The following is a 45,103-nucleotide window of genomic DNA, read 5'->3' as shown; positions in this document are numbered from 1 at the left end:
AGCGGCAGCGCCGCCAACTCCCAGCTCGCGTTGCTTTCCCAGAAGGCCGAGAACAGGTTCTTGCCGGGCAGCGTGTTGGTGAAGAAGGCCTGGCCGACCCAGCCGACGATGGCCAGGGTCATGGCGATCCAGACGCCACCGGCGAGCAAGAGAAGCATGATGGCGAGCAAGAGCGCGCCCATGAGCAGTGTTTCGAGCATGGCGTGCGTTCAGACGTCGGAGGAAAAATCGCCGGCTGCGTGCCGCTCTTCGATGGCGCGCTGGTAGCTGGGCTTTTCGCCGCGCACCACGCCGACGAGCTCGTCGACCATCGCGATCAAGAGCAGCCAGCAGCCGATCACGAAGGCGGACTGCGGAATCCAGATCGGAATGACCACCAACCCTGTGGCCATCTCCGCGAACTCGTAGCTTTCGTACGTGAAGCTGGTGGCCCAGTAGGTGAGGTAGGCCACCGACACTGCGGCGATCAGCAGGCACATCACGTCCAGCACACGCCGCACTTTCAGCGGCACCGCGTCCAGCAGCAGCGTCACGCGAACGAAGTCACCATGCCGGAACGCATGCGCCATCGCAAAGAAGGCCGCAGCGGCGCACAGCCAGGAGACGATGTCGTTGAGTCCGCTCACGTGCCAGTTCATCTGGCGGCCCACACCGGCCACGATCATCAGCACGAAGATCAGGAACACGCAGAACGCGCCCAGCGCGCCTGCACCGTCGTACAGGCGATCGAGGAAGCGGCGCACGGCTTACTTCTTTTTATAGGTGTCGACGATGGCGGCGCCATCGGCACCGGCACCGGCAGCCTTGAGCCAGTCGGCCTGCATGATGCCGCCGACCTGGCGCATGTCGGTGTCCAGCTTGGGCGAAGGCTTGTGCACCTTCATGCCGCGCTCGGCGAGCAGGCGCTTGTACTCGTCGTTCTTCTCCTGTGCGACCTTCCAGCCGCGCGCCTCGGCGTCGGCTGCGGCCTTGGTCACCGCTGCTTTGGTGGTCGCATCCAACGCATCGAAGGCCTTGGCGTTCACGAGGATCGCGTTCTTCGGAATCCAGGCCTGCGTGTCGTAGAAGTTCTTGATGTGCTCGAAGGTCTTGGTGTCGTAGCCGGTGGAGCCCGAGCTCATGTAGCTCTCGATCACGCCCGTGGCCATCGCCGCACTCAGTTCGGCCTGCTGGATCTGCACCGGCTGCGCGCCGATGAGTTCAGCAATCTTGGCCGTGGCCGGGCTGTAGGCGCGCCACTTGATGCCGCGCAGGTCGGCCACCGAGCCGATCTCCTTCTTGGTGTAGATGCCCTGCGGTGCCCAGGGCACCACGAACAGCACCTTGATGCCCTGGGCGGCGAGCAGCTTGTCCATCGCGGGCTTGGAGGCGTCGTAGAGCTTGCGGGCCTCGGGGTACGTGGTGGCCAGGAAGGGCACGCCGTCCAGCGCGTAGATCGGGTTCTCGTTGGCGTAGTTGGCCAGCAGGATCTCGCCGGCCTGGGCCTGGCCGCTTTGCACGGCGCGCTTGATCTCGGGCGCCTTGAACAGCGACGCGTTGGCGTGCACCGTGATCTTCAGCTTGCCGCCGGTGGCCGCGTCCACGTCCTTCGCGAACTGCGTGATGTTCTCGGTGTGGTAGTTGGTCGCGGGGTAGGCATTGGCCAGATCCCATTTGGTCTGGGCGTGAGCGCCGAGGGAAAAGGCCAGGCCCGCGAAGGCGGCGGCAACGGCGTGCACGTATGGATTTCGCATGGGAACGCTCCGGAAGAAAAAAAAGAAAGAGAGAGGAAAGGAATGCGCAAGGCGAAGCCGCGGCGTGCAGTGCATGCACGCCGTGGCGTCGGCGGCCCAGGGGCCGGGCCGGCTGTTTATTCCTTCTTCTTGGGCGCCAGCTCGAGCGGGCTGGCCGGCAGGTCGGAGCGCCGGGGCTCGGGCTTGTCCGCGACCTTGCAGTCCTGGTCCTTGAAGGGGCCGGCCTCGCGCACCCAGTCGGGGCTGATCGGATGCTGCGCGCAGACGGCCTTGCCGCTGACCTTGTTGCGCATCAGGTAGAAGCTCTCGGTGGGTTGGGCCAGGGCCGCGCCCGACAACGCCAGGCCGACGATGCCGATGAAGAGTTGGTGTTTCATGTCCATGCCTTCGTGTGATGCAACGTTGTCAGGGTGCCGGCGCCGACAGGGTCTTCGCCATCGCGATCACCAGGTTGCGGCCCTGGGCCACGATGGAGTCGCGGAAGCCCTCGAAGGTTGCATCCGTGATCTTGCCGTCGCTGTCCGCGCCGAAGCGCGTCATGACCGGCGTGTGGATGTGGCCGGCGGGAATGTTCAGCTTGAAGGTGTCGCGCAGCAGCGTGTTGCGGTACGCGCTGGCGTTGGAGAGGTAGTTGCCGCCGCCGCCCGTGCGGGCGCAGTTGTTGTCCAGCGGGCCCAGCGCGTCCTTCTTGCACGGCTGCACGTTGTAGGTGTCGCGCCGAATCACGCCCCAGCCGCCCGGCGTGCCGGTGTCGCGGTTGATGACGCCCTCGCCGGTCTTCGCGTCGATCATGGCCTGGAACGGCAGCGTCGACACCGTGAACTGCGGTGGCGTCTCCTTGGCCCAGGGCCGCGGCAGGAAACCGAGCCAGCGCTCCGGCGGATAAATGTCGCAGTCCAGCACCGACGGGAACCTGTCGCCGTCCATGCAGGCGGGCCAGACGTTGTCGTTGCCCGGGATGCTGGCCAGGTGGTAGCGGCCGTTGAAGTGCTCCAGGTGGAAGGCACCGCCGCCCTGGCTCATGGAGATGGATGCGTCCACGCGCTTGGGCCCGGGCTTGAACCACGGCCCCAGCGTGTCTTCCTGCATGCCCTGCAGGAAGGGCGGGTAGTTCACGGGCAGGATGAAGGTGCGGATGACGGCCGTGGTGCCGTCGCCCAGCGCCACGGTGTTGCCGTCCAGCGAGAGGATGGTCGCGCCCGAGGGATTGCCGATGCGGATGTTCGGGTTGTCGTGAACGCCCGGCGTGCCCAGCGTGAAGGGATCGAAGCCGCTGACCAGGATGCGCTTGTGGCCCGTGCCTTCCGGGAAATCGATCGCGTACTGGCCGCGCGACGCGCGCTCGAACTCGTTCTCCAGTGCGGCGCGCTGTGCGTCGTCGAGCGGGAAGTCGGGCTTCCACTGGCGCAGCGCGAACGCCATGGTCAGGCGCGCCCAGTACAGCATGCGGTCGTCGCTCTGCGGCAGGCTGCCCTCGACCTTGCGGCCCTGCACCCGGTCCACCGCGGCCTGCCACAGCTGCTGGCCCTCGGCCTTCAGCAGGGCCACAGCCGCGTCGTAGCTCGACGCGCCAGCCAGACCGTCCTTGCACAGCTTGAGTGCGAACGCCGGCCCGAACTTGTCGAAGCCGCTGGCCTGCAGCAGCTGTTGCGAGAAGCTCGCCGCATCGCTGGCGCTGAGCTTGTTGGGCAGGCGCTGCTCTTCGTAGGAGGCCGCGACGCCGGTGTCCATCGCGCACTTGGCCTGGATCGCCGGCGGCGCGGGTGGTGGGGGATTCGTCGTGGGTGGCGGTGCGGGCGGCGGTGCGTTGGCAGCGGCGATCGCTGCTGCAATGGCCGCGACGGTGGCCGGGTCAGCCCCGCCGCCTCCGCCGCCGCCACCGCATCCCGCCAGTACCGCCGCGCAGATGCCCAGCCCCAGTGCATTCCGACGCCAGGAGATGCCGCCCTGCGGGACGCCCGTGGCGTCCTTCGCTTTGCAGTCGTCCCCCGCAGAGGGGCTTGGATGAAAGTCGCTTGCCATGACGAATCGCTCCCATGAATGTGATGTGCAGACCAGGAAGGCCTCACGACCGGTCGCCGCGAAGCTTGGGAATTGGTCAACACCACCATGGATCGAGGTCTCAACCAGATCATCTTGGTTGAGCTTGGATATATGTTTTGTTGAACAATTAACCAAATGATGCCCCACCATGTTTGTCATGAAATTGGTGCAAACCCGCAAGGTGAGCGATGCAGGCGCTACGGCCACGCGCCTCGCCGCACAGCGGTGCCTCGCTGATTCGTGGGGGGTGCGCGAGGGCAAACGAACACCGCAGGCAGCGCGGCGCGCCACCGGACTGCTGAAATAATGACCACCCCGCCACACCCGCCGCCGGATGCGCCATGACCCTGTCCGCCTACCTGCTGTTCCTGCCCGCCTGCTTCGCCATCAACATGGCGTTCGGCCCCAACAACCTGCTGTCGGTGACCAACGGCGCGAAGCACGGCGTGTCGCCCGCGGTCATCGCGGCGAGCGGCCGGCTCGTGGCCTTCGCGGTCATGATCGCCATCGCGGGCCTGGGCATGGGCGCGGTGCTCGTCGCATCGGAGCTGGCCTTCGATGTCATCAAGTACATCGGCGCCGCGTACCTCGTGTGGATCGGCGTGCGGCTGCTGCGCGCGCCAGCGCCGACCGCGCAGGTGCAGGCGCACGAGGCCGCGCCGCCGTCGATGCGCGCGCTGGTGCGCCAGGAGTTCACGGTGGCGGCCGGCAACCCGAAGGCCATCCTGGTGTTCACCGCCTTCTTCCCGCAGTTCGTGGTGCCCGGCGCGTACGCGTCGAGCTACGTGCTGCTGGGCGTGACCTTCCTGGTGTTCGAGCTGGTCGCGATCGCGCTGTATGCGCTGCTCGGCGCGCGCATGCGCCGGCTGGCCAATGGCAGCCGCGCGATGCGCTGGTTCAACCGCGTGAGCGGCAGCATGATGGTCGGCTTCGGGCTGATCCTCGCGTTCACGCGCCGGCCGGCGGGCTGAGCCGCGGCCGCGCGGCGGTCAGCACTCGACGATGTTCACGGCGAGACCGCCGCGCGAGGTTTCCTTGTACTTGGTCTTCATGTCCGCGCCGGTCTGCATCATGGTCTGGATGACCTTGTCCAGCGACACGAAGTGCGAGCCGTCGCCGCGCAAGGCCATGCGCGCCGCGTTGATGGCCTTCACCGCCCCCATCGCGTTGCGCTCGATGCACGGGATCTGAACCAGCCCGCTGACCGGGTCGCAGGTCATGCCCAGGTTGTGCTCCATGCCGATCTCGGCGGCGTTCTCGACCTGGCCCGGCGTGCCGCCCATCACCGCGGCGAGCGCGCCCGCCGCCATCGAGCAGGCCACGCCGACCTCGCCCTGGCAGCCGACCTCGGCGCCCGAGAGCGAGCCGTTCTTCTTGTAGAGGATGCCGATGGCGGCGGCGGTGAGCAGGAACTCGACCACCGCATCGTCGCCCGCGCCGGGAAAGAAGCGCTGGTGGTAGTGCAGCACTGCCGGAATCACGCCCGCCGCGCCGTTGGTGGGAGCGGTGACCACGCGCCCGCCGGCCGCGTTCTCTTCGTTGACGGCCATGGCGTACAGGTTGACCCAGTCCATCGCCGCGAGCGGGTCGGGCGCGGCCTGCGCGGTGCCGCTGCCCTGCAGCTGAGCGAACAGGTCGGCCGCGCGCCGCCGCACCTGCATGCGCCCGGGCAAGGTGCCGGTGCTCGCGCAGCCGCGCCGCACGGCGCCGGCCATGGCGTCCCACACCTGCAGCAATTCCGATCGCACTTCGGCCTGCGGTCGCCATTGCGTTTCGTTGGCCATCATCAGCGCGGCGATCGACAGGCCCTGCGCGCGGCATTGCGCGAGCAGCTCCGCGCCGGTGTCGAAGGCGAAGGGCAGCGCGGCCGGTGCCGGGCGCTGCACGCCGGCTTCGTTGCGCACGCTCTCGCCCTGCGCATCGACGACGAAGCCGCCGCCCACTGAAAAGTAATCCGCCTCGGCGAGGGTCTGGCCCTGCGCATCCAATGCGATGAAGCGCAAGCCGTTCGGGTGCCGGGGCAGGCTCTTGCGCAGGAAGAGCAGGTGCTCCTTCTCATCGAACGCCACGGCGTGCGTGCCGAACAGGTGCAGTCGCCGCTCGCGCCGGATGGCCGCGATGGCGGGCTCGATGGTGTCGGGATCGATCCGGTCCGGCCGGTGGCCTGCGAGCCCGAGCAGCACGGCGCGGTCGGTGCCGTGGCCGCGGCCGGTGGCGCTCAGCGAGCCGTACAGCTGCGTCACCAGCGCGGCCACCTGCGACAGCAGGCCTTGCGATTGCAGCAGGCAGGCGAACTGCCGCGCCGCGATCATCGGCCCGACCGTGTGCGAGCTCGAAGGGCCGATGCCGATCTTGAACAGATCGAAGGCGCTGACCGGCGTCGAAGGCGCCTTCGCCGTGCTCGTCACCGCGCCTTCACCGCCAGGTTCCACAGCGCCACGAGCTGCTCGTACTCCGCCGAGGCCGCTTCCTGGTCGAGCGGGAAGACCTTGATGGCGCTCAGGTCGGGCAGCGAGGTGAGCTTGGACACCGCGATGTCGCTGCGCACCGGACGGCGGAAGTTCTTCACCAGCAGCTCCTGCTGCGTCTCCTTGCTCAGCAGGCCGTTGTAGAGCGCGACGGCGGCGTCCATGTTCTTCGCGCCCTTCACGATGAACATGCCTTCGGGCGCCAGGTAGCTGCCCTCGGTCGGGTACACCAGCTTGATCTCCTTCTGGCCGCCCGCCACGTACTCCTGCGCCGCGTACTCGATGGTCAGGCCCACCGGGTACTCGCCGGCGGCCACGCCCTTGTAAGTGCTGCCCGACGACGCGGTGACGACCGCGTTGGCCGCCAGCTTGCCCAGGCCGTCGCGGCCGAACTGCTTGAGCAGGCCATACACCAGCATGTAGGCCGTGGCGCTCTTGCTCGGGTCGGTGATGGCGAACTTGCCCTTCCACTCGGGGCGCATCAGGTCCGACCAGGTCTTGGGTGCGGGCATGCCCTTGAGCTGGCGCTCGTTGACCATCATCACCATGACGTGCACGTTGGTGCCGACCCACAGGTCGTTCGGGCCGCGAAAGGCCGCGGGCACGGCCGCGAGGTCGGGCGACTTGTAGGGCGCCATCTGGTCCTTGTAGGCGCCCAGCGTGCCGAAGCCGCCGCTCCACAGCACGTCGCCGCGCGGGTTCTTGGCTTCGGCCTGGATGCGCTTCATCAGCGTGCCGGTGCCGCCCGTGACCTGCTGCACCGTGAGCCCGGGCGCCTTCTTCTTGACCACGGCCAGCGCGGTCTCGACGGTCTCGGTGTTGTTGGACGAATAGAGCACCACCGTCTGCGCACCCGCGACGCCCGCCGTGAGGGCCAGGGTCGCGAACGCGCATTTCGCCAGGGACTTGAAGGACATGAAAACCTCGCAGGTTGAAGTGAATGGGTGGGTCATTTGCTGGAGAAGAGGTTGATGCGGAACACCTTGATCGCCACCACGATGGGCAGCAGGATCACGCTGACCAGCGCCGCGCCGTAGGCCGAGGCCAGGCCCAGGCGCCCGCCGTCGACCTGGCGGAAGATGGCGATGGGCATGGTCTCCAGGCCGCCCGTGTAGACCACGATGGAGGCCGACAGCTCCGAGATCGTGGTCACCCACATCAGGATGGCGGCCGAGATGATCGAGGCCTTCATGGCCGGCAGCAGCACCTTGAAGAAGGTCTTCAGCGGCGACACGCCCAGGCTGATCGAGGCCTCCTCGATCGAGTCCGAGATGTTGAACAGCGTCGACGACGCGTTGCGCACCGCGAAGGGCAGGCGGCGCACCGTGTAGCACAGCACCATGATCCCCGAGGTGCCCGCCAGCACCAGCCAGCCGGTGTTGAAGGTCTGCACCAGCGCAATGCCCAGCACGGTGCCCGAGATGGTCAGCGGCAGCACCACGATGTAGTCCAGCAGCTGCGTGAAGGGGTTGCGCTTCTTGATCGTCAGGTAGCTCACGAGCACCGCGAAGGCCACGCCCACCACCGTCGCCATCGAGGCGAACTTCAGCGAGTTGATGATCGGCTCGGGCGCACCGCGCAGCGCACGCTCCAGGCTGGACAGCGACCACTGGCCCCAGCGCATCACGGGCCCGCTGGTCTCGGTGAAGGCGCCCACGAAGACGATGAGCAGCGGCAGCATCGACAGCACGATGATCACGCCCACGCTGAGCGTGTAGAACACCGCCGCGCCCGAGCGCACGCGCACCACCGCCGGCGCGCGGCCCTGCGTCATCGTGTAGATCTTTCGCTCGACCACGCGCTTCTGGAAGAACAGCACGATGGCCACGATGCCGATGGACACGACCGACATCGCGCTCTGCAGCGTCGGGCTGCCGCCCATCTCGCCGACGAAGGCGTTGTACGTCATGACCGACAGCAGCGGCACGCTGCTGCCCAGCACCACCGACAGCGCGAAGTTGCCCACCACCAGCGTGAACACGACCAGCGCATTGACCAGCACCGCGGGCAGGATCACCGGCACCAGCACGCGCAGCTTGGTCACCAGCGGCGAAGTGCCCAGGCTCAGGCCGGCCTCTTCGAGCTGGCCGTCGAAGCCGCGCAGCGCGGCCAGCACGCCCAGGTAGATGTAGGTGTAGTACACCAGCGTCATGGAGAACACCATGCCGGTCCAGCCGTAGAAGGTCGGCAGCGTGATGCCCGCGCCCGCGAGCAGGTTGGTCACCAGCCCGTTGTTGCCCAGCAGCAGCAGCCACGACTGGCCGACGATGATCTCGGGGATCACGATGGTCATGATCGGCAGCACCGCCACGAGGTTCTTCAGCGGGAAGTCGTAGCGCGCCACCATGTACGCGAAGGGCACGCCCACGGCCACGGTGCAGGCCGTGACCGACACGCCGAGCACCAGCGTGTTGCGGAACGCGAGCAGGTATTCGCTGTCCTGCAGCAAGGTGATGAAGCCGGACAGCGAGAACGCGCCCGACTCGTCGCGCACGCTGTTCACGAACAGCGTGCCCAGCGGGTAGAACACGAAGAACAGCAGCAGCACGAGGCTGAGCAGGGTCAGGAAACCCCAGGGCCACCAGTTGATTTTCATGGCGTGCGTGTCCGTTCAGGCGGCGACGACGCGGCTGTCGGCCGGCACCAGCACCTGCACCGCATCGCCGGCCTGGAAGTCGGCCACCATGTTGCCGGCGTGCAGCTCGACGCGGATCTCCGACTGGTCGTGCAGCCGGATGCGGTAGGCGGTCTTGAAGCCCAGGTACTGGCGGCGCAGCACCTCGCCCGCGATGGCGTTGGGCACGTGGGGCGCGGGCGCCATCAGCGACAGCGCCTCGGGGCGCGCGATGAGGATGCCTTGCGCGCCCAGCGCGGCGCCGCCCTGCTTGCCGTCCAGTTGCTGGCCGCACAGCTGGTAGCGCACGTGCGACGCGGCCCCGCCGGCGGACTCGGCCGGCACCGGGATCACGTTGGCCGAGCCGATGAAGTCCGCCACATAGGCGTTCACCGGCGTGCCGTACAGCTCTTCGGGCGTGCCCAGCTGCGCGATGCTGCCGCGGTCCATGATGGCGATGCGGTCGGACATGGCCAGCGCCTCTTCCTGGTCGTGCGTGACGAACACGGTGGTGATGCCGGCTTCGCGCACGAGGTCGAGGATCACGTCGCGCATCTGCAGGCGCATCTTGGCGTCGAGGTTGGACAGCGGCTCGTCCATCAGCAGCACGCGCGGGCGGATCACCAGCGCGCGCGCCAGCGCCACGCGCTGGCGCTGGCCGCCGCTCATCTGCGCCGGGTAGCGGTCGGCCAGTGCCAGCAGGCTCACCTTGTCCAGCGCCTCGTTGACGCGCCGGGCGATCTCGGCCTTGGGCACCTTGCGCGCGCGCAGGCCGTAGGCCACGTTGTCGAAGGCCGTCTTGTCGGGGAACAGCGCGTAGTCCTGGAACACCATGCCGATGTCGCGGTGGTGGGTGGACACGCGCGTCACGTCGTCCTTGTCGAAAAGAATGCGGCCGCCGTCGGGCTCGTTGAAGCCCGCGATGCAGCGCAGCAGGGTCGTCTTGCCGCAGCCGCTGGGGCCCAGCAGGGTGTAGAAGGCGCCATCGGGCACATGCAGCGACAGGTTCTGCAGCACCGTCTGGTTGGCGAACTGCTTCACGACGTTGTCGATGGTGATGGAAGCCATGTCTCTTGTTCAGGGTGGAAGGAAGCGCGATGCTAGGTGCGCCCCCTGCGCGCCACCAGCCGTATTTTTTAAGGCGGCCGGTTAGTTTTTCTGCAGGCTTCCCGGTCTACGATGCGCGCCGGCCTCCAACCCCGGGCGGCACGCAACCGAACACGAAAAGAACATGAGGAAGACAAGTCCGCTCGCCGAGGTACGCATGTGGTGACCCGACGCCTCCCCCCTTTGAAGGCGCTGCGCGCCTTCGAAGCGGCGGCGCGCCATGCCAACTTCACCGCGGCCGCCGACGAACTCAGCATCACGCACAGCGCCGTCAGCCAGCAGATCCGCCTGCTGGAGGACTACCTGGGCCAGCCGCTGTTCGCGCGCGAGGCCCGCGGCGCGACGCTGCTGCCCCATGCGCGCGACTACTTCGCCGAGGTGCAGGCCAGCCTGGACCGCATCGCCAGCGCCACGGCCGCGCTGAAGTCACCCCACCAGCGCGCCAGCCTGCGCGTGTGCACCACGCCCTCGCTGGCGATGAAGTGGCTCATTCCGCGGCTGGCCGGCTTCCAGGCCCTGGCGCCGCAGACCGACGTGCAGCTGTCGACCCTGGGCCGCCAGTTCTTCGACCAGGCCGAGGCCGGCAGCGACGTGCTGATCCGCCGCATTCCCATGCAGCGCCCCGACCACACCTGCGTGCGCTGCCTGGACGACCACCTCGTGGCCGTGGCGTCGCCGCGCTTCATCGAGCGCCACCGCATCGCCAGCATGGCCGACTGCCTGGGCCACCCGCTGCTGCAGGCCGCCGGCGAAGTGGAGAACTGGCCGCGCTGGTTCGAGCTGGCCGGCGTGCGCGTGCCGCCCCAGCTGCCCGGCCCCGTGTTCGACCACCAGTTTCTTTGCATGCAGGCCGCCATGAACGACCTGGGGCTCGCGCTGGCGCCCTGGTGCCTGCTCGAGGAAGACATCCGCGCCGACCGGCTGCGCCTGGTGTTTCCCGAGCCGCGCCTGCCGGCTTCGGGCGTCTACGCGCTGTACCGCACCGAAGGGCCGGTGGCCGCGCTGGCACGGCAGTTCGTCGACTGGCTCGGCACGCAGCACTGGAACGCGGGAAGCCTCACCCCATGACCACCACGCTCACTCTTCCTTCCCTGCGGCTGTCGGACTTCAGGCTGATCGCCTTCGACATGGACTCGACGCTGATCGACATCGAGACGGTCGACGAGATCGCCGACATCGCGGGCTGCGGCCCCGAGGTCGCGGCCATCGCCGAGGCCACGATGCGCGGCGAGATCACCGACTACAAGGACAGCCTGCGCCGGCGCGTGGCCCTGCTGCGCGGCGTGCCGCTGTCGGCGCTGCAGGCCGTGTACGACCAGCGCCTGCACCTGAACCCCGGCGCCGAGACGCTGATCGACGCGTGCAAGAAAGCCGGCCTGCGCGTCGTGCTGCTGAGCGGCGGCTTCACCTTCTTCACCGACCGGCTGCGCGAGCGGCTGCAGCTGGACGACACGCGCTCCAACGTGCTGGAGATCGAAGACGGCCGGCTCACCGGGCGCATGCTGCCCCAGCCCTGGGGCGACATCTGCGACGGCGAAGCCAAGAAGGACAAGCTGCTCGAATGCTGCCGCGCGATGGGCATCCCGCCGGCCCGGGCCATTGCCGTGGGCGACGGCGCGAACGACCTGCCGATGATGCGCGTGGCCGGGCTGTCGGTGGCCTACCACGCCAAGCCGATGGTGCGCGAGGCGGCCATGCTGGCGATCGACGAGGGCGGGCTCGACCGGCTGCTCGACCTGCTCAAGCCTTGAGGTATTCGGCCTTCGTGCCGAGCCAGCGGTCGATGTGCCGCTGCGCCAGCTCGGGGTGCTTCTGCAGCATCACCGGCGCAAGCTCACGCGCCCAGTCGAGCAGCAGCGTGTCGGTCGCGAGGTCGGCAAAGCGCAGCAGCGGCGCGCCCGACTGGCGCGCGCCCAAAAATTCGCCAGGCCCGCGGATCTCGAGGTCGCGCCGCGCGATCTCGAAGCCGTCGCCGGTCTCGGCCATGGCCTTGAGCCGCGCGCGCGCCGCCTCGCCCACGCGGCCGCTGTCGCCCGGCGCATAGAGCAGCACGCAGGCCGAAGCCGCCGCGCCGCGCCCCACGCGCCCGCGCAGCTGGTGCAGCTGCGACAGGCCGAAGCGCTCGGCATGCTCAATCACCATCAGCGAGGCGTTGGGCACGTCCACGCCCACTTCGATCACCGTGGTGCTCACGAGCACCTGGATTTCGTTCGCGGTGAAGGCGGCCATCACTGCCTGCTTCTCGGCCGTGGGCATGCGCGAATGCAGCAGGCCGACCTGGATGTGTTCGCCCAACGTGCCGGCGAGTTCGTCGCGCGTCTCGGTGGCGTTGCGCAGGTCGACCGCCTCGCTCTCCTCGATCAGCGGGCAGACCCAGTAGACCTGCCGGCCCTGCGAAATCTGCGCCTGGATGCGGTCGATGACCTCGTCGCGCCGGTGGTCGGCCACCAGCTTGGTGACGATGGGCGTGCGGCCCGGCGGCAGCTCGTCGAGCGTCGACACATCGAGGTCGGCGTAGTAACTCATCGCGAGCGTGCGGGGAATCGGCGTGGCGCTCATCATCAAGAGATGAGGCTCGAGGTCGCCGCCCGCCTTGCCGCGCAAGGCAAGACGCTGCGCGACGCCGAAGCGATGCTGCTCGTCGATGATGGCCAGCGCCAGGTTCTTGAATTTCACCTTCTCCGAGATGACCGCGTGCGTGCCGATGACCAGCGCGGCCTCGCCGCTTTCGACGGCGGCCGACATCTCGTCGCGTTCCTTTTTCTTCTGGCTGCCCGTGAGCCAGGCCACGCGCAGGCCGCGCTCGGCCAGCAGCGGATCGAGCCAGCCGACCAGCTTGCCGAAGTGCTGGGCCGCGAGAATTTCGGTGGGCGCCATCAGCGCGCACTGGAAGCCCGCGTCGATGCAGCGCGCGGCGGCCAGCGCCGCGACCACGGTCTTGCCCGAGCCCACGTCGCCCTGCAGCAGGCGGTGCATCGGGACCTGGCGATGCAGGTCGGCCGTGATCTCCTCGCCCACGCGCTGCTGCGCGCCGGTGAGGCCGAAGGGCAGCACGGCGAGCAATTGCGCATGCAGCGAACTCGCCGCCGCGTCGGTGGACGCAGGCAGCACCGGCGCACGCTGCGCCGCGCGCTCCAGCCGCGCCTGCAGCTGCGAGAGCTGCTGCGCCAGCAGCTCCTCGGCCTTGATGCGCTGCCACGCCGGGTGGCTGTGGTCTTCGAGCGCGGCGATCGACACGTCGGGCGTCGGGTAGTGCAGGAAGCTCAGCGCGCTGCGCAGGTCCCACGCGCCGCGCAGGCCGATCTGCACCGGGATGGTTTCGTCGAGCAGCGCGCGCGCCAGGCCCGAGCGCACCTCGCGCCGCAGCACCGGCTGTGCGAGCCCCGCCACGGTCGAGTACACCGGCGTGAGCGCGTTGGGCAGCGCCGTGCCGGCCGCCTTGACGGTCGGGTGCATGATCTGCCGCCCCACGAAACCGCCACGCATCTCGCCGCGCACGCGCACCTTGGCGCCCACCGCCAACTGCTTTTGCTGCGACGGATAAAAGTTGAAGAAGCGCAGCTGGCAGGTGTCGCTGCCGTCGTCGATGGTGGCGATGAGCTGGCGGCGCGGTCGGAACACCACCTCGCACTCTGTGACCACGCCCTCGACCTGCGCCATGTCGCCGTCGCGCGTGTCGGCCAGGCGCACGATGCGCGTCTCGTCCTCGTAGCGCATCGGCAGGTAGAGCGCGAAGTCGATGTCGCGCACGAGGCCGAGCTTGCGCAGCGCGCGCTGCACGAGGCTCAGGCCAGTGCCGGGCGGTGACGCCGGCGCGGCGGGGGGAGTCGGTTCTTTCTTGGCGGGCACGGACAAGGCTTCTAGCGTGGACGGCAAAGGTCCGTCAAGGCGCTGCGGGCATCGGGGAACATGAACTGGAAGCCGTTGCGCAGCAGCTGCGCCGGCACCACGCGCTGGCCTTCGAGCAGCAGGTCGGCCTGCTCGCCGAGCAGCAGCTTCACGGGCGCGGCGGGCGTGGGCATCCAGCAGGGGCGGTGCAGCACGCCGGCGGCGACGCGGGTGAAGGCCTCCTGGCTCACTGCACCCGGCGCGGTGACGTTGAAGGCCTGCGCGCTGGCCGGACCTGTGTCCGGCTCCGTCACCGTCCACACATGCGCGATGGCGCGGATCAGGTCATGCACATGCACCCACGACAGCCACTGCCGCCCGCTGCCCAGGCGCCCGCCCATGCCCAGCTGCACCGGCATCAGCAGCTGCGGCAGCGAGCCCTGGTGGCCCAGCACGAAGCCGAAGCGCAGGCAGGCCACGCGAACACCGTGCGCCACGGCCGCGTGCGCGGCGCGCTCCCAGCGCTGGCACAGCGTCGACATGAAGATGTCCTGCGGCGGTGCGTCTTCGGCGAGCTCGGTGGCGTCGCCCTGCGGCTGCACGCCGTAGTAGCCGATGGCGGAGCCCGAGAGCAGCAGCCACGGCTTGCGCGGGCGCGTGGCGATCCATGCGACGAGCCGCTGCGTCAGGCCTTCGCGGCTTTGCAGCAGCTGCCGCTGGCGCCGCACGCTCCAGCGCTGGCCGAGGATGCGTGCACCCGCGAGATTGACGACCACGTCGATGGCGTCGGCGGCGGGAATCTGGTCGAGCGACTGCACGCAGCGCACCGCGCCGCCGAAGCCCCAGGCGGCGGCGCGCGCGTCGCGCGTCCACACCGTCACCGAGTGGCCGTCGGCCAGCAGGTGGCGCACGAGGATCTGGCCGATGAAGCCGGTGCCGCCCGTCACCAGCACCTGCTGCGGCTTCGTGCCGAAGTGCACCGGGGCCTCGACGGCGCGTACCTGCGCCTGCTTCTGCTGCTTGAACAGCGCGCGCGCCGCGAAGCCGTCGCGCAGGCCCGAGATGCCCACGCCCACGCCGCACAGCGCCAGGAAGGCGCTGAGCCAGCCGTGCGGCTGCCACACCATCGCCGTCGGTTGCGCTGCCCAGCCGACCGCGCTCATCGCCAGCAGCGCGATGAACGCGCCGGCGTTGATGGCCAGCACGGTGTGCGTCACGCGTTCGGTCGGCGGCAGCAGGCGGCTGCCGTCTTCGACCACGAAGTCCCACAGCGTGAGCACGATCTCGATGCCGAACACCACGAGCAGCACCCACGCCCACGCGCCGTGCCAGGCCCATGCCGACAGCCCGAGGAACAGTGCGCAGTAGATCGACGAGCGCGTGGCGTGGATCGCCAGCTCGCGCCCCGCCGTGCCGCGGCGTGGCAGGGCCTCGGTGCCTTCGTGGTGGTAGAGCGTGTCGAAGGCGCCCAGCGCGCCTTGCGCCGCCATGAGCTGCAGGGCCAGCAGGTGCGTGTCGATCATGCGGACACCGCCTGCGCCTGCGGCTCCGGCACTTCCTCGAACACGCCGACCTGCGTGAAGGTGGTGCCCATGAGGCAGTGGCGGATTTCGATGCGGATGTTGAAGCGCTCGGGCGTCTCGTTGTGGTGCCAGAGAAAAGTCTTGCCCGGCGTGAACAGGCCCGGCAGCGGAATGCGCCAGCCGAACACCTCCCAGAAATAGCCGTCGCTCTGGAAATGCAGGCTGCCGCTGGGCTCCACGCTCAGCACCAGCTTCATGCCCAGCCCCATGCCCACGTACTCCAGCACCTCGCCGCGTTCGCTCTCGCGCATGAAGCTGGTGAACTGGATCGGCTGGCGGCCGTGCAGGCGGTAGATGCGCTGCTTGTAGATGGCCGGGTCGTCGGGCCGGGCGTAGACCTGGATCTCGACCGGGAAGTGGCTGTCGCTGTAGGGGATCAGCGCGCCCTGGATCATCGGCTGCGTGAGGTGCCCCAGGAGCTTGCCGAAGCGCGAGCAGCGCAGCTCGCTGAGCGCGCCCAGGTAGTGCAGCGCCTTGCCCGGCAGGGGGTTCTTGTCGAAGCGCCGGCGGATGTCGGGGTGCAGGCCCATCCAGGCGCCGCCCAGGATCTTCTTGAAGAGCTCGCCTTCGGAAGGAGGGGCGGGGGCTGGCGTGACACGCGCGACGGAAGAATCGACCATGCGTCGATTCTGCCTCGGCAACCCCCGGCGGCGCCCGTGATTCCGGGCCATGGGACAATCGCCGCTCTCCGCCTTTTTCTCTTTCCCATGCCTCCTTGGCACGGGCCCGTCCGGCCCTCAAGCACCATGCGCGCCTTCACGCTTTCCGATTTCGATTTCCATCTGCCGCCCGAGCTGGTGGCACAACACCCGGCCACCGAACGCACCGCCTCCCGTCTGCTCGACGGCACAGGCCCCGCCCCGGCCGACCGCATCTTCAAGGAACTGCCCTCGCTGCTGCGCGCGGGCGACCTGCTGGTCTTCAACGACACGCGCGTGGTCAAGGCGCGCCTGTTCGGCGAGAAGCCGACCGGCGGCAAGCTCGAGCTGCTGGTCGAGCGCGTGCTGCAGGGCCACGAGGTGGTCGCGCACATGAAGGTCAGCAAGAAGCCGCCCGTGGGCACCACGCTGCAGATGGTGGGCGGCTTCCGCGCCACGCTGCTGGGCCGCTGGCCCGAGGAAGATGGCGCGCTGTTCCGCTTCGGCTTCGAGAGCGACGCGGGCGAAGACCCGTATGCGCTGATGCAGCGCTGCGGCCACGTGCCGTTGCCGCCCTACATCACGCACACCGACTCGGCCGACGATGAGACCCGCTACCAGACGGTGTTCGCGCGCGTGCCCGGCGCCGTGGCCGCGCCCACGGCCGCATTGCACTTCGACGAAGGCCTGCTGGCCGAACTCGAAGCGCGCGGCGTGCAGCGCGCCAACGTCACGCTGCACGTGGGCGCCGGCACCTTCCAGCCGGTGAAGACCGAGAACATCGCCGAACACACGATGCACGCCGAACGCTACGAAGTGCCCGAGGCCACGCAGCGGGCCATTGCCGAGTGCAAGGCGCGCGGCGGGCGCGTGGTCGCCGTGGGCACGACCACGGTGCGCACGCTCGAGTCGTGGGCCAAGAGCGGAGAGGCCACGGGCGACACGCGCATCTTCATCACGCCGGGCTTCGCCTTCGCGCACGTCGACGTGCTGGTGACCAACTTCCATTTGCCCAAGAGCACGCTGATGATGCTGGTCTCGGCCTTCGCGGGCTACGAGCGCGTGATGGCGCTGTATGCCCACGCCATTGCCAACGGCTACCGCTTCTTCAGCTACGGCGACGCCATGCTGCTCGCACGCACCCAGGACTGAACGACATCATGCTGAACTTCGAACTCCTCAAGACCGACCCCGACAGCCACGCGCGCCGCGCCACGCTCACGCTCAACCACGGCAAGGTCCAAACGCCGATCTTCATGCCCGTGGGCACCTACGGCACCGTCAAGGGCGTGATGCCGCGCAGCCTCGAAGAGATGGGCGCGCAGATCATCCTGGGCAACACCTTCCACCTGTGGATGCGCCCGGGGTTGGACGTGATGGCGAGCTTCGGCGGGCTGCACCAGTTCGAGAAATGGGACAAGCCCATCCTCACCGACTCGGGCGGCTTCCAGGTGTGGTCGCTGGGCGCGATGCGCAAGATCAGCGAAGAGGGCGTGAAGTTCGCGTCGCCCGTCAACGGCGACAAGCTGTTCCTCACGCCCGAGGTCTCGATGCAGATCCAGACCATCCTGAACAGCGACATCGTGATGCAGTTCGACGAGTGCACGCCCTACGACACCAAGGGCCACATCACGACCGAGGCCGAGGCGCGCGTCTCGATGGAGCTGAGCCTGCGCTGGGCCAAGCGCTGCCAGAGCGAATTCGCGCGGCTCGAGAACCCCAACGCGCTGTTCGGCATCGTGCAGGGCGGCATGTTCGAGAACCTGCGCGAGGAGTCGCTGGCGGCGCTGGTCGACATGGACTTCCCCGGCTACGCCATCGGCGGCGTGAGCGTGGGCGAGCCCAAGGAAGAGATGCTGCACATCATGGGCCACACGCCGCACCGGCTGCCCGCGAACAAGCCGCGCTACCTGATGGGCGTGGGCACGCCCGAAGACCTGGTGCAGGGCGTGGCCGACGGCGTCGACATGTTCGACTGCGTGATGCCCACGCGCAATGCGCGCAACGGCACGATGTTCACGCGCTTCGGCGACCTGAAGATGCGCAACGCGCGCCACAAGAGCGACCCGCAGCCGGTCGACCCGAGCTGCACCTGCCACGCCTGCGCGGGCACCTCCGGCGTGAGCTGGAACGACGGCGGGCGCGAAGGCTTCAGCCGCGCCTACCTGCACCACCTGGACCGCTGCGGCGAAATGCTCGGCCCGATGCTGTGCACCATCCACAACCTGCACTACTACCTGAACCTGATGACGGAGATCCGCGCGGCGCTCGACGCGGGCACGTTCACGGAATTCCGCGCGCAGTTCAAGGCCGACCGCGCACGCGGCGTCTAGGGCCTGTTCACCCTATTTCTGGCGTCGCGAAGGTCTGCCACGGCGGGCCAATCAAGGCGCGTGACGCCGCGTGTGCATGCGCACACGCAAGGAGCGCAACGCCGAGTGGCCCGCCGTGGCAGACCTTCCCTTCGGGTTGGCTGGCAAAGGGGCCGTCTGCGGCGTTGCCCGCGCTTGCAAGGCTTCAGCCTTGCTGCGCACGGGCGCCTTGCAGCCAGCCCCTTTGCCAGCCAACGCGACGCTAGAAATAGGGTGAACAGGCCCTAGGGCTTCGCGGCGCCCGGCGGCTGGATGGCCAGCGGCGTCGCGTAGGGCTCGATGCGCAGCAGCTCGTTCTTGAGAATCACGATCTGCCTGAGCGGCGCCTGCACCAGCGCCCCGCTCGCGTCCTTGTGCGAGGCGTACTGCCAGAGCGTGAGCTGACCCTTCTCGGCCAGCATGGCGGCCAGCCGCTGCACGGGCGGCACCGCGCCGGCGCCCAGCTGGGCCGCCTCGATGCCCACCACGATGTCGTCGCGCGGCGAGACCACCTTGAAGAGCAGCACGGGCGCCGGTGCCTGCGCCTGCGCGCGGACGTGCCGCGCCGCGAAGGCGGCCGGAAGCAGCGCGAGACAGAAGACGAAGCGGCGGTTGAAGGAGCTCATGGGCCGAAGCGTATGCCTGCCACGGCGCCCTGCCCACAGGCCGGAAGCCATACGCCAGGTGGAGGCCCGGCCGGCACCAGGGACGCCGTCATCCGGTACGCTTGCCCTGTCTTCACTGCGGTTGTCCTCCCCCTCATGACCAACGCCTTCCCACCCACGGCCTATACCGCCCGCTACCCTTCGCTGGCCGGCCGCACCGTGTTCATCTCGGGCGGCGCCAGCGGCATCGGCGAATCGCTGGTGCGGGCTTTTCATGCCCAAGGCGCCAAGGTCGGCTTCTGCGACCTCGACACCGCCGCCGGCAGCACGCTCGCGGCACAACTGCAGGGCGCGCACCCCGCGCTGTTCGTGCCCTGCGACGTGACCGACACGGCCGCGCTCGCCGCCGCCATCGACGCGGTGCGCCAGCGCTTCGGGCCGGTGTCGGTGCTGCTGAACAACGCGGCCAACGACCGCCGCCACGAGATGGCCGACGTGACCAGCGACGACTTCGACCGCCTCGTGGCCGTGAACATCAAGCACCAGTTCTTTGCCGCGCAGGCGGTGGCCGACGACATGCGCGCGCTGGGCGGCGGCTCGATCGTCAACTTCGGTTCGATCAGCTGGCTCATGAAGGGCCGCGGCTACCCGGTCTACCAGGCCTGCAAGGCGGGCGTGATCGGCCTCACGCGCTCGCTGGCGCGCGACCTGGGCAAGCAGAACATCCGGGTCAACACGATCATGCCGGGCTGGGTGATGACCGAGCGGCAGATCAAGCTGTGGGTGAAGCCCGAATCGGGCGCGGAGATCGATGCGGCGCAATGCCTGCCGGGCCGCGTGATGGCGGAAGACATCGCCGCGATGGCGCTGTTCCTCGCTGCCGACGATTCGCGCATGTGCACCGCGCAGGACTACGTGGTGGACGCAGGCTGGACCTGAAGCGCTTCACCGGTCGCCCCAAAGAAAAAGCCCGGCATGCCGGGCTTTTTGCTGCGTGGGTGGCGGGACGATCAGTCGCGCAGTTCGGCCGGCAGCGTGCCGCCATTGGCGGCGATGCGGCTCATCACCTGCTTGTGCAGGCCGATGTTCCATTCGGCCGAACCCGGTTCGCCGTTGCTGTAGAGGATTTCGCTGGCCAGTTCCTTGCGCGCGGCGAGGCTGCTGTCCAGGCCCAGCAACTTGAGCAGGTCGACGATCGAGGTGCGCCAGTTCAGGCCGGCGGCACCGGGCATCGCGTCCAGGACGGCGGGCACGTCGCCCAGCGGGATCGCGGGCGGCGGTGCGGCAACGGCCGGTGCGCCGGGTGCAGCCGCCGGCGGTGCGGCGACGACTTCAGCGGCGTTGGCCGACGGGAAAATCTTGGAAAAAATCTTGCCGAAAATGCTCATGGGTGTGCTCCGTCAATGTGAATGGGAAAACCCGCGGCACGGCGTTGCGTGACGCAGCCCGGGGTTGTAGCACGACCGTGCGGCGCTTTCGCTACGTGGCCGGCTGAACCGGCGCGCCCGGCGTGACCGATTGCGCAGTGCCGGTCACAGGTGTATGCGCCGCGGCCGAGGTTCCGCAGGCATGGCAGAACTTGGAGAACGCGCTCTTGCGCGTGCTGCAGTGGCCGCAGTGGTCGAACAGGCCGATGCCGCAGTGCGGGCAGAAGTCGATCTCGTTGTTCTTCAGGTCGACCGGCCGCTCGCAGCCGGGGCACACGCTCTTGGCCAGGCGGGCCAGCGCGACGTCGTAGCTCAGCTCTTCGCGGCGCACCTGGTCGGGCTGCTGCTCGGCGAGCTTCTGGCGCGCCAGGTAGCGGTTGAGCGCCACGATGGCGTAGCGCCCCACCAGCACCGTGAGCACGATGCCCACCACGTAGCGCACGTAGCCGCCGTAGCTCGGCAGGTAGGGCACCAGCTCGACGAAGAAGGCAAACAGAGCGAAGAAGATGAAGCCCCACACGAAGGGCCAGTAGGTGCTCTTGCGCTTCTTCACGAACAGCCAGCCGGCCACCAGCAGCAGCGGCAGGGTCAGCGCGAGCCGGTAGCCGAACACGCGCAGTTCGACGCGGCGGTACTCGGCGTCCAGGCGCTGCTGTGCGTCGTGCTCCAGCACGCCCAATGCCGCGCGCGCACGCTGTTCGGCCTGGCGCGCGTCGAGTGCGATCTGGCGCTGCGCGTCGGCCTTGCGCTGCGCCGCGTCTTCCTTCTGCTTGAAGGCGTCGAGCGCCTTGGTGCGCGCGATGAGCTCGGTGTCCTGGTCGGGCTGCGCGGTGGCGCGGCGCGTGGCGATCCAGTTGCCGAAGGTCTCGCGCGCGTTGGCGCTGGCCTGCTGCGCGGTGTTGAGCTGCAGCTGCGCCTGGTCGAGGTCGCGCGCGGCCTGCAGCTCGGCGGCCTCCGAGGCCTTGATGGTGGCGCGCAGCGGCTCGGCCGCCGGCTTGTCGATGAAGTCGTCGAGCACGCGCACGCGCTCGACCTGCGGCAGGTCGCCCACGATCGTGCTGCCCAGCCCGATCAGGAAGCTCGCGAACACGAACGCCACCAGCCAGAGGCCGCGGCGGAACCACTTCTCGGACAGGCGCAGAGATTTGCTCATGGTCTTTCCTTCTTTCCTTTGTTCTTCGTTGCGCTGCTTCGCTCAGAGCTTGAGTGTGACCGGCGGCGCGCCCAGGCCCGCGCGCGGCAGCCAGCTGAACACCGAGTCGACGGTCACGGTCTCGATGCGGTCCGAAAACCGCTTCTCGTTCGGATGATCGTCGAAAGCGATGTTGGCCGAGCCCACGCGCCCGCCCAGGCGGGTCAGCGGGCCGAGGTTCAGCGTGGTGGGCTCGTAGCCCTTGAACTGCAGCCAGGCCTGCGCCTGCGCGCGGGTGCCGATGGTGGCGGGTTCCATCGCGGCGGCCAGGGTCTCGATGGCCCACTGGTTCGACTGCTGGTACTTCTGGCCCCAGGCGTAGCTCACGATGCTGTAGGGCGCCACGTTCAGGCGCACGAGGCGCGCATCGGGCTCGCGCAGCGCGGCCATCAGCTGCGCCTGCACGGCCGGCGTGGGCACGGACCAGGCGGCCTCGTAGCGCCACAGGTCGTCGAGGAAGAACTCGCCCAGCCCCTGCCGGTAGACCGCGGCCACCGCCGTGCCGCAGTGGTTGAGCTTGTGCACCACGCGCCACGGGCCCTCGTCGGTCTTGTACGCGATGCCCAGGTGCGAATAGCGCAGGCCGTACTTGCTCAGGTCCTGGCCGGCGCGCGCCAGGATGACCACGCGCGCGCCGCTCGCGTCGAGCTGCTGCGAGGTGCGCTCGGCCAGCTGCATGCCCTTGACGATCAGCGCCGGCGTCGGCCTGACCTGTTCGCACGAGCGGCCGGCATTCGCCTGCAAGGGCAGCACCGCTGCGACGGCGAACGCCAGCAGCAGCGCGGGGCGCAGGGCGGGTTTCACGACAGTCTTTCGTTGTGGAGCAGTGCGCGGCCGACCGCGTTGGGCACGAAGGCCAGCACCTCGCCCGCGGCCGAGAGCACGACGCCCGTGCCGATCACGCTCACGACCACGGCCGTGCCGGCGACCGCCGACACGCCACGGGTGGCGCGCCCCATCACCTTGACGCTGGCGCGGGCGCCGTCCGAGGCGCGTTCGAGCAGATAGACGGTGCCGTCGACCGAGGCCTCGACCGCGATCACGGTGAGCACCGAGCCGCCCACCGACAGCGCCGCGGGCACGGCGACCACCGCGGTGGCCGAGGCGCCGACGACCGAAGCAGCACCGACCACCGAGGCCACGGGCAGCAGCGACAGCGCGGCCGAGGCCTCGCTCTGGGCCCGTGCAGGCAGCGGCGTCGCGACACCCGCGAACGCGGCGCAGGCGGCGAAGGCCAGGGCGGCCATCGACCGCGCCAGGGCGGTCTTGCGCGAAGCCGGCTGGCTGCGCTGGACGATCGAAACGGTGGGGGATGAGAGGGGTTGCATGAAGGCCTCGCGGCGCAGTGAAGGTGAGCGAATGATGGTTCGCCTTCACGCCGCGGGGCTCGAATACTTCAACCAGTTGCGATCCTGGCGTCCCTCAGTATCCCGAAGAGATACTTTGGGGTGGGCGCCTCAGGAGGCCAGCAGGCCGGCCACGCGCTGGCGCAGCGTCTCGGGCTGCACCTCCTGCGGCGCCACAGGGTGGCCCACGCGCAGGCCCACGCGGCTGAAGAAGCCGCGGCGGAAGGGCTTGGCCATGGCCACGCGCTCGCCACCGCGCAGCTCGATGCGGCTGAAGTACGAGCCCCAGAGGTTGGTCAGCGCCATCGGAACCACGGGCGGCTCGATGCCTTCGGCGCGCGCGCCTTCGAGGATCTTCATCACGCCGCCCTTGAAGGGCTGCAGCTCGCCGTCGCGCGTGATCGCCCCTTCGGGGAAGATGCCCAGCAGATCGCCCTCGCGCAGCACGCCGATGGCCTTGGCAAAGGCCGCCTCGTACGCGGCCGGGTCTTCCTTCTGCGGCGCGATCGGAATGGCCTTGGCCAGCTTGAACAGCCAGCCGAGCACTGGCACCTTGAAGATGCGGTGGTCCATGATGAAGCGGATCGGGCGCGGGCTCGCGGCCATCAGCAGCACCGCGTCGATGAAGCTCACGTGGTTGCACACCAGCACGGCGGCGCCCTCGGTGGGAATGTGCTGGTCGTCCTTGATGTCGAAGCGGTAGACGAAGCGCGACAGCACCCAGGCCACGAAGCGCAGCAGGTACTCGGGCACCAGCATGAAGATGTAGAACGCCACCACCGCGTTGGCGATGCCGGTGAACAGGAAGATCTGCGGAATGGTGAAGCCCGCGCCCAGCAGCGCACCCGCCAGCACCGAGCTGCCGATCATGAAGAGCGCGTTGAGGATGTTGTTCGCCGCGATGATCCGCGCGCGGTGCGTGGGCTGGCTGCGCAGCTGGATCAGCGCGTACATCGGCACGCTGTACAGGCCCGCGAAGAGCGACAGCAGCGCGAGGTCGGCCATCACGCGCCAGTGCGCGGCCTGGTGGACGAAAGCGCCCAGGCCCATGCCGGCCGAAGGCGGCAAGGCGCGCGAGGCAAAGTACAGGTCGATGGCGAACACGCTCATGCCGATGGCGCCCAGCGGCACGAGGCCGATCTCCACCTGCCGGCGGCTCAGCGTCTCGCACAGCAGCGAGCCCACGCCGATGCCCACCGAGAACACCACCAGCAGCAGCGAGGCCACCTGCTCGTCGCCGTGCAGCACTTCCTTCGCGAAGCTGGGGAACTGGCTCAGGAACACCGCGCCGAAGAACCACATCCACGAGATGCCCAGCAGCGAGCGGAACACCACGATGTTCTCGCGCGCCAGCATCAGGTTGCGCCAGGTTTCGCTGAAGGGGTTCCAGTTGATCGACAGGCCCGGGTCGGTGGCCGGCGCGGGCGGAATGGCCTGCGCCACGCCGCGCCCCACCAGCGCCAGCAGCAGGCAGGCCACGGCCACCGTGGTGTGGCCGATCTGCGGCATCGCCACCAGCAGCCCGCCCGCCACCTGGCCCAGCAGGATGGCGACGAAGGTGCCCATCTCGACCATGCCGTTGCCGCCCGTGAGCTCGCGAGAGTCGAGCACCTGCGGCAGGTAGGCGAACTTGACCGGCCCGAACAGCGTGGAGTGCAGCCCCATGAGGAACACGCAGCCCAGCAGCACCACCGCGTCGGCGCGCACGAAGCCCCAGGCGGCGATCACCATGATCACGATCTCGAGGTTCTTGACGAAGCGGATCATCTTCGTCTTGTCGAACTTGTCGGTCAGCTGCCCGGCCGTGGCCGAGAACAGCAGGAAGGGCAGGATGAACAGCGCACCGATCACCAGCCCCGCCATCGCCGGCGGCATCCAGCTCAGTTGCAGCTGGTAGGTCACCATGACGGTGAAGGCGAACTTGAAGAGGTTGTCGTTCGCGGCGCCCGCGAACTGGGTCCAGAAGAAGGGCGCGAAGCGCCGCTGGCCGAGCAGGGCGAACTGGTTCGCGTGGGCGTTGGGCTCATGCACCACGGGTGCGGGCGCGGCGGCGGCGGGGGTTGTCATGCGATGCAATCTCCTCTTTGTCTTCTACCGCTGCGCCACCGGCGTTCCGGTGGTCAGGCCGTGTCACACCGCAATCGCGGCAGGGTCGGGATTGTGCCGCAGCAGCGTCGCGCGCCAGCCCTTTTCGAGGCGGTACAGCGCCATCAGCACGGGCAGGCCGGCCAGCGCCGCCACCAGGTGCTTGAGCGTGTGGCCCGACACGAGGTGGCCGGTGGCTTCGTAGATGGCGTGGTCGCCCAGCTCGCAAATCTTGGCCAGCACATAGAACGCGATCACCCAGCCCAGCTTGAGCCCGACCGCGCCGCGCATCGGCGTGGTCAGCGCCAGCGTGAGCACCAGCCCCATGCCGCCGAACTGCACCAGCGCCCAGGGCAGCACGTTGCCGGTTTCCTGGCAGACCTCGGCCGCCAGCAGGCCGGCCGTGAGCACGAACCAGGCGGCCGGCCAGCCGGCGCGCTGGCTGACGCGCTCGCAGACGGCGATGCCGATCAGGCCCGCGAAGGCCACGGCCATGCCGGCGCGGTCGGCGGCAAGGCGGGGCGCGTCGGGCATCAGGTGATAGAAGGCCGAGCCCGCGGCGGTGGCGATCAGGCCGGCGAAGAACAGCCAGGCGCAGTCCAGCGTGTTGTCCGGCGGGTCGTTGGCGGGCGGCGCCAGCGGGAACCCGGCCAGCGCCTCCTGGTGCGAGCGGTCGATGCGGTTGAGCCGGTACAGCCCCAGGCAGCCGATGGCCAGGAACGGCAGGTTGCTCAGCACGTCCATCGCGTTGGGCAGGTGAAACAGCGGCCGGTTGTCGGCGAACACGGACGCGATCGCCACGTCGGCGGCCGGCAGCGCCGGGCCGAAGAAGGCGACGAGCAGGAGCAGCGCGAAGGTGAACAACAGTCCGCGTTCGCGGCGTGTCAGAGTGGGCAGAAGCATGGCGTTCCTCGGTGGGGGTGGTGGCTGGCGGGTGGAATTTAGTTGCCAGCCCTCCCCCAGGCATCGAGAATCGATACGAGGCACTATTTCACTCCCTTCGGTATCCTTTTCCAATACCTTCAACCCGCACTGCCCCTTACATGAGTACCACCGTCGACCTGGTCCAGGCCCTCAAGAACGAACTCAAAAGCGCCCGCATGACGTATGCCGACCTGGCCCGGTCGCTGGACATGGCGGAGTCCAGCGTCAAGCGCATGCTGGCCAAGAGCGACATGCCGCTGTCGCGCGTCGACGCGATCTGCCGCGCCCTGAAGATCGATTTCGCCGAGCTGGCGCGGCGCGTGGCCGACGCCCAGCCGCTGCTGAAGGAGCTGACCCACGAGCAGGAAAAGGCCGTGGTCAAGGACAAGAAGCTGCTGCTGGTGGCGATCAGCGTGCTGAGCCAGTGGACGCTGGAGCAGATCGTGGCGTCGTACCGGATCACCGAGCCCGAATGCATCGGCTGCCTGGCGCAGCTGGACCGCATCGGCATCATCGAGCTGCGCCCGCTCAACCGGTATCGCCTGAAGCTCGCGAAAACCTTCCGCTGGCGCCCGCACGGCCCGGTGATGGAGTTCTTCCGCGAGAACGTGGTGCTCGACTACTACAAGGGCGGCTTCGACGGCCCGGCCGAAGGCCTGCTGCTGGTGCACGGCTCGATCAGCCGGTCGCTGGCACCGGCCTTCCTGGAGCGCTTGCAGCGCGTGGCGCAAGACTTTGCGCAGCAGCACCAGACCGACCAGAAGCTGTCGGCGAAGGACCGCGAGGGCTACACCCTGCTGCTGGGCATGCGCAATTGGGAGTTCGAGGCGTTCACCCGCCTGCGCAGAAACTAAGGCTTGGCAGCTTCCAATGCGTCGCGCGTGGTGCGCGCCGCGTTCTTCGCCGCGTCGGCGAAGTCTTCGCCCGACGAGGCGTAAATGATCGCCCGCGACGAGTTCACGATGATCGGCGCGTCGGCGCGCCAGCCGGCGCGCACGGTGGCGACCGCGTCGCCGCCCTGGGCTCCGACGCCCGGGATCAAGAGCGGCACCGTCGGCGCGAGTTCGCGCACGCGCTCGATCTCGGCCGGGTAGGTCGCGCCCACCACGAGGCCGAGCTGGCCGTTGAGGTTCCACGGGCCCTGCGCCAGGCGGGCGACGTGCTCGTACAGGAAAGGTTGGCCTTCGACGCTGGCCAGGCGCTGGCCCTGCAGGTCGGAACCGCCGGGGTTGCTGGTACGGCACAGCAGGAAGGCGCCCTTGCCTTCGTACTGGAGGTAGGGCGCGACCGAGTCGAAGCCCATGAAGGGCGACAGGGTCACGGCGTCGGCGCCGTAGCGCTCGAAGGCTTCGAGCGCGTACTGCTCGGCGGTGGAGCCGATGTCGCCGCGCTTGGCGTCCAGGATGGTGGGCACATGGGGCGCGTTGCGGCGCATGTGCTCCATCAGGCGTTCGAGCTGGTCTTCGGCGCGGTGGGCCGCGAAGTAGGCGATCTGGGGCTTGAAGGCAATGACCAGGTCGGCCGTCGCGTCGACGATGCGCGCGCAGAAGTCATAGATGCGGCTGGCGTCGCCCTTGTACGCCCCCGGGAATTTGGCGGGCTCCGGGTCGAGGCCCACGCAGAGCAGCGAGCCGTTGGTTTGCTGTGCAGCGGCCAGCTTGTCGAGGAAAGTCATGGGGCCCGATTTTACGGACCCCGCCCGCCGGCCTCAGGCCGAAGGGGTGGCCTGCTCTGCGGCCAGGCACAGGTCGGCCCAGGCGCGCGCCTTGTCGGCCGGGTTGCGCAGCAGGTAGGCGGGGTGGTAGGTGGCGACCACCGGCACGCCGTTCGCCGACGCCAGCGGCACGGCACGACCGCGCAGCTTGCCCAGCGGATCGCGGCTTTGCATCAGGCTCTGCGCGGCCAGCGGGCCCATCGCCAGCACGACGCAGGGCGCCAGCGCCGCCGCGTGGGCGTCGAAGGCGGCGTCGATCGGCTGCGGGCTGCCGGGCTGGCCGGCGGCCACGCCGCGGTGCGTGCGCATCAGGTGCACGGGCGTGCGGCCGTCGTGCAGCTTCAGCGCGCGCAGCATGTTGTCGAGCAGGCGGCCGGCGTCGCCCGCGAAGGGCTCGCCGTGGCGGCCATCGGCCTCGGGCGGCATGTCGGCGACGACCAGCCAGCCGCCCTGCACCGGCGCCGCGGCGTCGGCCTTGTCGGCGTACAGGCGGCAGGGTGCTTCGACCAGCACGGCGGCGCCTTGCGCCACGGGCGGTGCTGCGACGGGACGCGGGGCCGGCGCGGCCACGGGGCGGGCGACGGGTGCCGGTGCCGGGCGTGGCGAGGGCGACGGCGGGGGCGCGTCGTAGGACTGGTCGCGATCGTCGAGCTCCAGCGGCGGACCTTCGGGCATGTCGGGCATGCCGGAATCAGCGGCCACGGGGACCTCCGGCTCGGCTTCGACTTCGATCTCGGGTTCCGGCGGCACGGGCCACCAGACCTTCACGCCCATCTCGTCGAGCATGGCGCGCTGGCGCGCGTCCAGGCGCAGGGTGTGGACCGCGGTGTCCGTCATCGCAAAGCTCCCCAGGCGGAGCCTGTTTCGTTGAGGCGCATGCTCATGACGACCGCGTCTTCACGCTTGCCGTCGAACGCCGGGTAATAGCCCTTGCGCACGCCGACGCTGCGAAAGCCCTGCCGCAGGTAGATGTCGAGCGCGCGCCGGTTGCTTTCGCGCACCTCGAGCCACAGCCACAGCGCGCCCTCGCCGCGCGACCAGCCGGCCAGCGCTTCGAGCATGAGCGGCGCCCAGCCCTGGCGCTGGAAAGCCGGCGCCACGGTGATGTTGAGCAGGTGCACCTCGTCCACGCCCTTCATGGCGACGAAGTAGCCGATCAGCGTTTCGCCCAGGCTGGTGCAGGGCGACTCGACACCCGGCGCCACGCCGGGCGCCAGCAGGCACTGGCAGTGGTAGCCCACGGCCATCGAATCGGTGAAGTTGGCGCGCGTCCAGGGGTGCGTGTAGGCCGTCTGCTCGACCGCGCACACGGCATCGATCCGCTCGACGGTGAGCGGTTCAAGACGGGCTTCGACGGACTGGAGGACGGCGCTCATGCGGGGTTCGGCGGAACGGCAGCGGCAGCAGCCTTGATGGCGGCGCGTTCCTCGGTGGTTTGCGCCACTTTATCGCGAACATAGAGCGGCCAGGCCTGCGCGGCGGGCACGGTGCGTCCGGCCGCGAGCAGCGCGGGCGCCAGGCGCAGCATGGCGGCGGCCGTGGGCAGCACCTCGTGGCGGGCCGTGGCGTTCGCCAGGCGCGGGCCGTAAGCGGTGAAGGCATTGCCGGCGAGCGCCCAGCCGGCCGGCACCTCGAGCGCCTCGGGGGCGAGCAGCAGCGGCTCGGGGTCGCCGCCGAACGGGCCGGCGGCGGCGAAGTCGTAGTGCGCGGCGTAGAGCTGGTCCATGCGCGCGTCGAGCACGGCCACCACGCGCTGCGCGCCGAAGGCATGGCGCGCCTCGTCGGCCACGGCCAGCAGGGTGTCGACCGGCAGCAGCGGCACCTTGGCGCCGAAGGCCAGGCCCTGCGCCACCGAGCAGGCGGTGCGCAGGCCGGTGAAGGAGCCCGGGCCGCGCCCGAAGACGATGGCGTCGAGCTCGGCGAGCGCAAGCCCCGCGTCGGCGAGCAGCTCGCGGATCAGCGGCAGCAGCGTGCTCGACGCCTGCGCGCCGCCCACGCCGCTGTGCGCCAGCACGCGGTCGCCGTGGCGCACCGCGACCGACAGGTGCTCGGTGCTCGTGTCGAAGGCCAGCAGCTTGTCAGACATTCGGACGCCCCATTCCCGCCGGGCACGGCGTCGGGCAGACCGGCGCCGGCGCGGCCACGCGCACGGCCGCGGCCTTGCGCACGCCGAACAGGATGCCGGCCGTCACCAGCGCAAGGCCGGCAACCAGGCTCCAGTGCATCGGCTCGCCCAGCCACAGCACCGCGCCGAAGGCCGACAGGCCTGGCACCAGCGCCGTGATCATGGTGGTGCGCACGGGGCCGAAGTGCTGGATCATTTTGGTGAAGGTGATGCCCGAGATCACCACCGAGCCCACGCCCTGGAAGGCCATCTGGAATGCGACCTCGCCCCACGGCGCGCTGCCGATGTGGCTCACGACCGCGCCCGAGGCCACCAGCAAGGTGTAGACCGGCACGTAGGTCATCAAGGCGAACACGGTGATGGCGATGGTCGCGCGCACGGCGTCCAGGCCGTGGCGGCGCGCCACCACGCTGTAGCAGGCCCAGCAGAAGGCGGCGCCCATGAACATCAGGTCGCCCTTCCAGACCTCGCCGCCCTCGAAGGCGTGCAGCAGGCTGCGCCCGCCGACCACGAGGTCGCCCGCGACGATCATCGCCAGGCCGATGGCGCGCGTGGGCGTGATGCGGTCGCGCAGCACCAGCGCGGCCAGCAGCGTGGTCCACAGCGGCAGGCTGCCGGGCATCAGCACGGCCGCATGGCCGGCCGGTGCGAAGAAGAAGCCGCTGTAGGCGATGAGGGCGTAGGCCACGCCGCCGAAAATGCCGGCGGTGGCCGTCACGCGCAGCGACAGCGGCGACAGGCCGAAGAACGAGGACACCGCGCCGCGGTGCTTCGTCGCCAGCCACGCGCCCCACGGCACCAGCACCAGGCTGGCGCCGCAGACGCGCGCAAAGGCCAGGTCGAAGGGCGTGAGCGAGCGCGCAGCCGAGGCGCGCGCGATGAGGATGAAGGCGGTCCAGACCACGACGGTGACCACGGCCGCGCCGATGCCGAGCATGCGGGGAGACAGGAGGGGCGGGGAGGTCTGCGGGGGCGCGGCGGGCATCCCGCCATTATCGAGGGCAGGCCCCGGCCGCGCAGGGGCGGGGCGAATCAGCCGGCCTCGTCGGCGCGCAGGATCGCCAGCCCCGCCGCGCGCAGCGGCGCCAGCGCCTGCTCGGGGGCCTGCGGCGCCACCAGCAGCTGCGTCGCGTCCGCCAGCGGGCTGACCACCCAGGCCGACGCGGCCCCGAGCTTTTCGGACGAAGCCAGCACGACGGTTTCGGCCGCCGCGGCCATCAGCGCGCGCTTGATCTCGGCCTCCTCCGCGTCGCCCGTGGTCAGGCCCGCCTCGGCGTGCACGCCGGTGGCGCCCATGAAATACGTGTCGGCGTGGATGCGCGAAATGGCCGCCATGGCCGCCGCGCCGACCGCCACCATCGAATGCCGGAAGAGGCGCCCGCCGATCAGCACCACCTCGATGCCGGTGTGCGCCGCCAGCTCGACCGCCACCGACGGGCTGTGCGTGACCACCGTGGCCTGCAGCGCGAGCGGCAGGTGGCGCGCCAGCTGCACGGCCGTGGTGCCGCCGTCGATGAACACCACCTGCCCCGGCTTCACGAGGCGCGCGGCGGCGCGGCCGATGGCCACTTTTTCGTCGGGCGCGAGCTGCTGGCGCCCGCTGAAGTCGGCCTCGGCCGCCGCGACCGGCAGCGCGCCGCCGTGCACGCGCTGCAGCAGCCCTTCGGCCGCGAGCTCGCGCAGGTCGCGGCGGATGGTGTCTTCGGACAAGGCCAGTTCCTCGCTGAGCGCCTTGGCGACGACCTGGCCGTCGCGCCGCAGGACCGAGAGGATGTGTTGCTTGCGCGGTCGGGTGAGCATGGGCCGATGGTAACGTGTTTGCACGTTATTGCACGAACCTTCTTGATATTGCACGAATTCGGTTCTATGCTCGCCGCCATGACCATCCACGACCGCGTCCGGGTGCACGAAGTCACCCTCCTGTCCGACAACTGGTACACGCTGCGCACCACCGCCTTCGACTGGCGGCGCAACGACGGCGAGTGGCAGCGCATGCACCGCGAGACCTACGACCGCGGCAACGGCGCCACGCTGCTGCCCTATCACCTGGGCCAGCGCACGGTGCTGCTCACGCGGCAGTTCCGCTACCCGGCCTTCGTCAACGGCCACGACGACCTGCTGATCGAGGCGGCCGCGGGCCTGCTGGACAACGCCGCGCCCGAGGAACGCATCCGCGCCGAGGTGGAAGAAGAACTGGGCTACCGGCTCGGCACCGTGCAGAAGGTGTTCGAGAGCTTCATGAGCCCGGGTTCGGTGACCGAGAAGCTGCACTTCTTCGTCGCGCCCTACGAGGCCTCGATGCGCGTCGGCGCGGGCGGCGGGCTGGCGGAGGAGGGCGAGGACATCGAGGTGCTCGAGCTGGGCATCGACGAGGCGCTGGCCATGGTGGCCGACGGCCGCATCGCCGACGCCAAGACGATCATGCTGCTGTACCACGCGAAGCTGCACGTGTTCCCGCCGGGATAATCCGCGGATGCCTTTTGCCTCCCGCCGTGCGCAGACCTTCGCGCTGACCCTCGCCCTGCTGGCCCCGGCCGGCGCCCTCGCCCAGCAAGCCCTTCCGCCCCAGGTCGATGCCGCCCTCGCGCGCGCCAAGGTGTCGCGCGAGGCCGTGACCCTGCTCGTGGCCGATGCCGACGCGGGCCGCGCGCCGCGCCTGGCCTGGCGCTCGCAGGTGCCGGTGAACCCGGCCTCGATCATGAAGCTGGTGACCACCTACGCGGCGCTCGACCTGCTCGGCCCGGCCTACAGCTGGAACACGCCGGTCTACGTCGAGGGCTCGGTGGCCAACGGCGTGCTCAACGGCAACCTCTACATCAAGGGCCAGGGCGATCCCAAGCTGGTGCTCGAACGCGTGTGGCTGTTGCTGCGCCATGTGCAGGGCCTGGGCATCACCACCGTGAGCGGCGACATCGTGATCGACCGCAGCGCCTTCGAGACCACGGTCGAGAACGACCCGGCCGCCTTCGACGGCGAGCCGCTGCGCCCCTACAACGCCTCGCCCGATGCGCTGCTGGTGAACTTCAAGTCGGTCAACATGACCTTCGCGCCCGACCGCGCGGGCCAGTTCGCGCGCGTGAGCTACGAGCCCCCGCTGGCCAGCGTGGCGATGCCGCCCACCGTGCCGCTGGCGCCCGGCGAATGCGGCGACTGGCGCGGCGCGCTCAAGCCCGACTTCAGCGACGTGAACCGCATCCGCTTCAACGGCGGCTTTCCCACCGGCTGCGGCGAGAAGAGCTGGGCCGTGGCCTACGCCGATCCGCGCACCTACAGCCTGCGCGCCATCGGCGGCATGTGGGCCGAGATGGGCGGGCGCGTGGGCGGCCAGATGCGCGAGGGCCGCGTGCCCGCGGGCCTGAAGCCGGCCTTCGACTTCGAGTCTCCGCCGCTCGCAGAAGTGGTGCGCGACATCAACAAGTACAGCAACAACGTGATGGCGCAGCAGGTGTTCCTCACGCTGGGCCTCACGCAGAAGCAGCGCGGCACCTTCGAGGCCTCGCGCAGCGCGCTGGGCCAGTGGTGGCGCGAGCGCATCGGCACCGGCGAGGCGTCGCCGGTGTTCGAGAACGGCTCGGGCCTGTCGCGCGACGAGCGCATCAGCGCCGCCGCGCTCGGCAAGATGCTGCAGGTGGCGTGGCGCTCGCCCGTGATGCCCGAACTGGTGGCCTCGCTGCCCGCGATGGGCGTGGACGGCACGCTGAAGCGGCGCACGCTGCGCTCGGGCGGCGCGGCCCACCTGAAGACCGGCACGCTGCGCGACGCCTCGGGCGTGGCCGGCTACGTGCACGGCGCGAGCGGCCGGCGCTACGTGCTGGTGGCCATCGCCAACGGCGAGAACGCCGGTGCCGCGCGCGCCGCCTTCGACGCGCTGATCGACTGGACCGCGCAGGACCAGTGACTCGGACGGGGCCCGAGGCGCCCCGCTACTGAATAGGTTCTGCTCGCAAACGCTGCTTGCGCGCGGCCATGGCGCTGCCCAGAATCGGACGCTCGTTCGTTTTCGATACAACTCCAGGAGACGCGCCTTGACCTTGCAGCACCCACGGCATTCACAGCCCTCGTCCTTCCCGGCCCGCCGGGTCACCGCCGCGGCGACGCTCGCCGGCGCCACGTTGCTGCTCGCCGCCTGCGGCGGGGGCGGCGGCGGCGGTGGGGGCGGCATCGGCTTTCCGCCGCCGGGCGGCGGCAGCGACACCGGGCGCGGCACGGTCGTCACCAGCCCGCCCGAGCAGGGCACCAAGCTCACGGCCGACCAGTTCAGGGCCAGCCTGCAGGCCTCCGACCAGGGCAAGGCGCTGCTGCAGGTCACCGGCGCGCCCAAGTGCGGCGTCGACATGCGCTACCTCGAGTACCGCACCGTCGGCGGCAAGAACGAAGCCACCAACGCCACCGCCGCGATCATGGTGCCCTCGGGTTCCGACGTCGCCTGCAGCGGCGCGCGCCCCGTGGTGCTGTACGCGCACGGCACCACGCCGGCGCGCAACTACAACCTCGCCAAGTGGACCGACACCACCCAGCCGGCCGCCGGCGAGGGCCTGATGGTGGCCGCCATGTTCGCGGCGCAGGGCTACATCGTGGTGGCGCCCAACTACGCGGGCTACGACAAGTCGACGCTGCCCTACCACCCGTACCTCAACGGCGAGCAGCAGGGCAAGGACATGGTCGATGCGCTCACCGCGGCGCGCAAGACCTTCTCGGACATCGGCGCGAACGACGCCGGCTCGTTGTTCATCACCGGCTATTCGCAGGGCGGCTACGTGGCGATGGCCGCGCACCGCGAGATGCAGGCCACCGGCAAGACCGTGACGGCCTCGGCCCCGCTGGCCGCGCCTTCGGCCATCAGCCTCTTGACCGACTACACCTACCTGGGCTGGCCAGCGCTGGGCTCGACCCTGTTCGTGCCGCTGCTGTCGACCAGCTGGCAGCAGCAGTTCGGCAACGTCTACACCAGCACCAGCGACGTCTACGAAGCGCAGTACGCCACCGGCATCGACACGCTGCTGCCCACCCTCTCGCCGGGCACGCTGTTCTCCAGCGGCAAGCTGCCGCAGCTGGCGCTGTTCCCGGCCGACGGCAAGCCGGGCCCGGTGAGCCCCGAGCTGGCGATCTTCTATGGGGCCAACAACCTCATCAAGCAGAGCTTCCTCACGCAGGCGGCCACCGACATCCAGTCGAACCCCTGCCCCGGCAACGCACTGCCGGCCACGGCCGCGTCGCTGAGTTCGGCCTCGCCGCTGGACTGCAAGCCGTCCACGGGCTTCCGCAAGGCAGCCATCGCCAACGACCTGCGCAACTGGGTGCCGACCAAGCCGATGCTGCTGTGCAGCGGCGCGAACGACCCGACCGTGAACTTCCTGAGCACCCGCGCCACGGCCGGCTACTTCCGCGCCAAGGGCATGCCGGCCGCCGCGCTCGCGGTGGTCGACCTGGAAGACCGCGGCGCCACCGACAGCTATTCGGCGGCACGCGCCGGCTTCGCGCAGGCCAAGGACCTGCTGACGCAGAGCACGCCGGGCAGCGCCGCCGACAAGGCACGCGCCGTGACCGCGGCCTACCACGGCACGCTGGCGCCGCCGTTCTGCCTGGCGGCAGCGCGCGGGTTCTTCCAGGGGGTGTTGGCGGCCGGGGGCTGAGCCCCGCGGCAGCCTGAGAGGCGTTGATCAGGCCGCTGCAGCGCGCTGCAAGCGGTCCTTGACGCCTTCCCACTCGGGCGTGTCGGGCGGCGTCTCGACCCAGATCAGCTTCACGCCCTGCGCGTCGAACTCGCGCAGCACCGCGAACAGCTGCTGCGCGGTGGCGGCGGCGTCGTCGGGCATGCGCCGCAGCAGCACGCGCTGCGAGCGGCTGCGCACGTTGCTGCGCGTCCACACGGCGATGTGCGCGGCGTTGGCGCCGAGCACGTCGAGGCCGGTCTGAATGGCCTTGGGGTCCATCAGCCGCACCTTGGCGTCGGGCGCGTAGTGCGCCTCCAGCGTGCCCGAGGCGCGCGGGTCGGGGGTGTCGAGCACCTCGCGGTCGCGCAGCGGCTCGCCGACGGCGGCTTCGATCTGGTCGCGCGTGATGAGGCCCGGGCGCAGCAGCACGGGCGCGCCCCGGCTGCAGTCGACGATGGTCGATTCGATGCCCACCTCGCAGGCACCGCCGTCGATCACCAGCAGCGCGTCGCCGAACTCGTCGTGCACGTGCTGCGCCGTGGTCGGGCTGACGCGGCCGAAGCGGTTGGCGCTGGGCCCCGCCAGGCCGGGCACGCCCTGCTCGGCGCAGGCTTCGAGCAGCGCCTGCGCCACCGGGTGCGCGGGGCAGCGCAGGCCGATGGTGTCCTGCCCGCCGGCCGCCGCCGTGCCCACGCCGGGCTGGCGCGTGACGATCAGCGTGAGCGGGCCGGGCCAGAAGGCCTGCACGAGCTTCTGCGCGAAAGGCGGCAGCGGCTGGGCGAAGCGCGACAGCGCCTGCGCGCCCTTGGCGCCCGCCGCCACGTGGACGATCAGCGGATGGTCGGCCGGCCGGCCCTTGGCCGCGAAGATGCCGGCAACGGCGGTGTCGCTGCTGGCGTCGGCACCCAGGCCGTAGACGGTCTCGGTCGGGAAGGCGACCAGCCCGCCCGCGCGCAACACGCGCGCGGCCTCGGCGATGGCGTCGGGAGCGTGGCCGTCGAGGATCATGCGAGCGCCGGCAGGCCCAGCAGCAGCGCGGCCTGCGAGGCGTTGGCGCGCACGCTCTCGAGCGTGGCGCCGGTGAGGGTCAGGTGGCCCATCTTGCGGCCGCGGCGCGGCGCCATCTTGCCGTACAGGTGCAGATGGACGCCGGGCACGGCAAGCACTTCGCTCCAGCGCGGCGACACCGGCTTGCCGTCGGCCGCGCCGTCCGGAAACCACAGGTCGCCCAGCAGGTTGAGCATGACGGCGGGGCTGTGCTGGCGCGGCGCGGTCAGCGGCAGGCCGGCGAGGGTGCGCACCTGCAGCTCGAACTGCGACACGTCGCAGGCTTCCATCGTGTAGTGGCCGCTGTTGTGCGGGCGCGGTGCCATTTCGTTCACCACCAGCGAGCCGTCGGCCAGCGCGAAGAACTCGACGCACAGCACGCCCACGTAATCCAGGCCGCTGGCGATGCTCTTGGCGGAATTGACCGCGCCCTGCGCCACGGTCTTGGGCATGTTCTGCGGGTGCACCTCGGTCACGGCGAGGATGCCGTCGCGGTGCAGGTTGCGCTGCGGCGGGAAATGCACGATCTGGCCGTCGCGGCCGCGCGCCAGGATCACCGAGCACTCGAACTCGAGCGGCAGCATCTTTTCGAGCACGCAGGGCACGCAGCCGGCGGCCTGCCAGGCCTCGACCAGCTCGGCGCGCGTCTTCACGCGCTGCTGGCCCTTGCCGTCGTAGCCCAGGCGGGCGGTCTTGAGGATGCCGGGCAGCAGCTGGTCATCAACGGCGGCCAGTTGCTCCGCGGTCTCGATGACGGCATAGGGCGCGCAGGGCACGCCGCAGCGCGTGAAGTGCGCCTTCTCGGCGATGCGGTCCTGCGCGATGGCGATGGCCGAGGCGGCGGGCGACACCGGCCGCGCCACCGCCAGGTGCTCCAGCGAGGGCGCGGGCACGTTCTCGAACTCGGTGGTCACCGCGTCGGCCAGGCCGGCGAGGCGGGCCAGACCGTCGACGTCGGCGTAGTCGGTGTGGATGTGGTGATGGCTCACGCGGCCGGCGGGGCTGTCGGCGTCGGGGTCGAGCACCGCGGTGAAGTAGCCCATGCGCTGGGCCGCGTGCGCGAACATGCGCCCGAGCTGGCCGCCGCCGAGCACGCCGAGCGTGGCGCCCGGGAGGATGGGCAGGTCACCCGAATGGCCGGTGCTCACAGCGCACCCCCGCCTTGCGGCGAGAAGGGCGACACCGCCGCGCCCGTTTCGGGCGGCGGCAGCACCATGGCCTCCGCGGCGGCGGTCTGGGCCGTGCGGAAGGCATCGAGTTGGGCGCGCAGCGCCGGGTTGTTCACCGCCAGCATCGCCACCGCGAACAGCGCCGCGTTGGCCGCGCCGGCGGTGCCGATGGCAAAGGTGGCCACGGGCACGCCCTTGGGCATCTGCACGATGCTGTAGAGGGAATCGACGCCCTGCAGGTGGCGGCTGGCCACCGGCACGCCGAGCACCGGCACCGTGGTTTTCGACGCCAGCATGCCCGGCAGGTGGGCCGCGCCGCCCGCCCCGGCGATGATCGCGGTGAGCCCGCGCCCGGCGGCGCTTTCGGCGTACGCGAACAGCGCATCGGGCATCCGGTGGGCCGAGACCACCTTCGCTTCGTGGCTGATTCCGAATTGCTGGAGAATCTCGACCGCGTGGCGCATCGTCTCCCAATCGGAGTTCGAGCCCATCACTACACCGACCTGAATGGTTTCGTTCATGGTTTCAATTTTACGTTTCACCTCCAGCTGTTCCCGATGATCGACATCACTCTCGAAAATTTCCAGGCCGAGCTGATCGAAGGCTCGGTCGCCACGCCGGTGCTGCTGGACATCTGGGCCGAATGGTGCGGCCCCTGTAAACAGCTCGGCCCGGTGCTCGAAAAGCTCGAAACCGAGTACGCCGGCCGCTTCACGCTGGCCAAGCTGGACGCCGACAAGGTGCCGCAGATTTCGTCGCAGCTGTCCGAGATGTTCGGCGTGCGCAGCATCCCGTTCTGCGTGATGTTCAAGGACGGCCAGCCGGTGGACGGCTTCGTGGGCGCCATTCCCGCCGAGAAGATCCGCGAGTTCCTCGACAAGCACGTGCCGGGCGCGGAGGAAGCCGAGGCGGCGTCGGAAGGCGCCGCCGCGCAGGAAGCGCTGGCCGAGGGCGACACCCTGGGCGCGCTCGAGAAGCTGCAGCACGCCGTGGCCACCGACCCGGCCAACGACGACGCGCGCTTCGACTACATCAAGCTGCTGTTGCAGGAAGGCCGCATCGACGACGCCAAGGTCGCCTTTGCGCCGGTGATCGCCAAGACCACGCTGGTGCGCCGCTTCGACTCGCTGCAGCGCTGGATGGATGCGATCGACTTCGCCGCCCCCGTGACCGGCGCCGCGCCGACTTTGGGCGATTTCGACGACAAGATTGCCGTCAACAAGCGCGACTTCGACGCCCGTTTCAACCGCGCCCGCCTGCTGATGGCCGCCCAGCGCTGGACCGACGCGATGGACGAGCTGCTCGACATCCTCATGCGCGACAAGAGCTGGAGCGAAGACCTCGCGCGCAAGACCTACATCGCGATCCTCGACGTGATCGAGCCGCCGAAGGTGAAGGTCGCCGACGGGCAGATTCCGCCGGACGATCCGGTGGTGGCCACGTACCGCCGCCGCCTGAGCAGCGTGGTGTTGAGCTGAACGGCTGAACGACGCATTGCGCCTTTCAGTGCGCAATTGAACAAGAAAGCGACCTGTGGGTCGCTTTTTTATTGCCGCCACCGCCCCATATAGATAGCATTGCTACTCAATTTCCGATAAAAGCGCACTGTAATGCTCCAACTGACCGAAGAACTCGAAAAAGCCCGCAAGGCCGGCGGCCTGAGCCAGGAGGCGCTGGCCACGCGCGCCGGGCTGTCGCGCATGACGGTGCAGCGCATCGAAAGCGGCCAGATCGATCCGCGCCTGTCGACGCTGCTCGAAATGGCGCGCGTGCTGGGGCTCGAGCTGATGCCCGTGCCCGCCAGCCTGCGCCCGCAACTCGAAGACTTCGTGCGCTCGGGCGGGCGCCTGCTCGGCCAGCCGGCGGGCGTGGGCGCGCCGCCGTCCATCGCGCAGAGCCTGGCCGACGAGAACCGGTGAGGCGGTGAGCACGCGCGCCGCCTTCAACACGGGCATCCGCTACCTGCGGATGCACCTGCACCTGCCCGGTGGCGGGCGGCGCGCCATCGGTTACCTCTCGCAGTACGGCGACATCCTGCGCGTGTCCTTCGACGAGGCCTACATCGCCGACCCGGGCCGCCCCACGCTCTCACTGGCCTACCGCGGCGCGGACGAGGCGGCCACGCGCGCCATCCTCGCCTCGGCGCGCGACACCCGCGTCTCGCGCAGCGATGGCCGCTGGCCCAGCTACTTCCAGAACCTGCTGCCTGAGGGCCACAACCGCGAGCGCTTGGCGCAGCAGCGCGGCTGCGCGGCCGACGACGAGTTCGAGCTGCTGGCCGCCGCCGGGCACGACCTGATGGGCGCGCTCGAGGTCGAGCCCGTGCCCACGTCCGAGGGCATTCCCGACACCGTGCGCCACTGGCACACGGCGCTGGGGCTCGACGTGCTCGAACCCGGCTTCGTCGAGATGCCGGTGGAAGACGCCGCCGCCATCCCCGGCGTGGTGACCAAGTTCTCGGCGGTGCAGGACGGGCGGCGCTACGTGGTCAAGCGCCACGGCGCGGCGGGCTCGTTCATCCTCAAGCTGCCGAGCACGCGCCACCCCGACCTGGTCGCCAACGAATACACCGGCTACCGCCTGTGCGGCGCGCTCGGCCTCGACTGCGCGCAGGCCCACGTGATCGACCGGGCCGACGCCGACCTGCCCGAGCAGGTGCCCTTCGCGCAGATCCTGGCGGTGCGCCGCTTCGACCGCACGCCCGAGGGCGGGCGCATCCACATGGAAGAGTTCGCGCAGGTGCTGCAGTACGAACCGCGCCAGAAGTACGGCCGCGGGCTGGCCACCGACTGGCCCGCCATGCTGCGCGTGCTCGACCGCCTGTCGCCGAACCCGGTGGCCGACGTGCGCGAGTGCGTGCGCCGCCTCGTGGCCTTCATCCTGCTGGGCAACAGCGACGCGCACCTGAAGAACTGGGCGCTGCGCTACCCCGACGGCGTGGCGCCAGTGCTCGCGCCGCTGTACGACCCGGTCTGCGTGGCCGCCTTCTTCGAGGACGTGCCGGCGCGCGACTACGGCGTCAACCGCGCCATCGACGCCACGCTGCGTGCCTTCGACGGGCCGGCGCTGGAGGCGCTGCTGCGCGCGGCCGGATTGCTGCGGCCGGCCCGTTTGATGGCCATCGCGCGCGACACCGTGCGCCAGGCCCAGGCCGAGTGGCCCGCGCTGCTGGCGCAGGACGGCACGCCGGCCAGCGTGCGCCGCTGCGTCGAGGCGCGCCTCGCGAGCGGCGTGGCCCTCGCCAGCCTCGCGGCCTGAAGAAGCCCGGATGCGCCATCGGGCCTGTCTTCGCACCGGCCACGGCGTCGCATACGATGGCGCCGGTTTTAACTTGTTGCAGATTGAAAAGGAAAATTGGCCATGCGTTCCTTCGCCCGCCGTCCCGCGCTCCCCGCCATTGCATCGGCCGCGCTGCTGCTGACCGCCCTGACCGGTTGCGGCAGCGGCATCAGCCTCGACGAGCCGATCGAAGGGCCGGTGTGGCGCCTGGTGCAGCTGGGCGACGAGCCCATCGCGCCGGGCGGCGATGCCCAGTTGCAGTTCGACCGCAACAGCGGACGGGTGAGCGGGTCGGGCGGCTGCAACCGCGTCACGGGATCATTCACGCGCGCGGGCGTGTCGCTCAAGCTCGGCCAGATGGCCGCGACCCGCATGGCCTGCGCGGACCCGGTGCGCGGCGCCAACGAGGCGCAGTTCCTGTCGGCGCTGCAGAACACGACCAGCTACCGGCTGGCGCCGGGGCGGCTCGCGCTGCTCGATGGCAGCGGCCGCACGGTCGCGCTGCTCAGCAGCGGCAACAGGTAGGAACTCCCCCAGGCTTCGCGCACTTCGTGTCGCTACGCCAACCCCCTCACCGGGGGCGACACCTGCGGCCCGGCGAAGCCGGTTCCGCGGTGTCTCGCGAAAGGCTCACTCCCCTTGATGCATCGGGGGCGTGCACAGCGCCGTGAGCTATGGGGAAAGAGCGACCTGAATCAGGTCAGCCATGGGTGAGGCGGTCCAGCGCCTCACGGTACTTGGCGGCCGTCTTCTCGATGACTTCGGCCGGCAGGCGCGGCGCCGGGGGCGTCTTGTCCCAGGGCTTGCCGTTGATCTTGGTGGCTTCGAGCCAGTCGCGCACGAACTGCTTGTCGTAGCTCGGCGGGTTGGTGCCGGCGGCCAGCGCGGCCTCGTAGCCCTCGACCGGCCAGTAGCGCGAGCTGTCGGGCGTGAGCACCTCGTCCATCAGCACCAGCGTGTCGTTCTCGTCCAGGCCGAACTCGAACTTGGTGTCGGCAATGATCATCCCCTTGGCCAGCGCGATCTGGGCCGCCGCCTCGTAGATGGCGATGCTGACCTCGCGGATCTGCTGGGCCAGCTTGGGGCCGACGACCTCGACCACGCGCTCGTAGCTGATGTTCTCGTCGTGCTCGCCGGCCGCGGCCTTGGCTGCGGGCGTGAAGATCGGGCGCGGCAGCTTGCTCGCGTTGGTCAGGCCCTCGGGCAGCGGCACACCGCAGACCGCGCGGTTGTCCTGGTATTCCTTCCAGCCGCTGCCGGCCAGGTAGCCGCGCACCACGGCTTCGACCGGGATCGGGCGCAGGCGCTTGACCAGCATCGAGCGGCCCGTGACCTGCGCCACCTCGTCGGGCTGCACCACGCTCTCGGGCGCCTCGCCCGTCAGGTGGTTGGGGCACAGCGCGCCCAGGCGGTCGAACCACCACAGCGCCATCTTGGTGAGGATCTCGCCCTTGCCCGGGATGGGCTCGCCCATGATCACGTCGAAGGCGCTGAGCCGGTCGCTCGCGACCATCAGGATGCGGTCTTCGCCGACGGCGTAGTTGTCGCGCACCTTGCCGCGCGCAAGCAGGGGCAGGCTCTGGATGGAAGAGGTGTGAACGGTGGTCATGGACGGATGCTCGGCTGGGAAACGGTGACGGGAAAAGCGGATTGTGCGCGCAGAAAAAAGCCACCGCGAGCGGTGGCCTGCGGCGCGCAGTCTGTCTTCGTTAGATGACTTGCTGCGCCAGGTCGCCCTTGGCGTACTTGGCAGCGACGACCTGCAACGTGTCGCCCTTGATCTTGGCGCCCTGGCCTTCGCAGCCGAACTCGATGTAGCGCTGCTTGCAGATCTGCTTGGCGGCTTCGCGCGCGGGCTTGAGCCACTCGCGGGCGTCGAACTTCTCGGGGTTCTCGGCCAGGAACTTGCGCACGGCACCGGTCATCGCCAGGCGGATGTCGGTGTCGATGTTGATCTTGCGCACGCCGTACTTGATGGCTTCCTGGATTTCCTCGACGGGTACGCCGTAGGTTTCCTTCATGTTGCCGCCGTATTTGCGGATGATTTCCAGCAGGTCTTGCGGCACCGACGACGAGCCGTGCATCACCAGGTGGGTGTTGGGCAGGCGGGCGTGGATTTCCTTCACGCGCTGGATCGACAGGATGTCGCCCGTGGGCTTGCGCGTGAACTTGTAGGCGCCGTGGCTGGTGCCGATGGCGATGGCCAGCGCGTCCAGTTGCGTGGCCTTCACGAACTGCGCGGCTTCTTCGGGGTCGGTGAGCAGCGACGCGTGGTCGAGCACGCCTTCGGCGCCGATGCCGTCTTCTTCACCGGCCAGGCCGGTTTCGAGCGAGCCCAGGCAGCCCAGTTCGCCTTCGACCGTGACGCCGACCTTGTGGGCCAGTTCGACCACCTTGCGGGTCACGTCGACGTTGTAGTCGAACGAAGCGGGCGTCTTGCCGTCTTCGTGCAGCGAACCGTCCATCATCACGGACGAGAAGCCCAGGTCGATCGCGCCCTGGCAGATGGCCGGGCTCTGGCCGTGGTCCTGGTGCATCACCAGCGGGATGTTCGGGTACTGCTCGATGGCGGCCTGGATCAGGTGCTTGATGAAGGCTTCACCCGCGTATTTGCGGGCGCCGGCGCTGGCCTGCAGGATGACGGGCGCGCCGGTTTCCTTGGCGGCCTCCATGACGGCCTGGACCTGTTCGAGGTTGTTGACGTTGAAGGCCGGAATGCCGTAGCCGTTGGCGGCGGCGTGGTCCAGCAGTTCGCGCATCGAGACGAGTGCCATGGGAAATACCTCGTGGGAATAGAAAAAGACGGGAAAAAGAGAAGGCGGAAAGTCGGGAGAAAACTACCCCGATTCTACCGAGCCCCCTTGTGGGACAGGGCCGACGCCACCCCGGGCGCCACGGGTACTGGCGCGCAGCTCTTTTTCAACTTTTTCAGATCGGCAACTGCGTGGTCGACAGCACCTGCTTGAGCACCACGAAAGTCCGGATCTGCCGCACGCCCGGCAGGTACAGCAGCTGCTCGGCATGCAGGCGGTTGAAGCTGTCGTTGTCGCGGGTGCGCACGAGCATGAAGTAGTCGAATTCGCCCGTGACGACGTGGCATTCGAGGCAGCCCGACACCTTCTGCGCCGCCTTCTCGAAATCGGCGAAGGAGTCGGGCGTGGAACGGTCGAGCACCACGCCGATCATCACGAGCATGCCGACCTCGAGCGCGTCGGGGTCCAGCAGGGCGACCACGCCCTTGATGAAGCCCGCGGCTCGGAGCCGCTCGACCCGCCGCAGGCAGGCCGGCGCGCTGAGGTTCACCTTGGCGGCCAGCGCCACGTTCGACACCGAGGCGTCGCGCTGCAGGGCGCGCAGGATCGCGCGGTCGGTGCGATCGAGCTCGGTCGTGGCACGCAACTTTGTTGTGCTCATGGCTTCCTTCTCGGATGAAAAGCTTTCTTCTCGGCGATCCTGCCTTCTTTTGAACGCCAAATCCAGCGAACTTCGCAAGCACATTGCAAACCCTTCTTCCTACGATCGACAGCTTCACCCCCTCACCGCTTTTGGAGCTGCGTCGATGAACCTGAAGAAATTCCCCCGCCACGCCCTGACCTTCGGCCCCACGCCGATCCAGCCGCTGAAGCGCCTGAGCGCCCACCTGGGCGGCAAGGTCGAGCTCTACGCCAAGCGCGAGGACTGCAACAGCGGCCTGGCCTTCGGCGGCAACAAGACGCGCAAGCTGGAGTACCTGATCCCCGAGGCGCTCGAAGGCGGTTACGACACGCTGGTGTCGATCGGCGGCATCCAGTCGAACCAGACGCGCCAGGTCGCGGCCGTGGCCGCACACCTGGGCCTGAAGTGCGTGCTGGTGCAGGAGAACTGGGTCAACTACTCCGACGCGGTGTACGACCGGGTCGGCAACATCGAGATGTCGCGCATCCTCGGCGCCGACGTGCGGCTGGACGCGGCGGGCTTCGACATCGGCATCCGCCAGAGCTGGGAACAGGCGATGGCCGACGTGCGCGCGGCCGGCGGCAAGCCCTTCCCGATCCCTGCGGGCTGCTCGGAGCACCCGCGCGGCGGGCTGGGCTTCGTGGGCTTTGCCGAGGAAGTGCGCCAGCAGGAGACCGAGCTGGGCTTCAAGTTCGACTACATCGTGGTCTGCTCCGTCACGGGCAGCACGCAGGCC

Annotated in this window: 45 protein-coding genes and 1 pseudogene (1 of these 46 cut by a window edge); 15 read left to right on the top strand and 31 right to left on the bottom strand. The window is 69.5% G+C overall.

Annotation, left to right across the window (positions count from 1 at the left end; translation table 11 throughout):
* The 5 genes and pseudogenes from AC07OH_RS26195 to AC07OH_RS26175 all read right to left on the bottom strand — a co-directional run.
* Positions 1 to 200: pseudogene (locus AC07OH_RS26195) on the bottom strand (C4-dicarboxylate ABC transporter permease); the annotation flags it as partial.
* A 9-nt stretch (positions 201 to 209) separates the two neighbouring features.
* Positions 210 to 743: a TRAP transporter small permease gene (locus AC07OH_RS26190; RefSeq protein WP_495302654.1), complete on the bottom strand. Its 534-nt coding sequence runs from the start codon at positions 741 to 743 to the stop codon at positions 210 to 212.
* Between the two features lie 3 nt (positions 744 to 746).
* Complete coding sequence (locus AC07OH_RS26185; RefSeq protein ID WP_495302653.1) at positions 747 to 1,733, bottom strand: TRAP transporter substrate-binding protein; 987 nt, start codon at positions 1,731 to 1,733, stop codon at positions 747 to 749.
* 116 nt (positions 1,734 to 1,849) lie between these two features.
* Positions 1,850 to 2,110 carry a hypothetical protein gene (locus AC07OH_RS26180; protein ID WP_225616844.1) on the bottom strand — a complete coding sequence of 87 codons (261 nt, stop codon included), beginning with the start codon at positions 2,108 to 2,110 and terminating at the stop codon, positions 1,850 to 1,852.
* A 28-nt stretch (positions 2,111 to 2,138) separates the two neighbouring features.
* Positions 2,139 to 3,755 carry a PA0049 C-terminal domain-containing protein gene (locus tag AC07OH_RS26175; protein ID WP_495302652.1) on the bottom strand — a complete coding sequence of 539 codons (1,617 nt, stop codon included), beginning with the start codon at positions 3,753 to 3,755 and terminating at the stop codon, positions 2,139 to 2,141.
* Between the two features lie 362 nt (positions 3,756 to 4,117).
* Between AC07OH_RS26175 and AC07OH_RS26170 the strand changes: the two genes are divergently transcribed.
* Positions 4,118 to 4,747: a LysE family translocator gene (locus AC07OH_RS26170; RefSeq protein WP_159274083.1), complete on the top strand. Its 630-nt coding sequence runs from the start codon at positions 4,118 to 4,120 to the stop codon at positions 4,745 to 4,747.
* Positions 4,748 to 4,765: 18 nt separating this feature from the next.
* Here AC07OH_RS26170 and AC07OH_RS26165 read toward each other — a convergent pair whose 3' ends face one another.
* Genes AC07OH_RS26165 through AC07OH_RS26150 form a run of 4 tightly spaced genes read right to left on the bottom strand, consistent with a single transcriptional unit; the run spans position 4,766 to position 9,926 of the window.
* Positions 4,766 to 6,184, bottom strand: a complete 1,419-nt coding sequence (locus tag AC07OH_RS26165; protein ID WP_495302651.1) for an L-serine ammonia-lyase — start codon at positions 6,182 to 6,184, stop codon at positions 4,766 to 4,768.
* Entirely contained in the window at positions 6,181 to 7,161 is a 981-nt protein-coding gene (locus AC07OH_RS26160; protein ID WP_307637652.1) for an ABC transporter substrate-binding protein, read from the bottom strand. Before AC07OH_RS26160 ends, AC07OH_RS26165 begins: the two co-directional genes overlap by 4 nt.
* Before the next feature lie 32 nt (positions 7,162 to 7,193).
* Entirely contained in the window at positions 7,194 to 8,840 is a 1,647-nt protein-coding gene (locus AC07OH_RS26155) for an ABC transporter permease (RefSeq protein ID WP_062477436.1), read from the bottom strand.
* 15 nt (positions 8,841 to 8,855) lie between these two features.
* Positions 8,856 to 9,926, bottom strand: coding sequence for an ABC transporter ATP-binding protein (locus AC07OH_RS26150; protein ID WP_062477439.1), 1,071 nt, complete (start codon positions 9,924 to 9,926; stop codon positions 8,856 to 8,858).
* 201 nt (positions 9,927 to 10,127) lie between these two features.
* On the opposite strand from AC07OH_RS26150, the gene AC07OH_RS26145 reads away from it, so the two are divergent.
* On the top strand, positions 10,128 to 11,033 hold the full coding sequence (locus AC07OH_RS26145; RefSeq protein ID WP_370869629.1) for a LysR substrate-binding domain-containing protein: 906 nt from the start codon (positions 10,128 to 10,130) through the stop codon (positions 11,031 to 11,033).
* Positions 11,030 to 11,716: a phosphoserine phosphatase SerB gene (gene serB / locus AC07OH_RS26140; RefSeq protein ID WP_495302650.1), complete on the top strand. Its 687-nt coding sequence runs from the start codon at positions 11,030 to 11,032 to the stop codon at positions 11,714 to 11,716. The genes AC07OH_RS26145 and serB overlap by 4 nt, the downstream gene beginning before the upstream one ends.
* Here serB and recG read toward each other — a convergent pair.
* The 3 genes from recG to AC07OH_RS26125 are packed head-to-tail and all read right to left on the bottom strand — an operon-like array spanning position 11,706 to position 15,996.
* Positions 11,706 to 13,814, bottom strand: a complete 2,109-nt coding sequence (recG, locus tag AC07OH_RS26135; RefSeq protein ID WP_495302649.1) for an ATP-dependent DNA helicase RecG — start codon at positions 13,812 to 13,814, stop codon at positions 11,706 to 11,708. The genes serB and recG overlap by 11 nt on opposite strands.
* Before the next feature lie 11 nt (positions 13,815 to 13,825).
* Positions 13,826 to 15,316, bottom strand: a complete 1,491-nt coding sequence (locus AC07OH_RS26130) for a TIGR01777 family oxidoreductase (RefSeq protein ID WP_495302648.1) — start codon at positions 15,314 to 15,316, stop codon at positions 13,826 to 13,828.
* Positions 15,313 to 15,996: a DUF4166 domain-containing protein gene (locus AC07OH_RS26125; RefSeq protein ID WP_495302647.1), complete on the bottom strand. Its 684-nt coding sequence runs from the start codon at positions 15,994 to 15,996 to the stop codon at positions 15,313 to 15,315. The genes AC07OH_RS26130 and AC07OH_RS26125 overlap by 4 nt, the downstream gene beginning before the upstream one ends.
* A gap of 126 nt (positions 15,997 to 16,122) precedes the next feature.
* Here AC07OH_RS26125 and queA point away from each other — a divergent pair, with 126 nt between their 5' ends.
* A complete protein-coding gene (queA, locus tag AC07OH_RS26120; protein ID WP_495302646.1) occupies positions 16,123 to 17,166 on the top strand; it encodes a tRNA preQ1(34) S-adenosylmethionine ribosyltransferase-isomerase QueA in 1,044 nt (347 codons plus the stop codon).
* Between the two features lie 8 nt (positions 17,167 to 17,174).
* On the top strand, positions 17,175 to 18,347 hold the full coding sequence (tgt, locus tag AC07OH_RS26115; RefSeq protein WP_495272730.1) for a tRNA guanosine(34) transglycosylase Tgt: 1,173 nt from the start codon (positions 17,175 to 17,177) through the stop codon (positions 18,345 to 18,347).
* 263 nt (positions 18,348 to 18,610) lie between these two features.
* Here tgt and AC07OH_RS26110 read toward each other — a convergent pair whose 3' ends face one another.
* Positions 18,611 to 18,991: a hypothetical protein gene (locus AC07OH_RS26110; RefSeq protein ID WP_495302645.1), complete on the bottom strand. Its 381-nt coding sequence runs from the start codon at positions 18,989 to 18,991 to the stop codon at positions 18,611 to 18,613.
* Positions 18,992 to 19,126: 135 nt separating this feature from the next.
* On the opposite strand from AC07OH_RS26110, the gene AC07OH_RS26105 reads away from it, so the two are divergent.
* Entirely contained in the window at positions 19,127 to 19,909 is a 783-nt protein-coding gene (locus AC07OH_RS26105; protein ID WP_495302644.1) for an SDR family NAD(P)-dependent oxidoreductase, read from the top strand.
* Between the two features lie 71 nt (positions 19,910 to 19,980).
* Here the strand turns inward: AC07OH_RS26105 and AC07OH_RS26100 are convergent, their stop codons facing one another.
* From AC07OH_RS26100 to AC07OH_RS26075, 6 genes are all read right to left on the bottom strand, one after another.
* Complete coding sequence (locus tag AC07OH_RS26100) at positions 19,981 to 20,358, bottom strand: DUF3597 domain-containing protein (RefSeq protein WP_070063202.1); 378 nt, start codon at positions 20,356 to 20,358, stop codon at positions 19,981 to 19,983.
* A gap of 91 nt (positions 20,359 to 20,449) precedes the next feature.
* On the bottom strand, positions 20,450 to 21,550 hold the full coding sequence (locus tag AC07OH_RS26095; RefSeq protein ID WP_070063203.1) for a serine endopeptidase: 1,101 nt from the start codon (positions 21,548 to 21,550) through the stop codon (positions 20,450 to 20,452).
* 42 nt (positions 21,551 to 21,592) lie between these two features.
* Entirely contained in the window at positions 21,593 to 22,393 is an 801-nt protein-coding gene (locus AC07OH_RS26090; protein ID WP_495302643.1) for a DUF2145 domain-containing protein, read from the bottom strand.
* Complete coding sequence (locus AC07OH_RS26085) at positions 22,390 to 22,836, bottom strand: hypothetical protein (protein ID WP_495302659.1); 447 nt, start codon at positions 22,834 to 22,836, stop codon at positions 22,390 to 22,392. The genes AC07OH_RS26090 and AC07OH_RS26085 overlap by 4 nt, the downstream gene beginning before the upstream one ends.
* Before the next feature lie 210 nt (positions 22,837 to 23,046).
* Positions 23,047 to 25,002, bottom strand: coding sequence for an MFS transporter (locus tag AC07OH_RS26080; RefSeq protein ID WP_495302642.1), 1,956 nt, complete (start codon positions 25,000 to 25,002; stop codon positions 23,047 to 23,049).
* 63 nt (positions 25,003 to 25,065) lie between these two features.
* A complete protein-coding gene (locus AC07OH_RS26075; protein ID WP_495302641.1) occupies positions 25,066 to 25,923 on the bottom strand; it encodes a hypothetical protein in 858 nt (285 codons plus the stop codon).
* A 140-nt stretch (positions 25,924 to 26,063) separates the two neighbouring features.
* On the opposite strand from AC07OH_RS26075, the gene AC07OH_RS26070 reads away from it, so the two are divergent.
* Positions 26,064 to 26,798, top strand: coding sequence for a helix-turn-helix domain-containing protein (locus AC07OH_RS26070; protein WP_099793925.1), 735 nt, complete (start codon positions 26,064 to 26,066; stop codon positions 26,796 to 26,798).
* Here the strand turns inward: AC07OH_RS26070 and pyrF are convergent.
* The 6 genes from pyrF to AC07OH_RS26040 are packed head-to-tail and all read right to left on the bottom strand — an operon-like array spanning position 26,795 to position 31,583.
* Positions 26,795 to 27,619 (bottom strand): orotidine-5'-phosphate decarboxylase, encoded by an 825-nt coding sequence (gene pyrF, locus AC07OH_RS26065; protein ID WP_062477481.1) that lies wholly within the window; start codon positions 27,617 to 27,619, stop codon positions 26,795 to 26,797. The two genes, AC07OH_RS26070 and pyrF, sit on opposite strands and share 4 nt — an antisense overlap.
* A gap of 33 nt (positions 27,620 to 27,652) precedes the next feature.
* Positions 27,653 to 28,495: a uracil-DNA glycosylase family protein gene (locus AC07OH_RS26060; protein ID WP_495302640.1), complete on the bottom strand. Its 843-nt coding sequence runs from the start codon at positions 28,493 to 28,495 to the stop codon at positions 27,653 to 27,655.
* Entirely contained in the window at positions 28,492 to 29,034 is a 543-nt protein-coding gene (rimI, locus tag AC07OH_RS26055) for a ribosomal protein S18-alanine N-acetyltransferase (RefSeq protein WP_062483095.1), read from the bottom strand. Before rimI ends, AC07OH_RS26060 begins: the two co-directional genes overlap by 4 nt.
* Positions 29,031 to 29,744 (bottom strand): tRNA (adenosine(37)-N6)-threonylcarbamoyltransferase complex dimerization subunit type 1 TsaB, encoded by a 714-nt coding sequence (tsaB, locus tag AC07OH_RS26050; protein WP_495302639.1) that lies wholly within the window; start codon positions 29,742 to 29,744, stop codon positions 29,031 to 29,033. Before tsaB ends, rimI begins: the two co-directional genes overlap by 4 nt.
* Positions 29,737 to 30,768, bottom strand: coding sequence for a DMT family transporter (locus tag AC07OH_RS26045; RefSeq protein WP_495302638.1), 1,032 nt, complete (start codon positions 30,766 to 30,768; stop codon positions 29,737 to 29,739). Before AC07OH_RS26045 ends, tsaB begins: the two co-directional genes overlap by 8 nt.
* Before the next feature lie 47 nt (positions 30,769 to 30,815).
* The gene (locus AC07OH_RS26040) at positions 30,816 to 31,583 is read right to left on the bottom strand and encodes a DeoR/GlpR family DNA-binding transcription regulator (protein ID WP_095950507.1); all 768 of its coding nucleotides are present in this window, start codon (positions 31,581 to 31,583) and stop codon (positions 30,816 to 30,818) included.
* A gap of 78 nt (positions 31,584 to 31,661) precedes the next feature.
* Here AC07OH_RS26040 and AC07OH_RS26035 point away from each other — a divergent pair, with 78 nt between their 5' ends.
* From AC07OH_RS26035 to AC07OH_RS26025, 3 genes are all read left to right on the top strand, one after another.
* The gene (locus AC07OH_RS26035) at positions 31,662 to 32,249 is read left to right on the top strand and encodes an NUDIX hydrolase (RefSeq protein WP_070063371.1); all 588 of its coding nucleotides are present in this window, start codon (positions 31,662 to 31,664) and stop codon (positions 32,247 to 32,249) included.
* Between the two features lie 7 nt (positions 32,250 to 32,256).
* On the top strand, positions 32,257 to 33,681 hold the full coding sequence (dacB, locus tag AC07OH_RS26030) for a D-alanyl-D-alanine carboxypeptidase/D-alanyl-D-alanine endopeptidase (RefSeq protein ID WP_492682259.1): 1,425 nt from the start codon (positions 32,257 to 32,259) through the stop codon (positions 33,679 to 33,681).
* A gap of 133 nt (positions 33,682 to 33,814) precedes the next feature.
* Complete coding sequence (locus AC07OH_RS26025) at positions 33,815 to 35,416, top strand: alpha/beta hydrolase family protein (RefSeq protein WP_495302658.1); 1,602 nt, start codon at positions 33,815 to 33,817, stop codon at positions 35,414 to 35,416.
* A gap of 27 nt (positions 35,417 to 35,443) precedes the next feature.
* On the opposite strand, the gene AC07OH_RS26020 is transcribed toward AC07OH_RS26025, so the two are convergent.
* The 3 genes from AC07OH_RS26020 to purE are packed head-to-tail and all read right to left on the bottom strand — an operon-like array spanning position 35,444 to position 38,174.
* Entirely contained in the window at positions 35,444 to 36,445 is a 1,002-nt protein-coding gene (locus AC07OH_RS26020; protein ID WP_492737436.1) for an L-threonylcarbamoyladenylate synthase, read from the bottom strand.
* Positions 36,442 to 37,632, bottom strand: coding sequence for a 5-(carboxyamino)imidazole ribonucleotide synthase (locus AC07OH_RS26015; RefSeq protein ID WP_495302637.1), 1,191 nt, complete (start codon positions 37,630 to 37,632; stop codon positions 36,442 to 36,444). The genes AC07OH_RS26020 and AC07OH_RS26015 overlap by 4 nt, the downstream gene beginning before the upstream one ends.
* On the bottom strand, positions 37,629 to 38,174 hold the full coding sequence (gene purE / locus AC07OH_RS26010) for a 5-(carboxyamino)imidazole ribonucleotide mutase (protein WP_495302636.1): 546 nt from the start codon (positions 38,172 to 38,174) through the stop codon (positions 37,629 to 37,631). The genes AC07OH_RS26015 and purE overlap by 4 nt, the downstream gene beginning before the upstream one ends.
* Before the next feature lie 36 nt (positions 38,175 to 38,210).
* Here purE and AC07OH_RS26005 point away from each other — a divergent pair, with 36 nt between their 5' ends.
* The 4 genes from AC07OH_RS26005 (at position 38,211) to AC07OH_RS25990 (ending at position 41,457) form a co-directional block, all read left to right on the top strand.
* A complete protein-coding gene (locus tag AC07OH_RS26005; RefSeq protein WP_495302635.1) occupies positions 38,211 to 39,131 on the top strand; it encodes a tetratricopeptide repeat protein in 921 nt (306 codons plus the stop codon).
* A 132-nt stretch (positions 39,132 to 39,263) separates the two neighbouring features.
* Positions 39,264 to 39,572: a helix-turn-helix domain-containing protein gene (locus AC07OH_RS26000; RefSeq protein ID WP_062481916.1), complete on the top strand. Its 309-nt coding sequence runs from the start codon at positions 39,264 to 39,266 to the stop codon at positions 39,570 to 39,572.
* 49 nt (positions 39,573 to 39,621) lie between these two features.
* The gene (locus AC07OH_RS25995; RefSeq protein ID WP_495302657.1) at positions 39,622 to 40,911 is read left to right on the top strand and encodes a type II toxin-antitoxin system HipA family toxin; all 1,290 of its coding nucleotides are present in this window, start codon (positions 39,622 to 39,624) and stop codon (positions 40,909 to 40,911) included.
* Positions 40,912 to 41,013: 102 nt separating this feature from the next.
* Positions 41,014 to 41,457, top strand: coding sequence for an META domain-containing protein (locus tag AC07OH_RS25990; protein ID WP_495302634.1), 444 nt, complete (start codon positions 41,014 to 41,016; stop codon positions 41,455 to 41,457).
* Between the two features lie 175 nt (positions 41,458 to 41,632).
* On the opposite strand, the gene AC07OH_RS25985 is transcribed toward AC07OH_RS25990, so the two are convergent.
* The 3 genes from AC07OH_RS25985 to AC07OH_RS25975 all read right to left on the bottom strand — a co-directional run bounded on the left by AC07OH_RS25985 (position 41,633) and on the right by AC07OH_RS25975 (position 44,346).
* Positions 41,633 to 42,541 carry a phosphoribosylaminoimidazolesuccinocarboxamide synthase gene (locus AC07OH_RS25985; protein ID WP_062478299.1) on the bottom strand — a complete coding sequence of 303 codons (909 nt, stop codon included), beginning with the start codon at positions 42,539 to 42,541 and terminating at the stop codon, positions 41,633 to 41,635.
* Between the two features lie 100 nt (positions 42,542 to 42,641).
* Positions 42,642 to 43,706 (bottom strand): class II fructose-bisphosphate aldolase, encoded by a 1,065-nt coding sequence (fba, locus tag AC07OH_RS25980; RefSeq protein WP_099793953.1) that lies wholly within the window; start codon positions 43,704 to 43,706, stop codon positions 42,642 to 42,644.
* 154 nt (positions 43,707 to 43,860) lie between these two features.
* Positions 43,861 to 44,346: an Lrp/AsnC family transcriptional regulator gene (locus tag AC07OH_RS25975; RefSeq protein ID WP_495302633.1), complete on the bottom strand. Its 486-nt coding sequence runs from the start codon at positions 44,344 to 44,346 to the stop codon at positions 43,861 to 43,863.
* Between the two features lie 145 nt (positions 44,347 to 44,491).
* On the opposite strand from AC07OH_RS25975, the gene AC07OH_RS25970 reads away from it, so the two are divergent.
* Positions 44,492 to 45,103, top strand: the 5' portion of a protein-coding gene (locus AC07OH_RS25970) for a 1-aminocyclopropane-1-carboxylate deaminase (RefSeq protein ID WP_495302632.1). It continues 405 nt past the right edge of the window; 612 of the gene's 1,017 nt are visible here — the first part of the coding sequence; it begins with the start codon at positions 44,492 to 44,494; its stop codon lies off the right edge, out of view.

It is taken from the genome of Variovorax sp. GW821-FHT10C12, from assembly GCF_059415405.1.
This window is presented reverse-complemented; position numbering and strand designations above follow the sequence as displayed.

Excerpts from the sequence above, each read along its gene's own strand:
- AC07OH_RS26185 (WP_495302653.1), bottom strand. The coding sequence starts at position 1,733 with ATGCGAAATCCATACGTGCACGCCGTTGCCGCCGCCTTCGCGGGCCTG.
- AC07OH_RS26180 (WP_225616844.1), bottom strand. The coding sequence starts at position 2,110 with ATGAAACACCAACTCTTCATCGGCATCGTCGGCCTGGCGTTGTCGGGC.
- AC07OH_RS26175 (WP_495302652.1), bottom strand. The coding sequence starts at position 3,755 with ATGGCAAGCGACTTTCATCCAAGCCCCTCTGCGGGGGACGACTGCAAA.
- AC07OH_RS26170 (WP_159274083.1), top strand. The coding sequence starts at position 4,118 with ATGACCCTGTCCGCCTACCTGCTGTTCCTGCCCGCCTGCTTCGCCATC.
- AC07OH_RS26160 (WP_307637652.1), bottom strand. The coding sequence starts at position 7,161 with ATGTCCTTCAAGTCCCTGGCGAAATGCGCGTTCGCGACCCTGGCCCTC.
- AC07OH_RS26155 (WP_062477436.1), bottom strand. The coding sequence starts at position 8,840 with ATGAAAATCAACTGGTGGCCCTGGGGTTTCCTGACCCTGCTCAGCCTC.
- AC07OH_RS26150 (WP_062477439.1), bottom strand. The coding sequence starts at position 9,926 with ATGGCTTCCATCACCATCGACAACGTCGTGAAGCAGTTCGCCAACCAG.
- serB (WP_495302650.1), top strand. The coding sequence starts at position 11,030 with ATGACCACCACGCTCACTCTTCCTTCCCTGCGGCTGTCGGACTTCAGG.
- AC07OH_RS26130 (WP_495302648.1), bottom strand. The coding sequence starts at position 15,316 with ATGATCGACACGCACCTGCTGGCCCTGCAGCTCATGGCGGCGCAAGGC.
- AC07OH_RS26125 (WP_495302647.1), bottom strand. The coding sequence starts at position 15,996 with ATGGTCGATTCTTCCGTCGCGCGTGTCACGCCAGCCCCCGCCCCTCCT.
- queA (WP_495302646.1), top strand. The coding sequence starts at position 16,123 with ATGCGCGCCTTCACGCTTTCCGATTTCGATTTCCATCTGCCGCCCGAG.
- tgt (WP_495272730.1), top strand. The coding sequence starts at position 17,175 with ATGCTGAACTTCGAACTCCTCAAGACCGACCCCGACAGCCACGCGCGC.
- AC07OH_RS26110 (WP_495302645.1), bottom strand. The coding sequence starts at position 18,991 with ATGAGCTCCTTCAACCGCCGCTTCGTCTTCTGTCTCGCGCTGCTTCCG.
- AC07OH_RS26105 (WP_495302644.1), top strand. The coding sequence starts at position 19,127 with ATGACCAACGCCTTCCCACCCACGGCCTATACCGCCCGCTACCCTTCG.
- AC07OH_RS26100 (WP_070063202.1), bottom strand. The coding sequence starts at position 20,358 with ATGAGCATTTTCGGCAAGATTTTTTCCAAGATTTTCCCGTCGGCCAAC.
- AC07OH_RS26095 (WP_070063203.1), bottom strand. The coding sequence starts at position 21,550 with ATGAGCAAATCTCTGCGCCTGTCCGAGAAGTGGTTCCGCCGCGGCCTC.
- AC07OH_RS26085 (WP_495302659.1), bottom strand. The coding sequence starts at position 22,836 with ATGGCCGCCCTGGCCTTCGCCGCCTGCGCCGCGTTCGCGGGTGTCGCG.
- AC07OH_RS26080 (WP_495302642.1), bottom strand. The coding sequence starts at position 25,002 with ATGACAACCCCCGCCGCCGCCGCGCCCGCACCCGTGGTGCATGAGCCC.
- AC07OH_RS26075 (WP_495302641.1), bottom strand. The coding sequence starts at position 25,923 with ATGCTTCTGCCCACTCTGACACGCCGCGAACGCGGACTGTTGTTCACC.
- AC07OH_RS26070 (WP_099793925.1), top strand. The coding sequence starts at position 26,064 with ATGAGTACCACCGTCGACCTGGTCCAGGCCCTCAAGAACGAACTCAAA.
- pyrF (WP_062477481.1), bottom strand. The coding sequence starts at position 27,619 with ATGACTTTCCTCGACAAGCTGGCCGCTGCACAGCAAACCAACGGCTCG.
- AC07OH_RS26060 (WP_495302640.1), bottom strand. The coding sequence starts at position 28,495 with ATGACGGACACCGCGGTCCACACCCTGCGCCTGGACGCGCGCCAGCGC.
- rimI (WP_062483095.1), bottom strand. The coding sequence starts at position 29,034 with ATGAGCGCCGTCCTCCAGTCCGTCGAAGCCCGTCTTGAACCGCTCACC.
- tsaB (WP_495302639.1), bottom strand. The coding sequence starts at position 29,744 with ATGTCTGACAAGCTGCTGGCCTTCGACACGAGCACCGAGCACCTGTCG.
- AC07OH_RS26045 (WP_495302638.1), bottom strand. The coding sequence starts at position 30,768 with ATGCCCGCCGCGCCCCCGCAGACCTCCCCGCCCCTCCTGTCTCCCCGC.
- AC07OH_RS26040 (WP_095950507.1), bottom strand. The coding sequence starts at position 31,583 with ATGCTCACCCGACCGCGCAAGCAACACATCCTCTCGGTCCTGCGGCGC.
- AC07OH_RS26035 (WP_070063371.1), top strand. The coding sequence starts at position 31,662 with ATGACCATCCACGACCGCGTCCGGGTGCACGAAGTCACCCTCCTGTCC.
- dacB (WP_492682259.1), top strand. The coding sequence starts at position 32,257 with ATGCCTTTTGCCTCCCGCCGTGCGCAGACCTTCGCGCTGACCCTCGCC.
- AC07OH_RS26020 (WP_492737436.1), bottom strand. The coding sequence starts at position 36,445 with ATGATCCTCGACGGCCACGCTCCCGACGCCATCGCCGAGGCCGCGCGC.
- purE (WP_495302636.1), bottom strand. The coding sequence starts at position 38,174 with ATGAACGAAACCATTCAGGTCGGTGTAGTGATGGGCTCGAACTCCGAT.
- AC07OH_RS26005 (WP_495302635.1), top strand. The coding sequence starts at position 38,211 with ATGATCGACATCACTCTCGAAAATTTCCAGGCCGAGCTGATCGAAGGC.
- AC07OH_RS26000 (WP_062481916.1), top strand. The coding sequence starts at position 39,264 with ATGCTCCAACTGACCGAAGAACTCGAAAAAGCCCGCAAGGCCGGCGGC.
- AC07OH_RS25995 (WP_495302657.1), top strand. The coding sequence starts at position 39,622 with ATGCACCTGCACCTGCCCGGTGGCGGGCGGCGCGCCATCGGTTACCTC.
- AC07OH_RS25990 (WP_495302634.1), top strand. The coding sequence starts at position 41,014 with ATGCGTTCCTTCGCCCGCCGTCCCGCGCTCCCCGCCATTGCATCGGCC.
- AC07OH_RS25985 (WP_062478299.1), bottom strand. The coding sequence starts at position 42,541 with ATGACCACCGTTCACACCTCTTCCATCCAGAGCCTGCCCCTGCTTGCG.
- fba (WP_099793953.1), bottom strand. The coding sequence starts at position 43,706 with ATGGCACTCGTCTCGATGCGCGAACTGCTGGACCACGCCGCCGCCAAC.
- AC07OH_RS25975 (WP_495302633.1), bottom strand. The coding sequence starts at position 44,346 with ATGAGCACAACAAAGTTGCGTGCCACGACCGAGCTCGATCGCACCGAC.